The following is a 48,263-nucleotide window of genomic DNA, read 5'->3' as shown; positions in this document are numbered from 1 at the left end:
TTCGTCTTCGTCTCCGACACCGACACCGAGGTCCTGGCGCACCTGATCGCCCGCTCCGAGGCCGGCACGCTGGAGGAGAAGGTCCGCGAGGCCGTCAAGCACATCGAGGGCACGTACGGCATCGCCGTCCTGCACGCCGACTTCCCGGACCGCATCGTCGTCGCCCGCAACGGCTCCCCCGTCGTGCTGGGCATAGGCGAGAAGGAGATGTTCGTCTCCTCCGACGTCGCCGCCCTGGTCTCCCACACCCGCCAGGTCGTCACCCTCGACGACGGCGAGATGGCCACCCTGCGCGCCGACGACTACCGCACGTACACCACCGAGGGCTCCTCCACCTCGGCCCAGCCGACCACCGTCGAGTGGGAGGCCGAGTCGTACGACATGGGCGGCCACGACACGTACATGCACAAGGAGATCCACGAGCAGGCCGAGGCCGTGGACCGCGCCCTGCGCGGCCGCATCGACGACCGCTTCTCCACCGTGCACCTGGGCGGCCTGAACCTGGACGCCCGCGACGCCCGCGCCGTGCGCCGCGTCAAGATCCTCGGCTGCGGCACCTCGTACCACGCCGGTCAGATCGGCGCCCAGATGATCGAGGAGCTCGCCCGCATCCCCGCGGACGCCGAGCCGGCCTCCGAGTTCCGCTACCGCAACCCGGTCGTGGACCCCGACACCCTCTACATCGCCGTCTCCCAGTCCGGTGAGACCTACGACGTGCTCGCCGCCGTCCAGGAGCTCAAGCGCAAGGGCGCCCGCGTCCTCGGCCTGGTCAACGTGGTCGGCTCCGCGATCGCCCGCGAGACCGACGGCGGCATCTACGTGCACGCCGGCCCCGAGGTCTGCGTGGTCTCCACCAAGTGCTTCACCAACATGGTGGTCTCCTTCGGCCTGCTCGCCCTGCACCTCGGCCGCACCCGCGACCTGTCGGTCGCCGACGGCAAGCGGATCATCGAGGGCCTGCGCAAGCTGCCCGGCCAGATCGAGGAGATCCTGGCGAACGAGGAGCAGATCGAGAAGCTGGCCGGCGAGTACGCCGACGCCAAGTCGATGATGTTCATCGGCCGCGTCCGGGGCTACCCGGTGGCCCGCGAGGCCTCGCTGAAGCTCAAGGAGGTCTCGTACATCCACGCCGAGGCCTACCCCGCCTCCGAGCTCAAGCACGGCCCGCTGGCCCTGATCGAGCCCGCCATGCCGACGGTCGCGATCGTCCCGGACGACGAGCTGCTGGAGAAGAACCGCGCCGCCCTGGAGGAGATCAAGGCCCGCAGCGGCCGCATCCTCGCCGTCGCGCACCAGGAGCAGGAGAAGGCCGACCACACGATCGTCGTGCCGAAGAACGAGGACGAGCTGGACGCCATCCTCATGGGCATCCCGCTGCAGCTCTTCGCCTACTACACGGCCAAGGCCATGGGCCGCGACATCGACAAGCCGCGCAACCTGGCGAAGTCCGTCACCGTCGAGTAGCAGCCCCGCGCCCGGGCCGCGGCCCGGGCCCCGCGCTCTCGTACCTGTCCGCACCTGTCCGCGACAGGTCCGAGAGGAACGGCCTTCCCGCACGTGCCACCACGCGCGCGGGAAGGCCGCTTTCCCATGCGCCGGCGTTCGCCCTCGCGCCGGCGGGGATGCCGCCGCTTCCGGGAACCGTCACCTCCCGTACGGCAGCACGCCATCGGGCGGTTCCTACCCCTCCACGCGGCGCGATCCACCCCCTACGCGCGGGTAGATTCACGGGCCGTCAAGTCCGGGGCAGGAGTCATCACCCCTGCAGGGTGAGGAAAGCGGCTACGGAATAACGACGACGGGACGCTGGGCCCGCCGGGCCAGCCGGCCCGCCACCGAGCCGAAGATCCGCCCGACCAGGCCGTGCGTCGAACCGACGACGATCGCGTCGGCCGCGTACTCCCGGCCGACCTCCTCCAGTTCGTGGCAGATGTCGCCGCCGCGCTCGACGAGGATCCACGGGACCTCCGACAGATAGTCCGCACAGGCCAGTTCCAGGCCCAGGACCTCGGTGCGGTGGTCGGGGACGTCCACGAAGACGGGCGGCTCGCAGCCCGCCCAGACGGTGGTCGGCAGCCGGTTGGCCACGTGCACGATGATCAGCCCGGAGCCGGAGCGCCGGGCCATCCCGATTGCATACGCAAGCGCTCGCTCGCTGGACGTGGAGCCGTCGAAGCCCACCACGACGCCGTGCTGGAACGCCGGATCGCAGGAATGGCGTGTTTCTTCCGCCGCTTCGGGGTGCGCCGCGTGATCGGCGACCCGCTTGCGGTCCGCAGGTTCGGAGAATTCGTGACCGGCCATCGGTATCTCGGCGAAGGGTGTCCTCGGGCGGAGGGAGATCGGCGGTTGCTCCCCCGGGGTCGGATCTTGGAGGCAAAATCCGTCCGGGATTCATCTTTTCAATCACTTACCCACCAGGGTACGGCGACACTCGCCGCCTGCCCAGGGGCCGACCGGCGGCTCGAAGCCAGGGGTCGCACGGGCGTGGCACGCGGTGCCCGCCCGGACCGCCGGTGGGTCGTAAGGCGGGCGGGCGTTCCCCGGAGCATGCACGAGGGCGGCGCGTAGCGCAATGCCCCGGCCGCGCTCCGGGCGTACTCCCGATGCGCTCGGCGCAGTGACCGAGGGCCCCGGCCGGGCGTTGTACCACCGCCAGCCCGCCGCCCCCAGGGAGCGCTCCGTGCCCGGAACCCGTGACCACGCCCGCGCCGACGCCCCGCCGCACGACTCCCCCGATCCGGTGAGCGACGTGGTCCGCTGGGCCGCCTTCAGCTGCGTGCTCGTCCCCGTGACCCTGCTGATCTGCGGCCAGTCCTTCGGCGGCGCGGCGGGCACGGCGGCCGGGCTCGTCGCCGTCACCTGTGCCTGCCGCGCCCTGCTGCGGCAGGCGGAACGCAATGCGGCGAGGACGCTGGCGGAACAGACGGTCCCGCACCGCGGGCGGCACGGCCGGACGGGTGCGGGGGCACACCGCGGAGGGCGTCACCCGGGCGGCGCGGGGCCGGTCGACTGACCGCTGCGGAGGCCGTGAGCCGGCGGCTCAGCGAGGGACAGCCGAGGGCTGTTTGACACTTTCGCACACCTGGACCCACCACTTTTCAGCCAACTTCAGTCCGAACCCCATACCTTGGCTTGAGAGGCCCCTAACAGCCGGTCGACCAGCAAGGAAAGGACCGCGGAGGGCGGTTGCACCCTACGGGGATTGGGCATGGGCGAGAGGCGTACTTTTCACCGAGGCCTGCAAGTGCAACGCTTCGTGATCGAACGCTTCGCGCCAAGTTGCCATGTCGACTTAGAGCCGAGTGGTGAACTGGTCACTGCGTCTGCATTCGACGCAGTAGATTCGATCTTGGCCATGACCGGCGGGGGAACCGTTCAGGACCGAGGGGAAACGTGCAGGACCGAGAGGACTCGACCGCCGAGGGGGGCTTAGCGCCATGAGCCAGGACTCCACGACCGTACCGGAGACCACGCGCAAGCTCTCCGGACGCCGCCGCCGGGAGATCGTCGCAGTGCTGCTATTCAGCGGCGGCCCCATCTTCGAAAGCTCCATTCCGCTCTCCGTGTTCGGCATCGACCGACAGGACGCCGGAGTCCCCCGCTACCGCTTGCTGGTGTGCGCGGGCGAAGATGTGCCATTGCGAACAACCGGCGGCCTGGAATTGACCGCACCGTACGGCCTGGAGGCGCTCTCCCGGGCCGGCACCGTCGTCGTACCGGCCTGGCGGTCGATCACCCAGCCGCCGCCCACCGCCGCACTCGACGCGCTGCGCCGCGCCCACGAGGAGGGCGCCCGCATCGTCGGGCTGTGCACCGGGGCCTTCGTACTGGCCGCGGCGGGACTGCTCGACGGCAGGCCCGCCACCACCCACTGGATGTACGCGCCCACGCTCGCCAAGCGCTATCCGTCGGTCCACGTGGACCCGCGGGAGCTCTTCGTCGACGACGGCGACGTACTGACCTCCGCGGGCACCGCGGCGGGCATCGACCTGTGCCTGCACATCGTCCGCACCGACCACGGAGCCGACGCGGCCGGGGCGCTGGCCCGCCGGCTCGTCGTCCCGCCGCGCCGCAGCGGCGGGCAGGAGCGCTACCTCGACAGGTCTTTACCGGAGGAGATCGGCGCCGACCCGCTCGCCGAGGTCGTCGCCTGGGCGCTGGAGCACCTCCACGAGCAGTTCGACGTGGAGACGCTCGCCGCCCGTGCGTACATGTCCCGCCGGACCTTCGACCGGCGGTTCCGCTCGCTCACCGGGAGCGCGCCCCTGCAGTGGCTGATCACCCAGCGGGTGCTCCAGGCACAGCGGCTGCTGGAGACCTCCGACTATTCGGTGGACGAGGTCGCCGGCCGCTGCGGGTTCCGCTCCCCGGTGGCGCTGCGCGGGCACTTCCGCCGGCAGCTGGGGTCCTCCCCCGCCGCCTACCGGGCCGCGTACCGCGCGCGCAGGCCCCAGAGCGGCTCGGCCGACCGCCCCGAGCGGGCCGAGCGCGAGGGGCGTACGGAGCGGGAGCGTACGGACCGGTTCGACCGGCCGGAGCTGGGCGAGCAGCGGACCGGGGAGCCGTCGGTGATGGCGCTCCGGCGGGCGGCCATGGCTCCGGCCCACGCCGCCTCCGGCGCGGGCGGGGTGCTCGGCGGGCCGCCGTCCGCGCACGGCGGGCACCCGGGCCACGGTCCGCACGGCGCCCATCCGGGCGTTCCGGGCGTACCGGGCGGGCATAGCGGTGGATATGGGGTGAATGCCACGGAGCCGGGCAAGCCGGAGTCGGACCTCTACACCCCACGCCTGCCCGGCCAGCGGGAACGCCCCGTAGGGTGAGGAGCATGAACGATCGCATGGTGTGGATCGACTGCGAGATGACCGGGCTCTCGCTGTCGGACGACGCGCTCATCGAGGTGGCCGCCCTGGTGACCGACTCGGAGCTGAACATCCTCGGCGACGGCGTGGACATCGTCGTCCGCCCGCCCGCCGAGGCCCTCGTCACCATGCCCGAGGTGGTGCGCCAGATGCACACGGCTTCCGGGCTGCTCGCGGAGCTGGACAAGGGCACCACCCTGGAGGACGCCGAGCAGCAGGTCCTCGCCTACGTCCGCGAGCACGTCCCGGAGCCGGGCAAGGCCCCGCTGTGCGGGAACTCGGTCGGCACCGACCGCGGTTTCCTCGCCCGGGACATGCCCGCCCTGGAGTCCCACCTGCACTACCGGATCGTCGACGTGTCGTCGGTGAAGGAGCTGGCCCGCCGCTGGTATCCGCGGGCCTACTTCTCCAGCCCCAAGAAAAACGGCAACCACCGGGCCCTCGCCGACATCCGGGAATCGATCGCCGAGCTCCGCTACTACCGCGAGGCGATCTTCGTGCCGCAGCCCGGTCCGGACTCGGACACGGCCAAGGCCATCGCGGCCAAGCACGTCCTGCCTGCTCAGGGATAGTGACGTAGCTCGCTCCCGGCTCGGCGAAAGCTGGGAGCGAGCACCCCCGAAGACCGTGTAAGCTTTTTCTCGGCCGGTGGGAAACACACCACAAGTCACCGGTCATGGTGGGTATAGCTCAGCTGGTAGAGCACCTGGTTGTGGTCCAGGATGTCGCGGGTTCGAGTCCCGTTACTCACCCTCAGGGACAAGGCCCCTGACCTGCAGAGACAGGTCAGGGGCCTTGTCATTCCCGATGCTTGGGAACCCGATGGGTACCCGGAAGCTGATCGACAGTCCTATCGTCGCTCCATGGCAAGCATCGTGGAACGCCCGAAGGCGGACGGAACGATCACCTATCAGGTTCGCTGGCGCGACGGCGGGGGTCGCACCGGCAAGGTCGAGACCGAGAACTTCGACACGCACGAGGCCGCAGATCATTTCAAAGATCTGGTAAACGCACACAAGCAGCAGTGGCCTCATGGCTGGGTCCGCGGTCAGGGCTTCGTCGAGGAGAAGGCCATCCCCGGAGACCTGCCCCTGACTGCCTGGGCCTACCGCTACGTGAAGCGGCTCACAGGGGTCGAGAAGCGGACGAAGGAGGACTACGAACGGGACGTCAGGCTTCATGTCTCCCGCTTGGTGCACACGACGGCATCCGGCCTCGTCGTGCCGGCCACTGTGTGCAATGTGACGGCGGATGACGTCCAGGACTGGGTAGCCCTCCAGGCCGACGGCGTACGGGATGCCGAGGATCCGGAGACGTGGATCACGCCCGAGGCGGATCCCAAGTCCATCAGGAACCGGCACGGCTTGCTCTTCTGCATCTTCCAGGCCGCCGTCGATGCCACTCCCCCGCTTCGCGCGAAGAACCCGTGCAGCAAGACGTCACTCCCCCGGGTGGATGACGAAGTCGAGGAGGAGATGTGCTTTCTGGAGCAGGACGAGTTCGCCCGGATCCGCGCCGAGATCAAGGACCCCGACGCTGTCGATCTCGTGGACTGGTTGGTGTCCACGGGCATGCGCTGGGGGGAGGCTACCGCGCTCCAGCGACGCGACCTACGGCTCGGAAGCGAGAAGCCGACCGTCACGGTCTCCCGGGCCTGGAAGAAGGCTCCTAAGGGCAGCGAGAGCACTCACTACCTCGGGCCGCCGAAGACCAAGAAGGCCCGTCGGACGCTGCGTCTGGCGCCGACCCAGGTCGAGCTGGTGCGGAAACGCATCGCGGGCCTGAGGGAGCAGGATTTTGTCTTCCAGACGGTCCTAGGGAATCACTGGCGGCATGCGAACTTCTACAACCGGAAGTGGCAGCCGGCGGTGCGGGCTGCGATGGACAAGGGCCTTCCAAAGCGTCCGCGGATTCATGACCTTCGTCACACGCATGTTGCTTGGTTGATCGCCAAGAAGGTCCCGTTGGCGAAGATCCAGTCCCGGCTAGGTCACGAGTCGATCTCGACGACGGTGGACCGGTACGGGCATCTACTGGAGGGCCTCGACGACGAGATCAGTGAAGTCGTCGAGGCCATGCTGGTGGTCCCGGAGCAGCCGGGGTTGCGGGTGGTGCGTGAGGCCTAGACGGAGGGAGACTGCTTGCGCTTGTCCGCTCGGGCCTTCTGGCCGCCCAAGCGGAATGCGTGGATGTTGGTGTCGGCGAGCGTTCGGGCGGCTCGGGCGGCTCGGGTGGGTGGCCGCCGAACGAGGGGCTTCGATCACTCCTGCACGGCCCCATGTCGCTGCCGCGACCTCGGCGCCGCGTGTGACGACTTCGACGCCGAGGTCGGTGGCAGCTCGACCGGAGGGATTACAAGGGGCAGGTGCCGCCTAGGTGTCCTTGCCGGGGTGAGGCGCGCAGGGGCCGTCCCACCTTTGTTCCCACAGCCCGTTGCCCACAATGTGTTCCAGTCGCTTGTTGATCTCGGAGATGGCCTCGGGGGTCATGTGGCCGCGACGCACGAGCATCACGAACTCCCCGTCCCGCTCTAGAGGCATGATCACCTCGCCGTCGGGCAGGAGATCGCTCAGCTCGAACCGTGCGCTTGCTCTCTTCCTGTCCGCTGCCTCGTCTGCCATATGTCCCCCGTAGGCATGGGCGCACCCAGACTGATCGCAGGCTGGACCAGCCCGGATGCGGGGTTCTCATCAACACGCCCCCCAGGCGGACCCTCATCGTGCCAGGTCGGACAGGATTGAACTACTGGTTCTGCGCATAAAGATCGCAGGTAAGGGCGGACTTACTCGCTCCGCGGCGAGGATTCGAAGGCGTCGAGCAGGCGAGCCAGCTGCTCGCGCTGCTTGGGGGTGTACCGCGCCACCTGTTCGACCAGTGCACGGGCCTCTCCCGAGGCGCTCCATGTGGTGTCGATGCCGAGGAACTGTGCGCCGGCGGCGTCCTGTAGGCGGCCGAACGGGAGCTCAAGTGCTTGGGCGAGCGCCTTCAGTTCAGGTACTCGGAAGGGGATGGTCGGCTGACGGTTCTCCAGGCGGTGGAGAACACCGAGCTTGATAGCTGGGATGCCGGCCGTGTCGGCGGTGCGAGCTTCGAGGGCTTTGAGGCTGAGACGGAGCTCAGCGCGCCGGTCCTTGACGAGGTCAGACAGGTCCCAGCGCTCTTCGTGCTTCGTCTCGCCCTGTTCGACCATGGTGGTCATCCTGCCATCCCGGTTCCGTTTGCATGTCAATGGTGTCCATGGTGCCTGAGTGACAGCGTTGTCGTCACTGCTGCTCAGAGCACCAAGCCATCTCGCTTGCTGAACGGATTGTCCATCCTGTGCGACACGGGGCAACAGGGCGTCCGGCTGATTTGACGCGAATACAACACGCCGTTCATTTCGATGGACAGGTCGTTCATCTCATGCCATGCTGAAGATGTTCAAGCAGATGAACGCTCCGTTTGAGGAGGTGAACATGCCTGCCCGTGACGATCTGTACCTGCTGGACGATCGCGACCTGCTCATACGCCTCATGCGGCGCACAGGATCGGGACAGCGGGTCACCGTGCGGGACCTCGCCGAACGCGCGTCCGTAGCTGTCGGCACCGTGGGAAACCTGACCAGCGGCGCACAGCAGTGGGTGACTTACCCCACCGCGCGTGCGATCAGCAACGCAATCGGCGTAGACCTGCCGATCCTGTTCGTCCGTTCTGGGCGAGCCGTGCCGGCCTCGGAGGCCGAAGCCACGCCACTTTTGAGACGGACCGCCGTATGAGCCGCCGGTACACGTACCCGGAGGCTGCGGTCGAACTCCGTGTCGAGGAGAGCTGGCTCCGCCGCCACATCCAGAAGCTGCCGCACACGAAGAAGGGGCGCGTCGTCACCTTCTCCGAGGCAGACCTCGACGCGATCGACTCGATCTTCCATCACACCCCGACGACGGGCCCCTTGGCCCCTCCGTCGCGTGCTTCAGCGGGGGCTCACCCCCTGGCTCATCTGAAGCCGCTGCCAGGCCGCCGCTCGCTGCGCTCGGCGTAAGGAAGGGGCCGCTCTTGCTTGCCGGCCGAGCGGCCCCCGCACGGATCACCTCACACCACCAGGAAGAGAGGCTCACCGTGAGCTCACAGAGTATCGAACGCCAGCCCTTGCCCTCATGGGTGCAGGGCCGGGACAACGCGAATGCCGTGCAGGTGATGCTCGACTACCTGGCGCTGCCCGCTCCGACGCTGATCGGGCGGGAGGACGCGGTCTACGTGACGGTTGCCGACATCGACGACCTCGGCCTGTGGCTGGCCAAGCGGGGCGGCGAGATCCACATCAGCCCTGCATTCGAGGGCATCGAGATGTGGACGCTCCACACGTACACCCCCGTTCGCGGGGACGGCTCGCGGGTGGCGATCCGGGTCTCCGTGCCTCTACCGACGGGTGAGCTGGTCATGGATGACATCCGTGCGGCGGTGTCCCGGTGAGCGGAGAGGCGCGCGTCCGGAAGGCGCGGGACGTGATCGTCGCGGCCTGGGAGGTCTCGCGGGATCCGCTCGCCGATGCGGCGTCGGAGGCGGCGCAGGCACTCGACGACGCCGGGCTGCTGCAGTCGCCGGAGACGGCCGCTGAGCTGGAGCGGCTGCGGCAGATGGAGCTCGGGGTCTACGTCGTGATCAGTCGGCTGGCGACCATCGTCTCAGCGCCGGCGCCCGAGGGCCTGGAGGTCTACGAGGCGCGGTACGACGGCACAGCGCTGGGGGCCCCGTACTCGAAGCTCGGGGCGGCGCAGGAGCACTGCGAGACGCATGCTCGGCGGATGCATTCCCGGTCCCGTGTCGTCTGGGCGGGGGGCGAGCTGTTGATGCGCGATGACGACGGTGCCCTCGTCTCCACGGGGCACACCGTCGAGACCGTGAAGGTCGCGTCCCACTACGACGAGCGGGGGCCGCGATGAGCCTCAACGACCGGCAGCCCGTGACGGGGCCGTTCAGGGTCTACGTCGACCAGACCGGTACGGGTGTCGAGCTGGACGTGTCGCACATGATCGGCACGCTGCTGGTGCAGCTCGCGGCGGACTTCGAGGAGGACCCCGAGGGGGTCGGCGAGATTCTCGTGGACATCGCGGCCGCGGACCGGGCGGCCAGTGGTCCGGATTCCCACGCCACGCACGAGCGGGACGCGCTGGTCGAAGGCCTGCTGGAGTCGATCGGCGGCGGCACGCTGCCGGTGTACGGACGGCAGGTGCTGCGGTTGGCGGAGCGGCTGCGGGTGCTGGGAATGCCGAAGGCCGTGCCGCATCAGCGGGACGGGGGTGCGGCCGCATGAGCGCCCGACGAGCCATTTACGAGGCACTCGTCGAAGGCCGCCGGCTGTCCGAGTTGGACGCGGTCGAGCTCGTCGACCAGCACCACGACGAGGTACTGCGCGAGGCCAGGGCGGCGACGAAGAAGCCCACCCTGGCCGATCACGCCGCGGCTGCGGACAAGCTCCGGAAGTCGCCCGGCAGGTGGCGCCTGGTGACGACGTACAAGAGCACAGCGTCGGCGCGGAACGTGTGCCGTCAGGTGCGTACCGGTGAGCTGGCGAGCTACTCGCCGGCCGGGACTTTCGAGGCCAAGTTCTCGCCGACAGGCAGCGGCGCACGCATGTATGTGCGCTTCGTTGGAGGTGCCGCGTGAGTGAGGCCGCCTTCTGTCCGCGGGTCTCGGATCTGCTGGCGTCGATCCAGAAGCAGGGCGGGGCGTGGACCACGCGCCGGGTCCTGCGCACGCACAGCGTGAACGGGCACGCCGCCCCGAACCGGGGTACGGCCCGCCGGGACCTGGACCTTCTGGTCCGTGCCGGTCACCTGGTCCGGCACTACGAGACCCCGGACCGGATCTTCTTCACCCTCAACGAGTCGAAGGACGGACGCCCGTGAGCGAGATTGTCAAGGCTGGCGGCGCGCTCGCCGTACGCCCCGACCAGACTGAATGGACCCCCGAACAAGGTGCCGTCCTCCGCCAGTCCGGCATTGACAACCAGGTCACTGCCGAGGAACTGTCCGCCTTCCTACACCTGTGCCAGCGCACCCGCCTGGACCCGTTCTCCCGGCAGATCTATCTGATCGGCCGCTACGACAAGCGTCAGCAGCGGAAGGTGTACACGCCGCAGACCAGCATCGACGGGTACCGCGTCATCGCGCACCGGGCCGCCGCCGAGGCCGGGCACGCGCTCGGCTACGAGGACACCCTGTGGTGCGCCAAGGACGGGCGATGGCGGGACGTGTGGCTGTCGGACGAGCCGCCGGCCGCTGCCAAGGTCACGGTGATCCGTAACGGCATGCGGTTCTCTGCCGTGGCCCGCTACGCCGAGTACGTGCAGACGAACCGCGACGGCAGTCCGTCGGGGTTGTGGGGCAAGATGCGGGCAACCATGACCGCGAAGTGCGCCGAGGCGCTGGCGTTGCGGATGGCGTTCCCGCACGACTTGGCTGGGGTGTACACCGCCGAGGAGATGGCGCAGGCCGACAATCCTGCCGCCGAGCGGCACTTGCGGAAGGTGCAGCCGGGCGGGGGTGACCCTTGGGCCACGCCCGGTCCGGACGCTGAGCAATCGGGAACTGCGGCAGTCAAGGGCCGCTCGCAGCCCGCGCAGGGCATTGCCGATGTCGCGGGCACGACCACTGATCAGTCGGTGGTCAAGAACCTGTACCGGCAGGCCCACAGTGAAGGGCTCCTCGCCGAGACGGTGAAGACCGCCGACCGTGAGTTGCTTGAGCTGGGCGCGTACCTGATCGCTAGGGGGCAGCAGCTCGCCGCGCCCGCGCCGTCCGGTGGCGAGACGGACATCACCGGGAACGACGACGGGGTGGTGGACGCGGAGACCGTCGGGGAGCAGCCCGCCGAGGACAAGGCCGCCGCGCAGGCGGAGGCCGAGCTGCGCACGTTCGCTGCTGAGAACGGGATCGACGACATCAACCGCGATGCCGAGGCCGCGCTCGGCATGCCGCTGGACCTCGCGCCCGCCGAGGCGATCCGCGGCCTCCTCAGCCAACTGCGCGGCGACGCCGCCTGATTCACGCGGGGCCGCCCCCGTCCGAATCGGGGGCGGCCCCGCTCAAGGAGACCACATGGACATGCGGCAACTCGCCCTGGAAGAGGCCGCGCTCAAGGCTCTTGCCGACGCGGTCGGTGACCGGCTCAAGGAGGTGAAGGCCCAGATGCAGAAGCAGCTGGAGACCAGCGGCGTATCACGTGTCGAGGCTGCGCTCCCTGACGGTACGAAGGTTGCCACCATCAGCCGCACCACCCCGAAGCCCGAGGCCATGGTCACCGACCAGGCGCTGTTTCTGCAGTGGGTGCGCAAGCACTCCCCTGCCAACGTCACCAGTCGGCTGGTCACCGAAGTCCGCCCCGCATACCAGGCCGCCCTGCTCGCTGAGATGACGGCGGCTGGCGTTGCCCAGTGGGCCGATAAGGAGACGGGCGAAGTCCACGACGTGCCGGGCGTGGAGATCCGGGCGACACGTGGCCGAACGCACAGCGTGCGGCCGACGGACGGCGGCCGTGAGGCCCTGGCGGCGGCCTGGCGGGACGGCCGGCTCGCGCACCTCGGCCTGCCGCAGATCACTGCCGGCGGCGCGTCATGACGTGGCACGCAGGCCGCCTGTGCGGTGTGGACCTGGAAACCACTGGTCGTGATCCGGAAACCGCGCGGATCGTCACGGCGTGCGTGGTCCAATGCGGCGCTGGTCGGCCGACGCAGTCCGTGACGTGGCTGTCGGACGTCGACGGCGAGGAGATCCCCACTGAGGCTGCCGAGATTCACGGGGTGACGACGGAGAGGGCCCGCGCCGAGGGCGTCGACCTGCGGCAGGTCGTTGAGGCGGTACTCGCCGCGCTCTCCCAGGTCGTGCTGTCCGGCATCCCGGTCGTGGCCATGAACGCCCGCTATGACCTGACAGTCCTGGACCGTGAGGCGCGCCGGTACGGCATGACGCCGCTCACCGATCACGTCGGCAAAGACCTGCGGGTGATCGACCCCCTCGTCCTGGACAAGCGGGCCGACCAGTACCGCAAGGGCCCGCGCAAGCTCACGGCCCTGTGCGAGCAATACAAGGTGCCACTGGACCGGGCGCACTCGGCGGATGCGGACGCGATCGCTGCGTGCCGGGTCGCGTGGCGTCAGGGCTGCTGGTACGCGCCGCTCGCCGCGATGTCGCTCGATGAGCTGCACGCGGCCCAGGTCGGGTGGGCGGCAGAGCAGGCCGCCTCCCTTCAGGAGTACTTCCGCCGTAAGGACCCGTGCGCGGTCGTCGAGGGTGCGTGGCCGCTGATCCCCTTCGAGGAGGCGTGATGATCATCAGTCGTCGTACGTACAACCGCTGGCGGGGGATGTATCGCCAGGTCCTGACCGAGCGTCTGCGGCTGCGGCGGAAGGCCAGCCGTCTGGAGAAGGAACTGGCCGATCTGCGGCGCGTCCTCGGTGAGGCCGACGCGGAGGTTAAGGGACTGGACGGTCGGCTCAAGCAGAGCCATGAGCTGCTGAAAAAGGCCCGCCAGGACCAGGGCGCGGAAGTCGCGCAGCTCCGTTCCCGTCTGGAGCGAGCGGTCGGGGCGTGTGCCCGGTACCGGGCGGAGGTGGCGGACGCCCGCCGGCCGAGGCCCGCGGCGCCGGGCGGCAGCACGCTGATGCTGTCCGAGCGGGCCCGCCGGTCCCTGGCCGAGCAGCTCGCTTCGGTGCAGGCCGCGAACGACTCCATGTGCAGGGAGCTCGCCGACCGTTCGGGAACTCTGACGGTCGAGCGTCCGGCCGGTCGTGAGCCGGGGGTGGCCTCGTGATCGCTTCCGTCATGGCGGCCGGGGTCGGACTGGGCGGGCTGACCGTCGCGGCGTGGTCGATCAACGGCCGCCTCATCACCACCACCGCGCACCTGCGCCGGAGCCGTCTCGCCCCGCAGCCGCCGTACGTGGGCTTCAGCCTGGCCGAGGTCTACGCCGTCCGGTACCTGCCGTGCCTTCCCTGCGAGCGGCCGCACATGCCGCACGAGGTCGACGTCCAGGCGCGCACCGCCCGCTGTGTGGAGTGCCGGGCCACCGGGCCGCTCGCTGCCGAGGAGGGCTCATGCTGAATGCCCTTGACTGGTGGGTGATCTTCTGGACGTGCATCGGCGTCACGTCGCTCATCGCGGCCGCGGTCATCGCCCTCGTGCTCCTGGTGTGGGGTGTCCGGGCGGTGCTCCGCCGAGTGCTGGGGTCTCGTGGCGAGCCGCGAGGGCGGCACCGTGCACCCCGCACCAGCCCGGCCGACGACGCCGAGCCTCACCCACTCGCCGGCCTCAACATGCCGGGGCCGTGTCCTGAACACGGTCAGGACATGCACCTCATCCACGCCGACGGCAGCCGTACCTGCTGGGCCTGCGATGTGTCGCCGAGGGGGCGTCAGTGACCTCCTCTGAATCTCTCGCGGTTCCCGCTCCGGCTTCGGCCGGGGCGGGCCCCCGCCCTCTCGTCATCGGCCTCGACCCGTCCCTGACGTCCTGCGGCATCGCCGGGGCCGACTGGGCCGAAGCCCTCCGCCCGAAGAATCTCACCGGCCACGCCCGCCTCGCCTGGCTGCTCGGCGAGGTGACCGACCGGGCCAAGCTCGCCGACCTGGTCGTCATCGAGGGTCCTGCGTACGGTCAGCAGCTCCAGGCTGGCCACCACGAACGCGCCGGCCTCTGGTGGATGCTTGCCCACGCCCTGTGGCGTCGGGACATCCCGTACGCCGTGGCCAACCCCCACAACAGGACCATCTTCGCTACCGGCGTCGCCAATCCCGCCCAGGACCACCCCAAGGAGAAGCGGGCCCGCATCGCCAAGGGCATGGTGCACACCTTCGTTGTCGAGCAGCTCGGCATCTGGTGCGAAGGCGTCGGCCGGTACGACGCCGCGGACGCGGCCGTCTTCGCGGCCATGGGCCTGGACTGGCTCGGGTACCCGCTGCTCGATCTTCCCCAGCAGCAGCGCCGGGCCCTCGACACCGTGCACTGGCCCGCCACTGTTCCGGTGGTGGCCTCATGAGCGACCGCCCGCACGGCTACCCCCGGTACAAGCTCGACGGCTGCCGCTGCTACACCTGCGGCTGGGCTGTTGCCCAATACAACGACGCCCGCGAGCACGCCATCCGACGCGGGCAGTGGCAGCCCTACGTAGACGCCGAGCCCGTACGGCAGCACATCCGCAACCTGCAGGAGTGCGGGCTCGGACTCCGCAACATCGCTGCGGCTGCAGGCGTCGACCGCAAGCGCCTCCAAGCAGTGCTCAACGGCCGTCCCGACCGCGGGACCCCGCCGCAGGTGCAGGTCCGCCCGGCCTTGGCGGCTGCTGTGCTCGCCGTCGAGCCGACCCTGGACAACTTCGGAGCCGCGACGCTCATCAATGCCGTCGGTACTACTCGTCGGCTTCAGGCCCTCGTGGCTGCGGGCTGGCCGCAGCACCGTCTCGCGGTTCGGCTCCGCATGACGGACACCAGCTTCGGGGCCACCATTCACCGCGACCGCGTGATCGCCCGGACCGCCCGGGCGGTGCTCTGCCTGTACGGCGAGCTCTGGCGCACGGACCCGCGCCAACTCGGCGTCGACAACCAGGCATACAGCCGGGCCCGCAACCACGCTGCCGCCCGCCGGTGGGCCCCGGTCAGCGCCTGGGACGACGACACCATCGACGACCCCGCTGCCTTCCCCGAGTGGACCGGCATGTGCGGCAAGCCCGAAGGCGCGCACATCCACCAGCGCATCGGAGTTCCTGTCTGCCAGCCCTGCCTGGAGGCCCGCCGGGGCCATTACCGGCAGCGCTACGCCGAGAAGAAGGCCCTCGCCACTGTGGAGGTACAGGGATGACCGCCTCCCTCTACGCCCCCGACACCCTTCCTCGGCCGCCCGAGTGGCAGGACCGAGCAGCCTGCCGGGGAGTGGACCCGCGCGTCTTCTACCCGGACACCGAGACCCCCGAGGCCATCCAGGATGGCCGGCGATTCTGCGTCTTCTCCCAGTGCCCGGTCATCACGGAGTGCCTGTTCGCCGCGCTCGACGCGGAAGGAAGCGCGCCCCCGAAGTACCGGCACGGAGTGTGGGGTGGCACCGGCCCTCGGGACCGCTACCGGCTGCACCTGCAAGAACGCAGGGACCGGAAGGACGCCGAGAAGGACGCGGCGTGAGCGGCATATGGCCGCCGGCCACGCTCCCGGGGCTCCACATCGACATGGGCGACTACACCCGCCCGTGGAACCCAGGACGCGGCTCCTGGCTCCGCCTCCCCACCGCCGACTATCTGTGCGGCGGCTGCGGATGGACCACCCATGCGAGCGCGGCCGGCGTGCTGACCATCACCGACACGATCCTCTCCCACCAGTGCCCCACCGATTCGAAGGGCTCGACCTCATGAAGCGCACGACCGCACCCGCGGCCGTCCTGCTCCTCCTCACGGCCACGCTCACCGCGTGCGGCAACGCCCCCGACGACTGCGACGCCGCAGCGCCCATGGCCTACGTGGCCGCTCCCGAGCGTCCCTCCGGCCACGGGTCGAAGGGCGGCAGCAGTCACAGCTCCTCGAAGTCCAAGCCGGCCAAGACGAAGGCCAAGTCCAGCAAGCCGAAGAAGCCCAAGCACCACAGCCACCACGACAGCGACATCTGCGAGGACGACGACTGATGACCGACAACACCACCTACCGCATGAACCGGGGCGCCCTCGTGGACGCCGTCGCCGCCAGGACGGGCTTCAGCCGCGCACAGGTTGACGCCGTCATCAGCGAGACCTTCGACACCATCGCCCGCACGGTAACCGCGGGCAGCCCCGTGATGCTCAGCAACTTCGGCACCTGGACGCCGAAGAAGATGCCGCCGCGTTCGGCCCGCAACCTGCAGACCGGTGGCAGCGTGCCGGTCCCCGCCCGTCAGGTAGTGCGCTTCAAGGCCTCTCCGCGTCTTCGAGCCACCGTTCGGGCCGCCGACCCGGCCGCGGCTACGGCCCGGAAGCGGCCGAAGTCCCGTTGATCGGCCCCCGGGGCGGGGCGACCACGTACCCCCGCCTCGGGAGCACCAGCCCGGGTCGCGCAATTGGCAGACGCAACCGGCTTAAAACCGGTCAAGTGCGAGTTCGAGTCTCGCTCCGGGCGCCCCCATCCACCAGAAGCACCACGGCAGATCAGGAGCACCACATGACCGAGATCAGCCTCCCCGAATTCCTTCAGGCCACGCCGGAGGGCGATGACAGGGCCGATGCCGGCGCGGCCGCGGAGAATCCGCTGCTGATGACGGCGCTGGCCGCGGCTGTGCCTCTTCACATGATGAAACTGAGACGGCTTAGCTCTCCGCAGCTCGCCGCCATCGGACGTCAGTGCGCGGAGATCATCACTTCTCAAGGCGATGTTCTCCAACACGGCGGCAAGGGGTGCGCTGCAGCGTTCAACGCGCTGGCCCGCGCGCTCGCCGCCCTGGCGCTCACAGCGGACGGCGGAGTGACGTTCGCCGGTGCCCACTGGTGCCGGTACGCCGGCTGCCGAGACCTGTATGGAGATCACCGCCCCCGCTACACCAACCTCGCTCTGCCGGACCTGCCTGAAGAGGACACCGCCCGGCAAGCGACGGCGTCCCGTCCGCGCAGCTCTCAGGCGGGAGCGGCGTGATGCAGCAGCCGAAGCCAATGACGGCCATCGAGGACCTCCGCGAGTTCCTGCGCTTCGCCGTGCCCCTGCGGGCAGCCGCGCTCCTCGCCGAGTACCCGCCGCACGAGCTGGAGAGTGTCCTGCCTGCCCTCGCCCAGCGGTGGTACGGCAATGCCGGGGACACGCTCCAGTACCGGTCCGACGTCCCTGAGGTCCGGCGCACGGCGATCCAGACCGCATCGGACCTTACGACCGGAGTAGCCGCTGCCGCGCTCCTGGCCGGCCCGGACGGGATCACCGTCTTCGGCGATCACTACGGCCCGTCCGGCTCCGGGAAGCCTCAACCATCCCCGAAGATGCCGCAGCAGAAGACCACTCTCGCCGACCTTTCGCGCTACGAGGAGGCGGCATGAGCGACGTCGTCCTCCATGGCTACACCCTCGCCGATCTCCACCGGCTCGCGGCATCTGCCGTACGCGCCGACCGGACCCTCGCCTCCAACGCCCACCTGCGCTACGACATCGCCTGGTCCGCCATCGCCGAGGCACTCGCCGCGGCCGACGAGCCGCCGTCCCCACAAGACCTGGTCCGTACCGGCTGGCAGGCGATCTACGCCGACGTCCGGCAGGGCTGGCAGCTTTACGGCGTGGCCCGCGACTCCGGCGGGCGCGCCGTCGGCAGCGCGCCGCGTTTCGTCACGTACTGGCGCCACATACACGAGTCGCCTGTGGAGGAGCGGCTGATCGAACGGATCGCGGTCCATCAGATCCTGGACACGCTGCCGGCTGTCTACCGGGATGCGGTCTTCGCCCTGGCCGCCCACGGCACCCTGCAGGAAGCCGCGCGGGCTCTCGGCATCAGCGACGTGGCAATGAAAGGCCGCATCGCGACCGCCAAACGACGGTTCGCCACTCGCTGGTACGCCCCGGAAGCGCCGCCCAGGCTTCGTATCGATCGCCGGGTCGGTTCGTACACCGCCGTGCTGGCCACGCACTGTGCCCACGGACACGAGCTCACGCTGGAGAACACCCGGTGGGACCGCGGTCGGCGCGGCAAGGTGCGCCGCTGCCGGGCTTGCGAACGCATCCGCTCTGCAGAGCGCCGCGCGCGTCAGCACCCCGACCTTCCAGCGGAAGCCGCCTAGCGGGATGCCCGCAGCCATCGTTCCTGCCCCACGGCCACGTTGAAAGGGGATACGAGTGAACATCGAACACTTCACCACCGCCGAATTCGACATCGAAGTGCTGCCCCGTAACGGATCCTTCGTAGTCCTCGCCCCCGGCCTCGCCCGGGGCCTGGCCTACAAGGACGCCCGAGACATGCTCCGCTCGATCCCCGACGACGAGAAAGGGTCCGCACTGGTGCGGACCCCCGGCGGCAACCAGCAGGTTTGGCATCTCACAGAGCCGGGCTTCTACCGCGTGATCGGCCAGCGCAAGACGGGCCGCATCAGGAACGACGCGATCCGCAAGCAGATCGAGCGCTTCCAGCGATGGGTCTTCCACGACGTCCTGCCGTCCTTGCGCAAACACGGCCACTACGCCCCGCCGGTCCCCGGCAACCTCGGCGAGCCGGTCGTCCTCACATGGGAGAAGGCCGCGGCTCACCTCCGGCAGCGCTACGGCCTACCGGTCGACGACGCCGTCGTCCTGCGCGAGCGGCTGACCGACGCCGGAGTCCTGAAGCTGACCGGGACGCCGCGCAAGGAGTTCCGAGACCTCTTCTGGCCGGTCGGCAGCCGCTTCGACATCCACGCCCACGCGCTGCCGATCCTGGCCGGCCGCCTCACGCAGGTGCTCTACGAACTGGCCGCGGCGCAGGCTGGTGTACAGACGGCGCTGGAGCTGGACGCGATCGGCCGGGCCGCGCTGGAAGGCGGTCAGCGATGACCAGGTCGTACCTGACCGGCGCCGCCCGAAGGGCTGAGGCTGAGCGTCTGGCGCCCCTGTACCGGGACGGGGCGAAGATCCGGGAGATCGCCGCGGCGACTGGTTGGTCTTACGGCGGGGCGCGGAAGCTTCTCCTGCTCGCCGGAGTGACGCTGCGGCAGCGTGGCGGCGAGCCCCGGCCGATGCCGGCTCCGGGCTCCTCGGGTGGCGCGCGGTGACCTCGCGCCCGGGCGGCGGCGGGGCGGTCCGTACGGACTGCCCTCGCTGCGGCCTGCCGGTGTGGCAGCAGTTGGTCGGCCGACGCGCTGGCCTGAACGTCACCGCGGACGCTGAGGCAATGCCCGCGGCGGAGGCGGAGCGGTTCCGTACGCCGAACCGGCTGCACTGGTGTCTGCGGCCGACGTCCAGCGGTCATGAGCTGCGGTGGCGGATCGACTGCAGCCTGCTCTGTACGCACGGGCACGTGGTGGACCACCAGTGTCCGCCGGGAACGCCGCCCGGGCGCCGGCCGGAGGGAACGCTGTGGTGATCCCGTCAGGCCTTCGATTCGTCGGCCGGGACGCGAGTCTCGCCCAGGGCCTCAAGAGCGCGCTCGTAGAACTCCATGGAGACCAGGGCCGCTACGCGCTTGCCGCGGCTGGTCAGCACGGTGACCTCGTCGCCATAGCGGGCGCGGCCGATCGCGTCGGCGAACGCGTTGCGTACGTCCGCGATGCGTGCCTCGTGTTCAACCTTCGTCGCGCTCATGGCGGGAGTGTACCTGAGCGCGCTCATGTACATCACGTACATAAGCGCTATGATGTACGTGGTTCGGGGCACCGGAAACGGCCGCCCGAAACGCGCGGTCTGCCCTGCCCTGCACCCCAGAACCACCACCGATAGGAGCACCACCCCCATGCCTTGGGTCCGCTTCGACGACCGGTTCCCCTCGAACCGAAAAGTCCGACTCCTGTCGGACAGCGCGTTCCGCCTCTACGTCTCCGCGATCTGCTGGTCGGCCGAAAACCTCACCGACGGCGTCGTCAAGACGAAGGAACTGCGACTCGTAGCCGACGTGAAGAACGCGTCTAAGCGCGCTCAAGAGCTCGTCGACAGTGGACTTTGGGTGCCCGTTTCCGGAACGGGTTGGCGCATCCACGACTACCACGAGTACCAGCCCACGGCCGAGCAGGTACGCGCCGACCGTGAAGCCAAAACCGCACGTCAAAAGCGGTGGCGGGACAAGAAGCGCAGCGACGACACCTCGCAGGACGAGGACCCCGAGGAGGGCGATGTAGACGCGTCTACACCACCGTCTCGCGACGCGTCGAAAGACGCTGCCCCGCGCACGCGCGTCCCCGGCCCGGCCCGGCCCGGCCCGACCCGTACCTCTAGGGGGGCTGATGTGTGTGCCCCCCGTACCGGTAGTACGAGCCACCGCGCCGACAAGGCGCACACACCCATCCCCGCCACCTTCGAGCCCAGCAGCGACTCCCTCGCCTGGGCCGAGCGCGAAGGCCACCTCGAACGCCTCGGCGGGCGAACCGCCCTCGCCGCCGTCACCGCCGCCTTCGTCGACTGGCACACCGCCAAGGCCACCCTCGCCGCCGACCCTGACGCCCTCTGGCGCAAGTGGGTCCGCGAACAGCGCACCACGCCCGCCGCCGCAGACACCACGGTCGTGCCCTTCCCCGGCAGCCCGGCCGCCAGCAGGACCACCCAGCAACGCGCCGCCCTCGCCGCCGCCCGCGAAATCCACCGCCAGAAGGGGATGATCCAGTGACCCTCGATGACGTCTACGACCTCTTCGACCGCATCGCCCTCGTCGACGACCGCATCGTCCGCCCCAACCCCGCCGACGCCGCCGGCCAAGCCGAAATGTGGGCCGTCATCCTCCACGACGTCCCCCTGCCCTTCGCCGCCCACGCAGTCGTGCACCACTACCAGCGCTCGCCCTACCCGCTGCGCCCCGCCGACATCGCCGAGCAGTGGCGTCAGCACATCCGCGACCGCCTGGAGCGGCACACCGAGTCCGAGCCGCCGATCGGCGACACCGGCGACGGCACCTACCGGGCCGCCCTCCTCGCCGAACGCCAAGCCGTCGCCCGCGGAGACCTCGAACCCCGCCCTGTGCCCCCACTGCGCGCTCTGGCTGCCGGCATGGACTCCGCGCCCGGGCGGGGCCGCGCCATCGTCGCCGCCATCGGCGGAGTCCCCGAGCCCCGCGACGGCAACGCCAACCCCCGCGCGATCCGCTGCCCCCGCTGCGGCGCCGACCCTGGCCGCAGCTGCACCACCGCCGGCCGACGCCGCGCCGACGTCCACCCCGCCCGCCGCGAAGCCGCCCACCGCGCCGCCTCCGGGCTCCCGCCCGTCAGCGACGAGGAGGTGCAGGCCGAGATCCAGCGGCGCCTCGACGCCTCCCGGGCTGCGCTCGCTGCCCTCCCGCCCGGCACCGTCACCAAGCCATCCGACACCTGAAAGGCCATCGATGTCCCTCGCCACTTACCGGCGCATCTGGTGCGACGGCCCTGGCTCCGGCGCCCTGTGCGGCGCGTCCTTCGGCCTCTCCCTGCCGGGCGAGACCGGCACTGAACTCCGCCGCCGGGCAACGGCCGAAGGCTGGCGTCAGGTGACCGGCAAGGACCTCTGCCCCGACTTCGGTCAGAGGTCCCCGAGGAGGTCCCCGTGACCGCCAGCCCCGCGCACCCCGAGCACGCCATCCCCTGCCCCTGGTGCGGAGCCTCACCCGGCAACCGCTGCACCGGCCAACGCGGCGGACGGATCAAACCCATCAGCCACGACGCCCGCATCAACGCCTGGAACAACCGACCGCCTACCCGGGAGCCACAACCGTGACCGAACACCTGCTCAACACCGAAGCCGCGCAACTCGTGCACTACACCGACCCCCGCGTCCGACAACTCGCCGAAGCGCGATGGCGCCTCCAGACCGGCGGCACCCGAAGCGACTGGCTGAGCCTCGGCAAAAACAACCCCGAAGCGCTCATTGAGGAAGCCCGCAACTGGCTGCGCGCCGCCGTGGCGCTCGGACTGCTGCCACCACCCGCCGCCCAGTAACCCGCCGCCCGAACAGGAACCCTCGCCATGGCCAAGACACCCCGCACCCCCGACGAAGTCACCCACTCCCGCCACGTCGGCCAGAACGTCCGCCGCCTACGCACCGAAAGCGGCTGGACCCAATCCGACCTCGCCGTACGCACCCTCACCGCCTCCCACCCCCTCGGCCTGAACCAGATCAGCGCCATCGAACGGGGATACTCCACCCACTCCACCGCCCTCCGCTCCGTCAGCGTCGACGAGCTCCTCACCCTCGCTACCGCCCTCCGAGTCACCCCCGCCACCCTCCTCGGAGAACCGGGCTGCCCCACCTGCGAGGACAGCCCGCCCCGTGGCTTCACCTGCAACACCTGCGGCAAGGACAGGCCGGTGCACTCATGACCGACCGCATCCACCTCGACGACCTCAACAGCCAGCAACTCGACGAGCTCTACGACCAGCTCGACACCCTCCGCGCCGACCACGCCGAGGACACCCGCACCCTCACCGAGATGCGCGCCTCCCTCCAGCGCACCCGCGCCCAGCTCTCCGCCGCCTGGGACATCGCCCACCGCCTCTACGGCGCCATCGACCACCCCGCCGTCATCGAGCTCGCCGAACTCCTCGGCCTCGACGGATGACCGCTGGCCGCCGGCCCGCTCTCATCACCACCCGGCCAACCGTTGGCCACACCAACTACTTCGCTCAGGAGCACGCCATGCGCCACCACCAGACCCAGACCCACGCCCTCGCCGGCATCGCCGCCACCATGGCCGGCTTCGCCGCCTACGCCCACGTCATCCGCCAGCCCGCCCTCACCGCCGCCTACGTGCTCGCCGCGCTGGCCCTGGCGCACGCCGCCCGCCGCGAGCACTGCCGCGGCATCGAAGCGAAGCAGGAGGCCCGGGCGGCGCGGCGTACGGACATCGAACGGCGGGCCTCGCGGCCGGAGGGGCCGACGTGGTGCTGCGTGACGGGGCACGTCACGGAGGACCGGGAGCACGCGGACGAGTGCGAGCGCGGGCGGACGCGGAGCAGGTGGTGACGGAGGCCGGGGGCTCAACGGGCCCGTGAAGGCATCTGCGTGGCCACGTGGCGCACGAACAGGCGTTGCGGGCACTCGGGGCCGACCAGCCCCCGCAGCGCCCCTCACGGGCGCTCGTGGGCCCCCGGCATGCCGCCCCACCTCGCGGGCCATATCCGCCTCGTCCATCCCCAGCCCGGTCAAAGCGCTCTGACCTCGCATCACCCGAACTCCAGGAGCCTGTAGTGCCCGAGATCCGCCTCACCTGCATCAGCCCCGAATCAGCCGCGGCCGTCGTCAAGGAGGTCACCCGCCCCACCCACCGCGGCAATGTCGCCCACACCGTCCGCCAGGACGGCACGCACGTGGTCATCGGCTACTACGACTGGCGCTGGCCCAGGGACGTCGCGAAGTGGGCGCACGAGAACGGCCACGCCCACGAGGTCGACGTTGCCCGCGTGATCGCGGGGGTGCAGTGATGCCGATCCGCCCCGAGAACCGCGGCCGGTACCCGGCTGACTGGGCGGAGATCAGCCGCCGCATCCGCTTCGAGCGCGCCGGCGGCCGGTGCGAGTGCTTCGGCGAGTGCGGCCGCGGCACCCACGACGGCCGGTGCCCGAACATCCACGGCAAGCTGGCGTACGGCACTGGCTCGGACGTGGTGCTCACGACGGCGCACTTGGACCACACGCCGGAGAACTGCGACCCGGCCAATCTCCGTGCCATGTGCAACGGCTGTCATCTGCACTACGACCGCGACCACCACCGTCAGACCGCCGCCTCCACCCGCCGAGCCGCCTTCGAAGCGGCCGGTCAACTCGCTCTCGCGGAGCCGGACTGATGCTCGCTCTGATCGGCTTCATAGCCCTCTTCTGCCTCTGGACCAGCGTCCTCGTCACCCCGCCCGACCGCCGGCGCCTGTCCGGCCGACCCAAGAAGGAAGCCCGCCGATGACCCGTAGCCCCCAGATCGTTACTGAAGAGCGCCGCATCAAGATCGCGGTCACCGACGTCCCCGACCTGCCCAACAAATTCGGACCGACCATGGCCCCTGCCACCGTCGAGATCACCTACTGGTGGCGGCACCCCGACCACCGAGACGACTGGCACGAGCCCGGAGCCTTCAAGGTGAGCGTGACGGGCCCGAGGCGGCTGAAGTCCGGAGGCGTTGGCAAGCAGGAGATCACCCGCGAACTGTGGAACGACCGCCGCCCGGAGTGGGTGAAGGAGCTCGCCGCTGCGTACCTGCCGGAGGGCTGGGACCGATGACCACCTCTCCGAATGCGTGCTGCTACTGCGGCATTGAGAAGCGCGAGCACCTCCAGCGGTGGAAGCCCCTGGTGGGCTGGCACCAGTGGACGCCGCCGACGCAGGAGCAGATCAAGGCCCGCATGATCACCCGCCGCGCCGAGAAGGACGCCTGATGGCCCGCTCCATCGGCATGGCCGCCGACGCCACCGTCTACCGCGCCGTGATCACCATCCAGCACCGCGACGGCAAGACGACCACCACCTACGAAGGCCCGTACGGATCCAGCGGCGCAGCCCGCGCCCGGGTGTCCTTCTGGAGGCGCTACCTCGCTGACTTCGACCCCGACACCTTGGAGCCGACCGGCAGCAGCCGCGCAAGCGGCTACGTCGAGCAGGGCACGGTCAACTGGCAGCGCGTAGAGGGGAGCTCCTGATGCCCGCCCGGATCCAGCGCCAACGCACGCCAGGATGGCGCGCCCCCGAGGAAGCCGTGTACGTCGGCCGCCCTGGTCGCTGGGCGAATCCGTGGATCACCACTCAGACGCCCCGGGGTACCGGATGGGTCGTGGCCTGGGCCGGAAGCCGTGGCCAGTCGCCTCACGTGCTTGTCACGGAGATCCCCGCCAGTAGCCAGAGGGACGCCCGCGCGCTGGCCGTCGAGCTGTACGAGACCTGGCTTCATCACCAGCCACGTCTCTTCGACCAGGTGACGGAAGTCCTGGCCGGCCGGGATCTCACGTGCTGGTGCCCGCTCCCGAAGCCCGGCGAGCCGGATTACTGCCACGGCACCGTACTCCTCCAGCTCGCCAACCGCTGAACGCTCCTCGCCCGGCCGCCGCGTGCGGCCGGGCCCTACTGAAGGACGCCGATGACCGACACCAGCCCGGCCTCCGACCTCAACAAAGTGCTGCGCATCGTCGCCACCTGGTACAGCGACGTGAACGACGGCTACGGCTTCGACGCTGGCGACCTCGTCTGGAACCTGGAGAAAGCCGGCTACCCGCTGCCGGACGTCCCGGAGGGCGAGGAGACCGACGATGCGTGACCTGCCCGAAGCCACCGTCCAGCCCACCCGCTATGTGGTCTCCTGCCTGCCCGAGGACCACGTCGACCGCCACCTCTTCGAGATCAAGGTCGAGTACCGCGCCGGCCGATGGGCCATCACGCGACACGGACGCTGCCTGGGATCAGACGGCGAATGGGACTACGACGTCAACGCCTACGACCAGACCGACGCCTGGATCGAGGCGCACCGCCACGACATCGACACCGCCCTCCGTCTGGCGAAGAGGGCCGCCGCCTGCATCACCGTCAACGGCGTCTCCGTGAAATCCGTACTGGCCCGAGAGACCCGCCGGTGACCACGCTGGAGACCGCGGCCGCGATAGCCGGCGGCCTCACCCAGCTCTCCACCCTGCTCCTGGCATCCCGCGTCGGCCGCGGCACCCGAGCAGCACCCCGCCGGAGACGACCGTGACCACGCCGACCCGCGAGCAGCTCCTCGCCGCACTCGACCAAGCCACCGTCCGCGGCCGGCTCACCCAGGCCGAGGCGGTGCTGCTCCGGGTCGGCATCGAGCACCTGACCGCCGACCTCACCGCCCTACGCCGACAGGTCGGCGGCCTCCAGACCGCACTCCACACAGCACGCCGCGAGCGAGACGCGGCACGTACCGAACTCCATCGACACCAGGCAATCGAAAGGAACGAGCCATGACTGACCAGCCCAACCTCGACGAACTCGCCCGCATGCGCGCCGACCTGAGCACGGCCCTCATGACCATGGCCGAGCAGCTCGCGCCGCTCTTCGACGCTGCCGACGGCATGCGCGCCGAACTCGCCACCCGTGGCTACTCGCCAGAGTCCGCCGAGCAGGTCGCCACCGTCTGGCTCTGCACCGCCATGACCACCATGGGAGGCACCCAGTGATCCCCCGGCTCTTCGTTCTCCAGCGCGACCACGACGTCACCGGTGTCTCCGGCACCGGCATCGTCGCCGACGGCGTCCAGTGGCCCGACGGCGCAGTCACCATCCGGTGGCGCGGCCTCCGGCCCTCCACGGTCCATTGGAACGGGATCTCCGACGCCGATGCGGTCCACGGACACGGGGGCGCCACCCGCATCATCTGGACGGACACCACCCGGACAACCCCGGACACCGGCTCACCCACCGGCGCCCTGACCAGCGCGGACACTGTCCGGACACCACTAGACCCCCTCGCGGACCAGTTCCTCGGCCTGATCCGGGAGTCCGTCGGCGACGCCTTCGAACACAGGGTCCTCGGCGAAGGATTCGATCCCGCCGGACCGAACCGCATGACCGGACTCGGCGGACTCCTGGAGAGCCAGGAAGGTGAGTAGGCCCGGCCGGCGGTGCCCGTCATGGCACTGGCGCCGCCTCCGTCCCGGTGGTTACCGCTACGGGCGCCATTCCTCGCGGTAGTCCGGATGATCGGCATACGGCAGGGCGAGCAGGCGCAGCGTCAAGCACGGCGTCGGCTCCGACCACCGGAACCACTCACGGTTGCCGTCAGCGTCCTCGGCGAAAAACTCCGGCTGCGCGCACACGGCGCATTCCGGGAACTCGCCTTCGCCCTGGTGCAGGTCGACGAGGCGTCTCTTGGCCTCGACCTCGGCCAGGACGCACGCGGGCTGGTGGCGAACGATGTGCTCGGCCACGGCGACCCTGCACTCGTACTCGGCTGGTATGCGGCGGCAGTCAGCGATCGGGACACCGTGCGGGTAGTCGTCGGTGGCGTCCGAGTGGACGCCGGCCACGCCCTCCCGATGAATCCACGGCGTACCGAGCGCAGCACGGGCGGCATGCTCGTCCTCGTCGAGGCGGGCGCGGACGAACGCCGCGAGATCCCTGGTCACGCTCGGCTCCGTGGTGGCCGGCCACCCTTCCGGGAGCGTCGCTCAGCCAACTCACGCTCGGCGGCCTCCAGGTCGGCGAGGTCTTGGTCGTTGCCATGTTCGCGGACGCGGCTGCGCATGTGGTCGAGGAGGTCGCCTGTGCGGTCGGTGTCGAGTCGTTCGCAGATGCGTCCGTAGGCGTTCCAGAGCGGGTCAGGGACACGGATCGGTCGGGGGGTGGTGTGCCGGGCGGGGGTGGTCTTAGGGGCCTCGCTCATCGTCCCTCCATCGCTGTTTCCGTGTAGTTACAGAGAATCTTCTCACGCCACTTGTGTATCTACATGGTTCCCCGATACTGTGTAGATACACGGTAAGTCGAAGCCCGAGGAGGCCCCGATGACGCACACCCAGCCCCTCCGCCTCACCCCTGACTCCGAGATCACCGAGATCGTCGCCTTCATCGCCGCGACCGTGTCCAAGTCCCTTGCGAGGAACGGCAAGCCCGGACACGACCTCGACACCGTCATGCACCGCATGACCACCGACGCGGTCCTCTCCCGGATCCGCCTCGCCTACCTCGCCCGCATCAACGACGGCCAGGACCCCAGGACCGCGGTCACCAAGACCGGCCAGGACCTGATCCGCGAGTACGTCCGCCACTTCAACTTCTGACTCCTCCCAGCCCCGCCCGCACCGGGCGGGGCCTCACAACCGCACAGTGCAACCAGGGGGAACCGATGAACCGCACCGCCATCCGCCGCACCATCACCGCCGCCCGCACCACCACCCAGCACCTCGCCTACCGCACCCTCTCCGGCCGCATCGCTCACCTCGTCGACACCGGCCACCTCGTCCGCACCGGCGACATCCTCGACCGCCTCGGCGCCGACAACCTCCTCGACGGACAGCGCTCCTGGTACGGACGCCACGTCGCCAAGGCCTACCGCACCACCCACCTCGGCGCCGATGCCATCCGCGTCTGGACCCAGCACCGCACCACCGGCCACTGGATCCACGTCCACGTCTACGCACCCACCGACCCCGCCCTGTACACCGCCCTCGGTACGTACAAAGCCACCCGCCACCTCGCCACCACCGACTTCGCGGAGTGCGCATAGACCAACTACACGGCGCAGCACACGGCCCAGACCAGCAACGCGAGCAGCAAGGAGAAGCCGATGACCAGCCAGCAGCGCACCGCCGCAGACCTCCCCGCGGGTACCCGCGTCATGTCCTCCGAGGGGCGACTGGGGACCGTCAACGGGTACGACATCGGACGCGTCACCGACACCGATCACCCGAATTGCGGCCGCGAGTACGTCGGCGTGACTTGGGACGCGGTCGAGGGCGACAAGGGCTGCAACCGGCGCGGCCGCCCCTTCGTCGACGAGCTGACGATCAACGCCCCGCCGGAGAGCCCTCGCGTCGGTGAGCGAGTCACGTACAAGGTCGGACGCCGCACGGTGAACGCCACGGTCGTCTGGCCCATGAACGAGGCTGGGCAGGGACAGGTGGGCGTCGTGGCCGATGGAGATCCGACCGGAAGCGTCCGCCCCATTGCACCCGTCCTGCTTACCGTGCAGGCGCCGGACGTTGACAGCCTGCACGCCGCTGCCCTCTACGAAAACCAGCTGCGCGTCGAGTACGACGAGCAGGGTCCTGCTGATGCGGGCTGCCCGCAGTGCGCCGCTCCAGCGAAGGGGTGCCGGATCCCCGAGCACCGGCAGGGTTGCCCCTGGAACGACCCGCACTACCGGGCCATCTGAGTATCCCCGCCCGGCGGCTCACCGGCCGCCGGGCCCCTCACCCCTCTGGAGGATCGATGCGACTGTCCTGGCCCCACCTGACCTGGCGGAAGGCCACCTGGCCGGACCGCACCTTCTACGCGCAAACCAACACCTGCAAGTACCAGATCACACATGACGGCCGCTCGTGGCGCCTCCGAGCCTGGAGCAACAACGACTTCACCCCCATCGACAGCCCGGACGGTCGATCGCTCGCGCAGCTCCAGCAGATCGCCGACGACCACGCCGCCGCGCACACCAGCCCTGACCGACACCCGACCCGACCACCCGCCAGGGAGACGCGATGACGACCACCACCGACGGCCTGACCGTGAGCGAGGACGACGCCTGCCAGTCCGGCCTCTGTGCCGAGTCCGAGGACTGCACCGCCTGCGACGGCAGCGGAGAAGACCCCGACGGGTACGGCAAGTGCTGGACCTGCGACGGCGAAGGCATGATCACGCCCGAGCACTGCTGCGCCTGCGGCGGCTCCCCCTACTGCAACTGCTGCCGGGCCTGCGGCGCCGAGTGCATCGGCTCGTGCACCTGCCCCGTCACCGTCACCCTCGCCGACGGCACGACCAAGACCCTGCCGCCCGCGGACGAGGAGGACCACGAGGAGCCCGACTTCCGCGACGACGAGCCCGACCCCGAGCCCCCGGACGGCTACTACGACAGGGCCCCCGAGCCCGTCAGCGGCTACTCCACCGAACCGCCTTTCTGAGATGCCCGCCGGCCCGCCCACACCAGGCGGGCCGGCCTTCCCCGAGGAGCCTCACGTGACCGAGATCCCCCTCACCGACGAGCAACTCGCCGCCGCGCGCCGCATCATCGCCGACGAACTCCGCCGCGCCCCGCTGCCAGCCTTCCCCGAGCGAGAGTGCGCCTCGCTCGTCACCGCGACCGTGCAGTCCATCCTCGTCCGACTGGCGCGCGTCGGCCCGCAGTCGGACTTCTGGCGGCCTGCCTAACGGGCTCTAAAGGGCCCTTGGGGTCGACCGGGGCCACAACCGCCTCTCGAACCGGGTGGAGGGATCCAGTTCCCTGGTTCCGACCTGATCCGGCACCCCAAGGGCCACGTGAGAACGGTAGCGGCCCGGCAGCCTGGACGCTGCGGATCAGCCTTCAGCCGGAAGACGGCGGCCGAAGCGGGCCGCCAACTCGGCCGCCACGCCCGCCTCGGCCTCACCACTGGCACCCCACGCCTGGAACAGCTCAACGACGGCCCGCAACTCGCCCAGCGTCGTCAGCGGCTGCCGCTCGCACTCGTCCTCGATCAGCGCCCACAGACGCTCGTCCCCACCCACGACGCGACAACGGCCGCGCAGCCCAGCAGGTAACGGCGAGGAGCGCCGCCCTTGCCGATCTCGACAGCAGCAAGCCCCCGCCTCGGTGAAGCGGGGGCTGCTCAAGTTCTACTGCGCGGGCTGGCCGCTTCCCGGACAGGTTTCCCGGCTGTCCTGCGGCTGATGCTGCGCCACTGGCTCACCAGGCTCCGCTCCCACGATCTGATAGCACACGGGGCACGTTCCTGCACACTGCCCCGGGTCGAACCGCTGGCCTCGCATACGACTCCCATCGGACGCCCATTGGAGGACACCGATGATGAGGCCGCGGAAGATCGACCGCTAGACCGCCTCAGGCAGGTCGAACTTTGTGCCGGGACGCTCCCCGGAGCGGAGAGCGAATTCGTACACACAGAAGATCTTGGAACCGTTATGGAATCGCACGCCGAATCCCGGGTGTAGGGCGGGCGTCTCAGAGGTTGAGTACCCCGACGCCTCCGCGACCTCAGCGTTGCCGGCGTTGAGGATCGCAGCCACCAGGTACTGCTCCGACGCCCGGACATTGATCTTCCCGCCCTGGACCAGCTCGGGCCACGGCACTTCGGCCGGCACCTCACCCTCGACAGGGGGGGCCTCCGGCTCACTCATCTTCTCCCCGGGCGCCATGGTGTAGGTGATCGCGTGCCAGATCTGCGCACCGGTCGTGAACTCGATCTTGACGCCGAAGGGGCGTCTCGCGCCCTCATTCCACGGCTCCACCGTCCGGACGTCCGGGGCCTGGGCGAGCGCCTTCACGGCGAACTGCTGGAAGCGTTCGGGTCGCATTTGTGATCATTTCCTTCCGTCGCAGCCGCCCAGTCTAGGGACGATCGCGCTCCGATTCGTGGCGCTGGCGCAATATCCCTCGCGAGGCGGGATTGCCCGGGTTCAGTCAGCCGAAGGCCGCGCCCGAGGCTTGCGCGGTTGCCGGTCCGGCCCGCGGCCCTTCACCTGGCGGGCCTGGAAGAAGTCCAGGAACGGGCCCGTCGCCATGGCCTGGGCATTGGCGATCTTTTGATAGTCGTGCGGGCGCCCCGGCCCGAAGGGCCATTCGGGATCCGTATTGGCGATCTTGCGAACCCCCTCCCGGGTCATGCTCTCGACAATCCCCAGCTGTACCAGCAGTTCAGCGCCAGTCCTGAAAGTCACCATCGGGGGGAGCTCCCTCCTGTCGTCCTGACTTTCGGGCATGGCAATCATCCTCCACTAGTTGGCAGTCTGCAAACAAGTCGCTATGGTGGAGACCACAGCACAAAGCCCCGGTCCGTGGTCGCACACGAAACCGGGGCTGCTGAAACGGCGGCGCCCAGTGGTCGCACACCAGGCACCGCCTCAACCCCGGCTCCGCGGTCGCACGCGGGGCCGGGCCAGTCACCCCACCTGCGTAACCAGGAGGAACGACCATGCCGAATGCTATCGGCGATACGCCAACAAGCGGCACCCCCGACACCTCGCCCAGCAGCAAGCAGATCATCGACGAGCCCGCCACGGTCGATCGCTGCCACGAGGACTACGGGCGCGGCGCGGCGGCTCGCACCAACCCCGGCCAGCACGGACTCGTCCGGTGATCCACGCCGTCTTCACCGCCGACCGCCGGGTCCTCGCCCGCTTCGACGACCGCGATCACCCCCACGGCAGCCTCTTCCTCGCCCAGCGCGCACTCCAGACGATCTACCGCGACCACCTCGGCGCCTTCGTCGACGGTCTGTGCACCCAGCACGGCGAACCCAAGACCGACTGCCGTCGCTGCGACGAGCACCTGTCCGTGGTCTGCCTGGAATGCAGCCCCACCCGGGCCTGCCGGCGCCACCACTGACCCACCCCTGACCGGCCGGGCCCGCGCCCACCCTCCCGCGGGCCCGGCCTCTCCTCCGCCCAGGAGCAGCACGTGATGAACGTGATGAACATGGACTTCGAAAAGATCAAGAGGCGTTTGGTCTGGTGGGTCTGCCTCGCCCTCATCGGCGGTGCGGCGGCCAGCATCACCGCGTGGTCTCTCTACGTCGTAGCCCATGACCGCTACGGCGTGCCCAAGCCCCTCGCCATCGGTACAGCAGCCGTATTCGACGGCGCAGCCATGGCCTGCCTGCATCTGGCCGGCCAAGCCGTCCGCGAGCGCCGGTCCGCCCTCGGCCCGCACCTCGCCACCCTGGGCATGGCCGCCGCCTCCGTCTACCTCAACCGCCTCCACGCCGAACTCATCCACGGCGGACGTGGCGCCTTCCTCCTCTTCGCCATGCCCACCGTGGCCCTGCTCCTCCTCGCTGGCCTCTCCTGGTCCGCCCATCGCGCCCGGATGCGGGCCCAGGACGGCGACCGGCCAGCGACCCTGCCCAAGCTCGGGTTCTGGGGCTGGCTCCTCGCCACCGAGGAATCATGGGAGCGCACCAAGACAGAGGTCCGCACCCACGTGACCAGCCCGGACACGGCCCGGACATCCGCCACGCAACCCGCCGCCAAGCCCCGCAAGGCGACTGAGGCCCTGCGCGCTCACTTCGCCGGCATGGACCCGGCCGACGCGATCCGCTTCGCGCACAGTGCCTGCCCCACCGCCACCCTCCAGGAGCTCACCGACGAACTCGCCCTCTACGGCGTCAACGTCACCCCGGTGGGCGTCGGTCTGGTGCTCGGCTACCAGCCCCCGGCGACCACGATCGAACGTCCGGACACGTCCCGGACAACGCCGGACACGCTCCCCCCGCTGCCGCCTGCCAAGCCGCTGACCGGCGCGGACATCCTGTCCGGGCCGCCGGACACTGCCATCGGCGCGATCCGGCAGCTCCTTGACCTCGGCGTCACGGACAAGGACAAGGGTGTCCCGCTGGTCCTGGATGCTCTCGGCCTCGATGACAACCGGCGTGACAGCGTCCGTCGCGCCTTCGAGCGTGAGCTCTCTGAACGGCTAGCGAAGCAGCGGCCCGCCGAACAGCCGCAACTGCCCCTCGGCGACGCGGCTACCGATGGCAAGGGGTTCTACCCGTGACCGCCCTCGACTGCCTCTGGCCTCTTGAACTGGCCCTCGGCCTCATCGCGGTCGTCGCGCTGCGCCGCCACTTGGCGAGCCTCCTCGGCCTCTCCGCACTCCTCCTCATGGCGGCCGCCGCCCTCGCCGCCCTCATCACCCAGTGAGGCCCCCATGCTCGTCCTGATCGCCTGCGGCATCCTTTGCCCACTGATCGCCCGCCGCCTCGCCCCGAAGGCCCGCCTCCTCCACGACATCGCGGACGGCTTCTGTGCGGCCGCTCTCATCCTCGCCGCCCTCGACTGGAACGAGTGGTGACCATGAGCGAGCTGGTCCCGCCTCCACCCGACTACCCGCCCGCCATCGGGCCCCCGCGCCCTCCCGCGGCGGCCCCCCGCCTGACGCCCTGGTGGCAGCAGCAGAGGCCCGAGACGCTCCCGTTCGTCGACGAGCCACTTATGGAAACCCCGCAGCCTGTCCCGTGCTCCGGCGACTGCGCCGACGACAGCGGCTACGAGGAAGAGGAAGAACGCCCGGTGTGGTTCATCCCGGCACCCGGCTACTACCCGGCCGTGCCTACCCCCGCCCCGCCAGCGGCTCTCAGCCCCCGCGCCCGCGCCGCCCTGTACAACCTCACCGCCGCCGGCGCCGGATACGGCCTCGGCCTCACCCCCCTCATCAGCGACGCCATCACCGCCGTCGGCCACACCAGCATCAGCGGCGCCCTCGTCCTCGGTGGCGGCACCTGCCTGGCCACCGCCCACTTCTGGGACCGCCGCACCCGCCACTGGTGGTGCGGCCTCGCCTGGGCTGCCCGCATCCCCCTCGCCTCCGCCGTCCTGGCCCTGGCCCTCTACGCACCCGCCGCCACGACCTGACCCAAGAAGGGGACACCGAGCATGCTTCACCACCTCGTGATCGCAGCAGCCACGCCGGACTTCACCGTCGACAGCGGGCACGTCCTGGGCAGCGTCGGATCCGGCGGGATCGCCCTCGCCCTCACCGGCGTCCTCATCGCCGGCATCCGCCAGCCCAAGAACGGCGGCGGCCCCGAAGGGATCAGCGGAGGAAAGAAGAGCAAAATCCGCAAGCGCCTCACCTCCGACCAGGCCCAGCTGACCGGCATCGCCGCCGGCACCTTCTACATCACCGCCGGCTCGATCTGGACCGCCAGCGGCAACATCTCCGACGCCTTCGCCTCTATCTTCACCAGCGGAGGGTTCGGCAACGTCGGCCTCGGCGCCGTCTCCGCCCTGCTGGCCGCGATCATGTACTACCGGGAACTCCCACCCGCCCGCGCCGCCTTCACCGGCATCCTCTCGGCGGGGATCTGGGCACAGGCCGGCGGCATCTGGGGCCTGCCCGAGGCCCTCGTCCTCACCGGCGCCCACGCCGCAGGCGCCCTCTGATGAACGACACCGAGCAGCCCGGCCGATGGCGGGACGAGCTGCGCCCCTACCTGCCTTCCCGGGGGGCGGCCGAAGCCCTGTGCACGGGCTCGGCCGCGCTCGTCGGCCGAGGTTGGGCATGGATCACCGCCGAGGACTGGCGCACCGCCCTCACCCGCCTCGGCTATGTCGGGGCCGGCGGCTACGTGACGGTGTACATGCTGGCGCACACGGCCGTCCCGCCGTACGTGCTGCCGATCGGGACGGTGGCATGGTGCGCAGCCGCATGGATGCACGCCACTCCCAACGAGCCCGACGAGGACGAGGCGGAGCCTGAGGCGCCCGGACAAGACGAGGACGAGGAGCCGGTGGTGCAGGCCCGCGCGGTCTCGTTGGAAGAACTGTGCGCCCTCGTCCGCACGATCGCCCAGGGAGGCGCCGGCGCCCACCTCTCCGCCCTCGCCGAGCACCTACCCGACGGCCCCCACGACGCCTCCGCCGTACGGGCGCTGTGCGCCGCCCACGGCGTGCCCGTGTCCAAATCCGTACGGCAGCCCGGTCGGTCCGTGTCGACAGGGGTGCGGGTGGCTGACCTCCCGCCCGCTCCCCGAGCCTCGCCCGCGGCCCCTGCTGTAGGTGTAGTTGCCTCAGGTCAGGACGCAGCTACGGGATCGACTACAACTACAGCTACAGCTCGCGAGGAGGGGGCGGCCTGAGGGCCCACCACCGCGTGGAAGCGGTGTTGTTGGTGGACTGCGTGTCTGAATCTCTTCGAAAACATGACGCACACCCGCTGACATCACGCCGCCTGAGCCCTACGGTGATCCCACCCGGAGATGAGAAGGACCATCACCGCTACCCCAAGGGCGGTGCCTGCCCTGTGAGTGGGTGCTCGCCGCAGGCCGCTCGTCTCCCGAAGCGCCTCCGGCAGCCCCCTGGCCGGGGGCGCTTCCTCGTTCATGCCCTTGCCTGCGCGGCGCCGTTACGATGTTGACAACGTTGTCAGACGCCGGGGAGGTGCCGATCGTGAGTGAAGCCGGGACCCCGCGCGACCCGACAGGCAAATGGCTCTACACCCCCGAAGCCGCCCGGCGCGACGCCGAGGCTGCCGAACTCCGCGCCAAGGGCTACTCCTACCGCCGCATCGCTGCCGAGCTCGGCATTGACGTTCACACCGCTCATGACGCTGTCGACCGCGCCCTCAAGGCCATCGTTCAGGAGCCCGCGGAGCAGGTGCGCGCCCTGGAACTGGAGCGGCTGGACCACCTGTACCAGCGGGCCGTTCAGGTGCTGGAGCGCCGGCACGTCACCGTCTCGCAGGGGCGGATCGTCTACGAGGGCGACGAGGCCCTGCAAGACGACGGGCCGGTCCTGCAGGCCATCGACCGGCTTCTGAAGATTCAGGAGCGCCGCGCCCGTCTCCTCGGTCTGGACGCTGCGACCAAGGCCAGCGTCAGCAGCTCCGTCCGCTACGAAATCGTTGGCATCAACGCCGAGGATCTCCAGTGATGACCGCGGCCGACGCCGTCGTCCGGTACGAGCCCCGGGGCGCCGCGCGCGAGCTGTTCAAGACCCGGGACTCCGAAGTCGCCATGGCCGGCCCGGCCGGCACCGGCAAGTCCCTCGCGTGCCTCTATCGCGTCCACTTCGCCGCCTTGAACAACCCCGGGATCCGCTGCCTCGTCGTCCGCAAGACCGCTGTCTCCCTCGGGTCGACCACGCTGGTCACCTTCGAGAAGAAGGTGGCCGCCCACGCTCTGGCTGCGGGCATCGTGCGCTGGTACGGCGGCAGTCCGCGCGAGGCCGCGTGTTACCGCTACGACAACGGGTCCGTGATCGTGGTCGGTGGCATGGACAAGCCCGAGAAGGTGCTGTCCGCGGAGTACGACCTGGTCTTCGTCGACGAGGCCACCGAGCTGACCGAGACCGACTGGGAGACCATCGGGACCCGTCTGCGCAACGGTCGGCTGGGCTGGCAGCAGCAGATCGCCGCCTGCAACCCCGCGCAGCCCACGCATTGGATCAAGCAGCGGTCCGACCGCGGCGGCATGCGCATGCTCCACTCCCGGCACCATGACAACCCCGCCTACGTCAATGCCGACGGCACTCTGACCGAGCAGGGCCGGGACTACATGGGCAAGCTCGACGCCCTCACCGGGGTGCGCCGGCTGCGCTACCGGGACGGCATCTGGGCCGCTGCCGAAGGGGTCATCTACGAGGGCTGGGATGAGGCCCTTCACGTCGTCGAGCCCTTCAAGATCCCGCCGGGCTGGACGCGCTGGCTCGTGGTCGACTTCGGCTTCACCAACCCGTTCTGTGCCCAGTGGTGGGCGGAGGACCGCGACGGCCGGCTGTACATGTACCGGGAGATCTACCGCACGCGCCGCCTGGTCGAGGACCACGCCAAGGACATCCTCAAGCTGGTCACCGACGAGGACGGCGAGTGGACCGAGCCTCGCCCGCGCGCGGTGATCTGCGACCACGACGCCGAAGACCGGGCCACGCTGGAAAAGCACCTGGGCATGTCGACCGTGTCAGCCAAGAAGAGCGTGTCGGACGGGATCCAGGCCGTGCAGTCCCGGCTGAAGGTCCAAGAGGACGGCCGCGCGCGGCTGGTACTGCTTCGCGGCGCGCTGGTGGAGCGGGACCCCGAGCTCGACGCCGCGAAGAAGCCCGCCTGCACGGAGGAAGAGATCACCGGCTATGTGTGGGCGATCAAGCCGGGCGGCGCGCTGAAGGAGGAGCCGGTGAAGGAGAACGATCACGGGATGGACGCCATGCGCTACATGATTGCTGAGCGGGATCTCGGCGCTCGGCCGCGGATGAGGTGGCTGTGATGCACCGCTGGAGGGCTGTCCGCACGTCCGTCCTGACCGTGGCGGGGTTCACCAGTCTCACGGCCTCCGCGTGGGTAGCCTTCGGGCTCGCTGCCGGCCTGGCCGTTCTTGGCGTGTGCCTCCTCGTCATCGAGTTCCTCACCGCTGGGGAGGGCCAGTGAAGTCGCCGCTTCGCACCCTGTTCAACCGGACGCCCGTCCCGTACGTGGGCACCCGGAATCTGTCGCTGCCGTGGCGGCAGCCCACCGGCGCCGAGGCGCAGATGCGCGCCATGGGCAGTGTCGGGACCCTGTTCGCCATCGTCAATCGCACCTCGACCGCGACATCCCAGGTGGAATGGAAGCTGTGGCGGAAGGCGGTCAGCGGCCTGGATGAAGACCGCGTTGAGGTCACCAGCCATGCCGCTCTCGACCTGTGGAACAAGCCCAACCGGTTCTACACGCGGCAGGAGAACGTCGAGACCGTCCAGCAGCACATCGACCTGACCGGCGAGGGCTGGTGGGTCATCTCGCGCAATCCTCGCTCGCCGCTGCCGCTGGAGCTGTGGCCGGTCCGGCCGGACCGCATGCAGCCCATCCCGCACCCGACGGAGTTCCTGACCGGCTACATGTACACCGGTCCGGCGGGTGAGCAGATCCCTCTGAGGGCGGACGAGGTCATCCAGCTGCGCATGCCCAACCCCCTTGACCCGTACCGCGGCATGGGCCCCGTGCAGGCGATCCTGACCGACCTCGACAGCGCCCGGTACTCCGCCGAGTGGAACAAGAACTTCTTCCTCAACGGGGCGGAGCCCGGAGGTGTCATCCAGGTCGACAAGCGCCTGTCGGACGACGAGTTCGACGAGCTCACCGCCCGGTGGAACGAGCAGCACAAGGGCGTAGCGAATGCTCACCGGGTCGCCCTCATCGAGCAAGGTCAATGGGTGGACCGGAAGCTGTCGCAGCGGGACATGCAGTTCGCCGAGCTGCGCTCCGTCTCCAGGGACGTGATCCGCGAAGCGTTCGGGATCCCGAAGTTCGCCCTTGGCGACGTCGACGACGTCAACCGGGCCACCGCCGAGGCATCGAAGGCCTGGTTCGCCGAGTACCTCACCGTGCCTCGCCTGGAGCGCATCAAGGCCGCCCTCAACAACGACCTGCTGCCGCTGTACGGCCCCGAGGCGGTCCGTACGCTGGAGTTCGACTACTGCAGCCCCGTGCCGGCCGACTCCGAAGCCGAGAACGCCGCCTTGACGGCGAAGAGCGCCGCGGTACAGGCACTGGTCAGTGCCGGGGCGTACGGGCCGGAAGTGCTCGCCGCGGTGGGCCTGCCTGAGATCCCCTTCGGACAACCGGGCGCAGACCCCAACCGTGAGCTGCTGATCAAACTCGTCACGACTGCACCGGCGTTGGCGCCGCTGATCCTGCCGATGCTGGGCTTCGAGCTACCCGAACCGCCCACTCCACCGGAGCCGGGCCCGGCTCCGGTGCAGCAACTACCGCCCGAGCCAGGGGCCCGGCAGCCGGCCGCGACCCTCTCGGTTTTCGACCTTGCCCGGGCGCAGCGCGCGCCCCGCTGAATCCGCGCACCGCTGCCGCCCGGCGCGATGGTGCACAATGATGAGCATTGACAACGTTGTCATAGCCCCGGCCAGCACAGACGGGAGGGCGGCGAATGCCCGAACGCGCACACTGCAAGACGGCAAGGCCCCGCGCATCGCTGCGCCAGGGACGCACCGACTGGTACCGGATCACCAACCTCGCCGACGGCGCCGCCGAAGTCTCCATCTACGACGAGATCGGCTACTGGGGCGTCACCGCCTCGGACTTCATAGCCGAGCTGAAGGCGATCGACAGCTCCGAGATCACGCTGCGCCTGAACTCCCCGGGCGGCGAGGTCTTTGACGGCATCGCCATCATGAACGCCTTACGCGCCCACCCGGCCCGCGTGACCACGCACGTCGACGGCATCGCCGCCTCCATCGCGTCCGTCATCGCGATGGCCGGTGACCGCATCGTCATGCAGCCCCACAGCCAGATGATGATCCACGACGGATCGGGGCTGTGCATCGGCAACGCGGCTGACATGCGCGAGATGGCTGATCTGCTGGACAAGCAGTCGGACAACATCGCAGCGATCTATGCCGAGCGGGCCGGCGGCACCGTCAAGCAGTGGCGCACTCGGATGCTCGCCGAGACCTGGTACTCCGCTGACGAGGCCGTCGAGGCGGGACTGGCCGATGAGGTCGCCAAGCCCGCCCGCCGGCCCGAGCCGGGCGAGGCCGGCGAAGAGCAGGTGTCGAACTCCTGGGACCTGTCGGTCTTCCGGTACGCGGGCCGCACCGAGGCGCCAGCCCCGTCGGCCCCGGCGGTCACCAACAGCGCCAGCTCCGATCACGATCACGCGGACGACGGCGGGGAAGAGCCCCCCGAGGCAGGGCACCCCCAGGAGGCCGAGACCGAGCCCGTCTTCGCCTTCGACCCGGCCGCCTTCCGGGCCGCCCTGGACGCCGCCGCCGACCCGATGCCGGACTACGACCCCGGGCACCTGCGCTCGCTCATGGCCGGTCTGGCCAACGACGCCCCGACCGCGCCCGAGCCTCCTCGCCCGGTGGTCGTGCACACCGCGGAGCCGGCCCTGGTAGCGGCGGCCGAGCCGGCTGCTGCCCCAGGTGAAGTGGCCGTCGAGTACTTCCGGACCCTCATGGCCAACGTCGCCACCACCGCGCCGGCCCCACCAGAGCCCGCCGCCCCCGAACCGGCACCCGCCGAGCCGATATCCAGCATCGACCGAACCCTCTTCGAGCGCGCCCTATGGGAGGCACGACTGTGAACACCACCACCGGGGCGGACCCGGAGCGCATCACCATCCCCACCACGGCCGCCGAACTGGAAGCGATGCTCGGCGACAGCAAGCAGATGCAGAAGGTCTTCGCCGACCAGAACGGCGCGTTCGGGGAGTTCATCACCAACTACGCCCGCTCCGTGCACAACCGGGACCTCTCCGTTGCGACCCAGGTCAAGGAGGAGACCCAGCGGGTCCTGGCCGAGTGGCTCCGGGATGAGCAGCCGGAGAGCGTCGGCCGGATCAACCTGACCCCCGAGCACGTGATCGCGCACGGCAGCGCACGCAACAACCTGCACAACCCGCGGGCGATGGGCGCAGCCCTCGACAAGGAGTTCGCCAACTCGGCGGAGTACTTCCGCACGATCTGGCACAACGCCAACCGCACCGCGGACATGCAGGCCAAGCTCACCCGAGTCCGCAACGCCTTCAGCAGCACCGTTCCCTCCGAGGGCGGATTCCTCATCCCCGAGACCCTCCGCTCGGAAATGCTGCGCGTCTCGCTGGAGACCTCCATCGTCCGGCCGCGCGCCCGCGTCATCCCGATGGAGACGCTGCGGGTGCCGTTCCCGGCGATCGACTCCACCAGCAACGTGAGCTCCGTGTACGGCGGTGTGGTCGGCTACTGGACCGAGGAAGGCGCCGCGCTCACCGCGTCGCAGGCCGCGTTCTCCCGGATCGTGCTGGACGCCAAGAAGCTCACCGCGTACAGCGAGGTCCCCAACGAGCTCATCTCCGACAGCGCCATCTCGTTCCAGGCGTTCCTGGACGAGATCTTCCCCGAGGCCCTCGGCTTCTACGAGGACATCGCCTTCATCAAGGGCTCCGGCGTCGGCGAGCCCCTCGGCGTCCTCGACGGCAACAACAGCGCGATCATCGCGGTGGCCAAGGAGACCGGGCAGACGGCCGACACGATCGTGTGGGAGAACATCGTCAAGATGTACTCCCGGATGCTCCCGTCGTCCCTGAACCGGGCGGTGTGGATCGCCTCCAACGACACCTTCCCCGAGCTGGCCACGATGGCGCTCAGCGTCGGCACGGGCGGCTCCGCGGTGTGGCTGAACAACGGGGTCGAAGGCCCGCCCATGACGATCCTGGGCCGGCCGGTCATCTTCACGGAGAAGGCCCCGGGGCTGCTCGGCGACCAGGGCGACATCAGCTTCGTCGACTTCGGCTTCTACCTGATCGGCGACCGGCAGGTCATGTCCGCGATGTCGTCGCCGCACTTCAAGTTCCAGAACGATCAGACGGCGTACCGGATCATCCAGCGCGTCGACGGCCGGCCGTGGCTGCAGTCCGCGATCACCCCGCAGAACAACGGCCCCACCCTGTCGCCCTTCGTCCAGCTCGCTGCCCGCTGACCAGCACAAGGAGATCTGACCATGGAAGCCCTCGGGCGTCTCTTCGATGTGGTCGTGGGATCGGCGCCCGCCGACTCCGTGGCCGGAGCGATCACCGGCAACCGCGTGCATCTCAAGAACGCGGGCGGCTGCACCATCCTCGTCCTCACCGACGGCGGGTCGACCGACATCCTCGACGTCGACCTCCAGCAGGCCACCGCCGCCAGCGGCGGCACGATCGGTGACCTCGACATCATCACGCACTACTACCTGAAGGAAGCGACGACCTTCGCCGGGTCGGAGACCTGGTCGAAGGTCACGCAGTCCGCGGCCTCCGAGATCACCAACGCCGGATCCGCGTCCAAGCAGACGCTCCTCGTCATCGAGGTCGAGGCGACGCAGCTGTCCGACGGCTACGAGTGGATCTCCCTGAACGTCCCGGACCAGGGCACCAACGGCACCAAGTACACCGCCGTGCTCTACCTGCTCCGCGACCTCGACGTCCAGCGTGCCCCCACCAGCCTCGTCAACCCCAACGCCTGAGAGGAGCGGTAGACCATGAGCACGATCATCCAGGGCAACCAGGTCCGCTCCATTCTCTTCGGCGTCCGTGTCTCCAAGTCCTACGCCGCCTTCGCCGCCGAGACCGCCACGCTGTTCACGGTGACCGGCGGGAAGGTGCTGGTGACCAGCCTCGTCGGCGAGGTCACCACCGCCATCACCGTCGCCAACACGGTGAAGCTGCAGGCCAACCCCACCACGGGCACGACCAAGGACCTGTGCGCGGCCACCGACATCGGCACCACGGACACCCCCGTCGGTGACCTGCTGTCCTTCCAGGGCCTGACCGGCGACTCGATCCTGCACGGGCCGGGCGCGGTGCCGACGCTGAAGCAGCCCCTCGTGATCAACACCGGCACCATCGAGCAGGTCACCACCGGCACGGGCCCGGACGGCGCCGTGACGTGGGTGCTGACCTACGTGCCCCTCGATGACGGCGCGGCCGTGGTGGCGGCGTAGCCATGCCGAAGACGTCACGCCACCGCGGCGGCACCATCAGCGGCCTTGCGCAGACCCAGGAGCAGGAACCCCTGCTCCTGGGCAAGCGCATCGTCGTCCGGGACGGCCGGATCGAGTTCATGGACGGCACCGGCACCCTGCCGGACACCGTTCTCGATCGCGACTCGGCCGGCCTGCTGCGTCTGACGGGCGGGTGGCGGCTGGAGGGCGCGGCGTCGACCACGGACACGGTGACAGTCCGGGTGGCGGGTGACGCCGTGGCCCGGCTCGTGGTCAACGCCGACGGCAAGATCGAGTGGGGCTCGGGCGCGGCAGCGGCCGACACCAACCTCTACCGCAGCGGCGCGGACACGCTGGCCACCGATGACGCCCTGACCGTGGGCGGGTACACGACGCTCCAGGGCGCCCAGACCAACGGCGACTTCGCCAGCCTCGGCGACGTCACGATCGGCACGGTCGGCAAGGGCCTGAAGGTCAAGGAAGGCGCCAACGCCTGCATGGGCACGGCCACCCTCGTGGCCGGCGCGGCCACCGTGGCCACGACCAAAGTCACGGCGAATTCGCGGGTCTTCCTGACCAGCCAGGTCGACGGCGGAACCCCCGGGTGGCTGCGGGTCTCGGCGCGCTCGGCCGGCACGAGCTTCACCGTGACCTCCAGCTCGAACACCGACACGAGCACCGTCGCTTGGATCATCGTGGAGCCGGCCTCATGACGCTCTGGACCTGTGACGAATGCACGACGAAGTACGCCGTGGGTCTCTTCCGCTGCCCGCGCTGCCACTCCACGGCCTTCCACGAGGAGGGGTCCATGCCGAAGATCGCCCGCCACGTCGGCGCCACGAACGCCGGTGCTGCCTCCGCTCCCGAGCCCCCGGAGGCGGCACCGGCCACCGAACCCGCGGTCACCGCGCCCGATCCGGACGCCGCCCCGCTACCGGAGGAGGACACCGCATGTCCTGGTACCAGCTCCTCGACATCTACGCCGACGCCGCTGATGACCAGCGAGCCGAGCGCATCCGGGCGCGGCAAGCGTGCCCGCAAGACGGCGAGCCGCTCCGCGAAGGACCCGATGGAGAGCTCTTCTGTCCCTTCGACGGATGGCGACCCGACGGGTCCTACGTCGGAGCCTGACGAGACCAGCGACGACGACACGAACTGACCCCGGGCCCCGGCGACACGGTGAGAGGAGGTGACCGGCGATGGGCGTGTGGTACGCCACCCGCGAGGACGTGAAGGACGCGCTCGATGTGAAGGAGACCGCGCGCGCCAACAGCAGGATCGACCGCGCCATCGAGGCGGCCTCCAGGAGCGTGGAAGGGCTGCTGCACCGCCGGTTCTACCCCCTGACCGCGACGCGGTACTGGGACTGGCCCAATGAGCAGACCGCGAGGCCGTGGCGGCTGTGGCTGGACGACAGCGAGCTGATCTCTGTCGCCTCTCTCTCGTCGGGCGGGGTGACGATCGGGTCGAGCGCGTACAACCTGGAGCCGAACCGGACGGGTCCGCCGTACAGCCGCATCGAACTCAAGCTCTCCACCAGCGCCTCATTCGGTGGCGGCAGCACCCACCAGCGGGACATCACCGTCACCGGCCTGTGGGGCTACAGCAACGACGAGACCTACGTGGCCGACGTGGACGAGTCGATGACCCTCACCGAGACCGACCTGGACGTCACCACCTCGGCCGGCATCGGCGTCGGGGCCGTCCTGCGGGTCGGCGCCGAACGGCTCCTCGTCATGGAGAAGTCGATGAAGGACACGCTCGTCGACCTCCCCGCCCCTATGACCGCGTCTGCCGCCGACGTCACTGTGCAGGGCGTGAGCGCCGGCTTCTCCGTCGGGGAGGTCATCCTGCTGGACTCCGAGCGCATGCTTATCGTGGACAAGACTGCCACCAGCCTGACCGTAAAGCGGGCCTGGGACGGCTCGACCCTGGCAGCGCACACCGGATCCGACATCTACGCACTCCGCACGCTGACCGTGACCCGCGGGGCGCTCGGCACGACCGCGGCGACGATGAGCGCGGGTGACGACATCTACCGGTGGAACCCCCCGGGCCCGGTGCAGACCCTGACCATCGCCGAGGCCAGCAACACCCTCCTCCAGGAGCCGGCCGGGTACGCGCGCACGGTGCGGGCGCAGACCGGCACCGGCACGCGCAGCATCGCCGCGGTGACCGCGAGCCTCGAAGAGCTGCGCGCCCAGGTGTACGGCAGTCACGGCCGCAAGGCCCGGACAAGGGCGGTGTAGGCGATGCCTGGAATTGATTTCGACGCCCGCATGATCCGCCGGGGCCCCATGTTCGACGGGCGCACGGCCGCAGCCCTGCACACCTACGGCGACCAGGTGGGGTACAAGGTCGCCACCTACGCCGAGGACCAGATCCAAGCCCGCCTGCGGGAGGTGCTGCAGCACCCCACGGGCTACTACCAGTCGCGGATCACCGTGGACCGGGCCGGCAGCGGCTACCGGGTCTCGGACGGCGGCGTGATCTACGGGCCGTGGCTGGAGGGCACCGGCTCCCGCAACAGCCCCGTGACCCGCTTCCCCGGGTACGCCACCTTCCGCCGCACCAAGGCCCTCGTGGACCGCAAGGCCCCGCAGATCGCCTATGAGCTGCTGGCCCGGTACAAGGCGATGGGGATGCTCTGATGACCTTGAACGTGAGCGGCATCCTCGACTCGGTGGTTTCCCACGCCATGAGCCTGGGCTACTTCGAGGCCGTCAACGGCCACGAACCCCAGTCCCCGCCGACCACGGGGCTGACGGCCGCGGTGTGGGTGGAGCAGATCGGCCCGGCCGTCGGCGCCTCCGGCCTGGCCGCGACATCGACACGGCTTGCGTTCTGCGTGCGTCTGTACACGTCGCTGCTGCAGCAGCCGGCCGACGCGATCGACCCGCAGTTGATGGCCGCCCTGGACGCTCTCATGGCCGCCTACAGCGGGGACTTCACGCTCGGCGGCGCGGTGCGGCAGGTCGACCTGCTCGGGGCTTTCGGTGACCCGCTCTCAGCACGGGCTGGCTACCTCATCGAGTCCGGGGCGGAGTACCGGGTGATGACGGTGACCCTGCCCGTGATCGTCAACGACCTTTGGGACGAGGTGCCGTAATGGCCAAGCAATCAGGCCTCGGGGACAATTTCTACATCGCCGGATACGACCTCAGCGGTGACATCGGCAGCCTCAGCAACGTCGGCGGGGGCATCACCCCGATCGAGGTCACGGGCATCGACAAGTCTGCGCAGGAGCGCATCGGCGGCCGGCGCGACGGCCGGATGCAGTTCTCGACCTTCTTCAATCCGGCGACTGACCGCGCCCACCTGCGGCTGTCGGCGCTGCCGACTACGGATGTGATCGCGTCGTACTTCCGCGGCACCACGCTGGGGGGCGCGTCCGCGAACATTGTCGCCAAGCAGATCAACTACGACGGCAACCGCGACAACGCCGGCGCCTTCACCTTCACCGTCGAGGCCCAGGCAAACGGCTACGGCGTCGAGTGGGGCAGGAGCCTGACCGCAGGAAAGCGGACGGACGGCTCCGCGACGAACGGCTCGTCGGTGGACTTCGGGACCGGCTCCACCGCATTCGGCCTGCAGGCCTATCTGCACGTCTTCGCGTTCACCGGCACGTCCGTCACGGTCAAGATCCAGGAGAGCAGCGACGACGGCGCGGGCGACGCCTGGGCCGACGTGACCGGCGGCGCCTTCACCGCCGCGACCGGCATCACCTCGGAGCGCATCGCCACAGCCTCCGGGCAGACCGTTGAACGGTATCTCCGTGTGGTGACCACGGGCACCTTCAGCAATGCAGTCTTCGCCGTGTCGGTCGTCCGCAATGCCACGGCGGTGAGCTTCTGATGGACCGTCCCATGATCCGCGCGGACCGGGAGCTGCTGGCCCCCGGCGCCTACCAGACGTACAGCATCACCTCGCCGCGCGACACCACTCTCCGGGCGGCCTGCGAGCAGGTCGACTGCGTGGCCTGGCGGCACGGCTGGCAGTCGGCCATCGACGAGGCCACCGAGCTCGGCCGCACGCAGGCCGCCTACATCCGGACCCAGTCGCGGCGCACCTTCCGCGAGCAGCGCACCAGCGAGGGCCTGACGGTCTTCGTGTTCGAGCCGGGGCAGCGGTGTTTCGCCGATCACCGGACACGGCCGGAGATCTACCTGGTGCGTGACGGTGACTGGCGCGAGAACCCCACCGGCCGTTCCCGGCAGCATCAGCGGGCCGCGGATTGGGTCGAGGACTTCGGCGAGCACCAGCTTCGCCTCGTCGAGCAGCAGAAGAAGGGATGACCAGCCATGGCAAAGGAATCGGGTCTCGGGTGGACGACCTGCTCGGTCGACGACAGCAGCGGCACCGCGCGGGCCATCAAGAATGATGTGACCCACCTGCAGTTCGCTACGCCGCGGGCGGTGCAGGACATCACCGGTATCGACAAGTCCGCGATGGAGCGGCTGCTGCTGCTCGCGGATTTCTCGGTGACGCTCAACGGCGTGTTCAACGATGCCGCGAACCAGTCGCATGACGTGTTCAAGACGGTGCCGTCGACGTCGGTGACGCGGACCATCACGCTGGCGGTGTCGGGTCAGACGCTCGCCAACGAGGTCCTGTTCACGGACTACCCGCTGACCCGCTCGAACTCCGGCGAACTCACCTGGGCCGTGCCGGGCGTGCTGGCTGACGGCACTGTGCCGACCTGGACGTAAGACAGCGAACAAGGGGCCTGAGATGGGTTACAAGCGCAATCCCAAGGTGTACCGGCTGAAATTCAAGGACGGCGACATGGCCGGCCTGGAAGTGACGCTGCGGTCGGTGTCGGTGGGGCAGTCCATCGCCCTCGGCGCCCTGGGTTCCGATACCTCCAACGGCGACACGATGGAGCGGATGGTCGAGCTCCTCGCCGAGCGGATCGTGGAGTGGAACCTGGAGGACGAGAACGGGGTCCCGGTGCCGCCAACGCTGGAGGCACTCAAGAACGAGGACCTGGACTTCATCCTCGCGATCATCAACGAGTGGACGAGCGCGGCTGCGGGTGTCCCGGCCCCTTTGGGGAGTCCCTCGCCCTCTGGCGAAACTTCCCCGGAGGCGTCACTTCCGATGGAACCGTTGTCCGCGAGCCTGGCGAGCTGAGGCACGCCAAATTCATCCTCGGCCTGTGCGACCGCTGGCACAAGCTGCCGAGCGAAGTACTGGCGGAACCGGCGGAATTGCTGAGGCTGATCACGATCGAAAGTCTGGGGGTGAACACGGATGAACGTGGTGGAGATCCTG

Annotated in this window: 89 protein-coding genes and 2 tRNA genes (2 of these 91 cut by a window edge); 82 read left to right on the top strand and 9 right to left on the bottom strand. The window is 69.7% G+C overall.

Annotated features, from left to right (window positions below; genetic code table 11):
* Positions 1-1,464, top strand: partial view of a glutamine--fructose-6-phosphate transaminase (isomerizing) gene (gene glmS / locus ACOTKD_RS28630; RefSeq protein ID WP_424891870.1) — the 3' portion only. The gene continues 357 nt to the left of window position 1, outside the view; only the last 1,464 of its 1,821 coding nucleotides appear in the window; its start codon lies off the left edge, out of view; it ends in the stop codon at positions 1,462-1,464.
* A 318-nt stretch (positions 1,465-1,782) separates the two neighbouring features.
* On the opposite strand, the gene ACOTKD_RS28625 is transcribed toward glmS, so the two are convergent.
* Positions 1,783-2,304, bottom strand: coding sequence for a universal stress protein (locus tag ACOTKD_RS28625; RefSeq protein WP_030369762.1), 522 nt, complete (start codon positions 2,302-2,304; stop codon positions 1,783-1,785).
* 379 nt (positions 2,305-2,683) lie between these two features.
* Between ACOTKD_RS28625 and ACOTKD_RS28620 the strand changes: the two genes are divergently transcribed.
* The 5 genes from ACOTKD_RS28620 (at position 2,684) to ACOTKD_RS28600 (ending at position 6,988) form a co-directional block, all read left to right on the top strand.
* Positions 2,684-3,016: a hypothetical protein gene (locus tag ACOTKD_RS28620; RefSeq protein WP_424891869.1), complete on the top strand. Its 333-nt coding sequence runs from the start codon at positions 2,684-2,686 to the stop codon at positions 3,014-3,016.
* A 424-nt stretch (positions 3,017-3,440) separates the two neighbouring features.
* Positions 3,441-4,823: a helix-turn-helix domain-containing protein gene (locus tag ACOTKD_RS28615; protein ID WP_424891868.1), complete on the top strand. Its 1,383-nt coding sequence runs from the start codon at positions 3,441-3,443 to the stop codon at positions 4,821-4,823.
* Between the two features lie 5 nt (positions 4,824-4,828).
* Positions 4,829-5,434: an oligoribonuclease gene (gene orn / locus ACOTKD_RS28610; protein WP_424891867.1), complete on the top strand. Its 606-nt coding sequence runs from the start codon at positions 4,829-4,831 to the stop codon at positions 5,432-5,434.
* 107 nt (positions 5,435-5,541) lie between these two features.
* Positions 5,542-5,614: transfer RNA gene (locus ACOTKD_RS28605), tRNA-His, on the top strand.
* A 111-nt stretch (positions 5,615-5,725) separates the two neighbouring features.
* Positions 5,726-6,988, top strand: coding sequence for a tyrosine-type recombinase/integrase (locus tag ACOTKD_RS28600; protein ID WP_424891866.1), 1,263 nt, complete (start codon positions 5,726-5,728; stop codon positions 6,986-6,988).
* 246 nt (positions 6,989-7,234) lie between these two features.
* Here the strand turns inward: ACOTKD_RS28600 and ACOTKD_RS28595 are convergent, their stop codons facing one another.
* Together ACOTKD_RS28595 and ACOTKD_RS28590 are read right to left on the bottom strand one after the other, a co-directional pair.
* A complete protein-coding gene (locus ACOTKD_RS28595; protein WP_424891865.1) occupies positions 7,235-7,483 on the bottom strand; it encodes a hypothetical protein in 249 nt (82 codons plus the stop codon).
* A 161-nt stretch (positions 7,484-7,644) separates the two neighbouring features.
* A complete protein-coding gene (locus tag ACOTKD_RS28590; RefSeq protein WP_424891864.1) occupies positions 7,645-8,061 on the bottom strand; it encodes an XRE family transcriptional regulator in 417 nt (138 codons plus the stop codon).
* Positions 8,062-8,269: 208 nt separating this feature from the next.
* On the opposite strand from ACOTKD_RS28590, the gene ACOTKD_RS28585 reads away from it, so the two are divergent.
* The 25 genes from ACOTKD_RS28585 to ACOTKD_RS28465 all read left to right on the top strand — a co-directional run bounded on the left by ACOTKD_RS28585 (position 8,270) and on the right by ACOTKD_RS28465 (position 19,563).
* Positions 8,270-8,617 (top strand): hypothetical protein, encoded by a 348-nt coding sequence (locus ACOTKD_RS28585; protein ID WP_424891863.1) that lies wholly within the window; start codon positions 8,270-8,272, stop codon positions 8,615-8,617.
* On the top strand, positions 8,614-8,880 hold the full coding sequence (locus tag ACOTKD_RS28580) for a helix-turn-helix domain-containing protein (protein ID WP_424891862.1): 267 nt from the start codon (positions 8,614-8,616) through the stop codon (positions 8,878-8,880). The genes ACOTKD_RS28585 and ACOTKD_RS28580 overlap by 4 nt, the downstream gene beginning before the upstream one ends.
* Before the next feature lie 77 nt (positions 8,881-8,957).
* A complete protein-coding gene (locus ACOTKD_RS28575) occupies positions 8,958-9,311 on the top strand; it encodes a hypothetical protein (protein WP_424891861.1) in 354 nt (117 codons plus the stop codon).
* Positions 9,308-9,781 carry a hypothetical protein gene (locus ACOTKD_RS28570; RefSeq protein ID WP_424891860.1) on the top strand — a complete coding sequence of 158 codons (474 nt, stop codon included), beginning with the start codon at positions 9,308-9,310 and terminating at the stop codon, positions 9,779-9,781. Before ACOTKD_RS28575 ends, ACOTKD_RS28570 begins: the two co-directional genes overlap by 4 nt.
* Positions 9,778-10,152, top strand: a complete 375-nt coding sequence (locus tag ACOTKD_RS28565; protein WP_424891859.1) for a hypothetical protein — start codon at positions 9,778-9,780, stop codon at positions 10,150-10,152. The genes ACOTKD_RS28570 and ACOTKD_RS28565 overlap by 4 nt, the downstream gene beginning before the upstream one ends.
* Entirely contained in the window at positions 10,149-10,505 is a 357-nt protein-coding gene (locus ACOTKD_RS28560; protein ID WP_424891858.1) for a hypothetical protein, read from the top strand. The genes ACOTKD_RS28565 and ACOTKD_RS28560 overlap by 4 nt, the downstream gene beginning before the upstream one ends.
* A complete protein-coding gene (locus ACOTKD_RS28555; RefSeq protein WP_424891857.1) occupies positions 10,502-10,747 on the top strand; it encodes a hypothetical protein in 246 nt (81 codons plus the stop codon). The genes ACOTKD_RS28560 and ACOTKD_RS28555 overlap by 4 nt, the downstream gene beginning before the upstream one ends.
* On the top strand, positions 10,744-11,883 hold the full coding sequence (bet, locus tag ACOTKD_RS28550; protein WP_424891856.1) for a phage recombination protein Bet: 1,140 nt from the start codon (positions 10,744-10,746) through the stop codon (positions 11,881-11,883). Before ACOTKD_RS28555 ends, bet begins: the two co-directional genes overlap by 4 nt.
* Before the next feature lie 55 nt (positions 11,884-11,938).
* Positions 11,939-12,457, top strand: coding sequence for a hypothetical protein (locus tag ACOTKD_RS28545; protein WP_424891855.1), 519 nt, complete (start codon positions 11,939-11,941; stop codon positions 12,455-12,457).
* Positions 12,454-13,164 (top strand): 3'-5' exonuclease, encoded by a 711-nt coding sequence (locus ACOTKD_RS28540; RefSeq protein ID WP_424891854.1) that lies wholly within the window; start codon positions 12,454-12,456, stop codon positions 13,162-13,164. Before ACOTKD_RS28545 ends, ACOTKD_RS28540 begins: the two co-directional genes overlap by 4 nt.
* Positions 13,164-13,649, top strand: a complete 486-nt coding sequence (locus ACOTKD_RS28535; RefSeq protein WP_424891853.1) for a hypothetical protein — start codon at positions 13,164-13,166, stop codon at positions 13,647-13,649. The genes ACOTKD_RS28540 and ACOTKD_RS28535 overlap by 1 nt, the downstream gene beginning before the upstream one ends.
* A complete protein-coding gene (locus ACOTKD_RS28530) occupies positions 13,646-13,939 on the top strand; it encodes a hypothetical protein (RefSeq protein ID WP_424891852.1) in 294 nt (97 codons plus the stop codon). Before ACOTKD_RS28535 ends, ACOTKD_RS28530 begins: the two co-directional genes overlap by 4 nt.
* Positions 13,933-14,256 (top strand): hypothetical protein, encoded by a 324-nt coding sequence (locus ACOTKD_RS28525; protein ID WP_424891851.1) that lies wholly within the window; start codon positions 13,933-13,935, stop codon positions 14,254-14,256. Before ACOTKD_RS28530 ends, ACOTKD_RS28525 begins: the two co-directional genes overlap by 7 nt.
* Entirely contained in the window at positions 14,253-14,873 is a 621-nt protein-coding gene (locus ACOTKD_RS28520) for a hypothetical protein (RefSeq protein ID WP_424891850.1), read from the top strand. The genes ACOTKD_RS28525 and ACOTKD_RS28520 overlap by 4 nt, the downstream gene beginning before the upstream one ends.
* Positions 14,870-15,691: a hypothetical protein gene (locus tag ACOTKD_RS28515; protein ID WP_424891849.1), complete on the top strand. Its 822-nt coding sequence runs from the start codon at positions 14,870-14,872 to the stop codon at positions 15,689-15,691. Before ACOTKD_RS28520 ends, ACOTKD_RS28515 begins: the two co-directional genes overlap by 4 nt.
* The gene (locus ACOTKD_RS28510) at positions 15,688-16,008 is read left to right on the top strand and encodes a WhiB family transcriptional regulator (protein WP_424891848.1); all 321 of its coding nucleotides are present in this window, start codon (positions 15,688-15,690) and stop codon (positions 16,006-16,008) included. The genes ACOTKD_RS28515 and ACOTKD_RS28510 overlap by 4 nt, the downstream gene beginning before the upstream one ends.
* Entirely contained in the window at positions 16,005-16,235 is a 231-nt protein-coding gene (locus ACOTKD_RS28505) for a hypothetical protein (protein ID WP_424891847.1), read from the top strand. Before ACOTKD_RS28510 ends, ACOTKD_RS28505 begins: the two co-directional genes overlap by 4 nt.
* Positions 16,232-16,501, top strand: a complete 270-nt coding sequence (locus ACOTKD_RS28500) for a hypothetical protein (protein WP_424891846.1) — start codon at positions 16,232-16,234, stop codon at positions 16,499-16,501. The genes ACOTKD_RS28505 and ACOTKD_RS28500 overlap by 4 nt, the downstream gene beginning before the upstream one ends.
* On the top strand, positions 16,501-16,845 hold the full coding sequence (locus ACOTKD_RS28495; RefSeq protein WP_424891845.1) for an HU family DNA-binding protein: 345 nt from the start codon (positions 16,501-16,503) through the stop codon (positions 16,843-16,845). The genes ACOTKD_RS28500 and ACOTKD_RS28495 overlap by 1 nt, the downstream gene beginning before the upstream one ends.
* 48 nt (positions 16,846-16,893) lie before the next feature.
* Positions 16,894-16,967, top strand: a tRNA-Leu gene (locus ACOTKD_RS28490).
* Between the two features lie 42 nt (positions 16,968-17,009).
* Complete coding sequence (locus ACOTKD_RS28485; RefSeq protein WP_424891844.1) at positions 17,010-17,477, top strand: hypothetical protein; 468 nt, start codon at positions 17,010-17,012, stop codon at positions 17,475-17,477.
* Positions 17,477-17,869 carry a hypothetical protein gene (locus ACOTKD_RS28480; protein WP_424891843.1) on the top strand — a complete coding sequence of 131 codons (393 nt, stop codon included), beginning with the start codon at positions 17,477-17,479 and terminating at the stop codon, positions 17,867-17,869. Before ACOTKD_RS28485 ends, ACOTKD_RS28480 begins: the two co-directional genes overlap by 1 nt.
* Positions 17,866-18,600, top strand: a complete 735-nt coding sequence (locus ACOTKD_RS28475) for a hypothetical protein (RefSeq protein ID WP_424891842.1) — start codon at positions 17,866-17,868, stop codon at positions 18,598-18,600. The genes ACOTKD_RS28480 and ACOTKD_RS28475 overlap by 4 nt, the downstream gene beginning before the upstream one ends.
* 55 nt (positions 18,601-18,655) lie before the next feature.
* Positions 18,656-19,345 (top strand): BRO-N domain-containing protein, encoded by a 690-nt coding sequence (locus ACOTKD_RS28470; protein ID WP_424891841.1) that lies wholly within the window; start codon positions 18,656-18,658, stop codon positions 19,343-19,345.
* Positions 19,342-19,563 (top strand): helix-turn-helix domain-containing protein, encoded by a 222-nt coding sequence (locus ACOTKD_RS28465; protein WP_424891840.1) that lies wholly within the window; start codon positions 19,342-19,344, stop codon positions 19,561-19,563. The genes ACOTKD_RS28470 and ACOTKD_RS28465 overlap by 4 nt, the downstream gene beginning before the upstream one ends.
* 316 nt (positions 19,564-19,879) lie before the next feature.
* Here ACOTKD_RS28465 and ACOTKD_RS28460 read toward each other — a convergent pair whose 3' ends face one another.
* Complete coding sequence (locus tag ACOTKD_RS28460; protein ID WP_424891839.1) at positions 19,880-20,092, bottom strand: type II toxin-antitoxin system prevent-host-death family antitoxin; 213 nt, start codon at positions 20,090-20,092, stop codon at positions 19,880-19,882.
* A gap of 148 nt (positions 20,093-20,240) precedes the next feature.
* Between ACOTKD_RS28460 and ACOTKD_RS28455 the strand changes: the two genes are divergently transcribed.
* From ACOTKD_RS28455 to ACOTKD_RS28365, 19 genes are all read left to right on the top strand, one after another.
* Positions 20,241-21,107 carry a hypothetical protein gene (locus ACOTKD_RS28455; RefSeq protein WP_424891838.1) on the top strand — a complete coding sequence of 289 codons (867 nt, stop codon included), beginning with the start codon at positions 20,241-20,243 and terminating at the stop codon, positions 21,105-21,107.
* Entirely contained in the window at positions 21,104-21,805 is a 702-nt protein-coding gene (locus ACOTKD_RS28450) for a zinc finger domain-containing protein (RefSeq protein ID WP_424891837.1), read from the top strand. Before ACOTKD_RS28455 ends, ACOTKD_RS28450 begins: the two co-directional genes overlap by 4 nt.
* Before the next feature lie 10 nt (positions 21,806-21,815).
* Positions 21,816-22,016 carry a hypothetical protein gene (locus ACOTKD_RS28445; RefSeq protein ID WP_424891922.1) on the top strand — a complete coding sequence of 67 codons (201 nt, stop codon included), beginning with the start codon at positions 21,816-21,818 and terminating at the stop codon, positions 22,014-22,016.
* A complete protein-coding gene (locus ACOTKD_RS28440; protein ID WP_424891836.1) occupies positions 22,013-22,183 on the top strand; it encodes a zinc finger domain-containing protein in 171 nt (56 codons plus the stop codon). The genes ACOTKD_RS28445 and ACOTKD_RS28440 overlap by 4 nt, the downstream gene beginning before the upstream one ends.
* Positions 22,180-22,404 carry a hypothetical protein gene (locus ACOTKD_RS28435; RefSeq protein ID WP_424891835.1) on the top strand — a complete coding sequence of 75 codons (225 nt, stop codon included), beginning with the start codon at positions 22,180-22,182 and terminating at the stop codon, positions 22,402-22,404. The genes ACOTKD_RS28440 and ACOTKD_RS28435 overlap by 4 nt, the downstream gene beginning before the upstream one ends.
* 27 nt (positions 22,405-22,431) lie before the next feature.
* Positions 22,432-22,785 (top strand): helix-turn-helix domain-containing protein, encoded by a 354-nt coding sequence (locus tag ACOTKD_RS28430; protein WP_424891834.1) that lies wholly within the window; start codon positions 22,432-22,434, stop codon positions 22,783-22,785.
* The gene (locus ACOTKD_RS28425; RefSeq protein ID WP_424891833.1) at positions 22,782-23,024 is read left to right on the top strand and encodes a hypothetical protein; all 243 of its coding nucleotides are present in this window, start codon (positions 22,782-22,784) and stop codon (positions 23,022-23,024) included. The genes ACOTKD_RS28430 and ACOTKD_RS28425 overlap by 4 nt, the downstream gene beginning before the upstream one ends.
* A 77-nt stretch (positions 23,025-23,101) precedes the next feature.
* The gene (locus ACOTKD_RS28420; RefSeq protein WP_424891832.1) at positions 23,102-23,428 is read left to right on the top strand and encodes a hypothetical protein; all 327 of its coding nucleotides are present in this window, start codon (positions 23,102-23,104) and stop codon (positions 23,426-23,428) included.
* 224 nt (positions 23,429-23,652) lie between these two features.
* Positions 23,653-23,886, top strand: coding sequence for a hypothetical protein (locus tag ACOTKD_RS28415; protein ID WP_424891831.1), 234 nt, complete (start codon positions 23,653-23,655; stop codon positions 23,884-23,886).
* Positions 23,886-24,248 carry a hypothetical protein gene (locus ACOTKD_RS28410; RefSeq protein ID WP_424891830.1) on the top strand — a complete coding sequence of 121 codons (363 nt, stop codon included), beginning with the start codon at positions 23,886-23,888 and terminating at the stop codon, positions 24,246-24,248. Before ACOTKD_RS28415 ends, ACOTKD_RS28410 begins: the two co-directional genes overlap by 1 nt.
* A 109-nt stretch (positions 24,249-24,357) precedes the next feature.
* The gene (locus tag ACOTKD_RS28405; RefSeq protein ID WP_424891829.1) at positions 24,358-24,675 is read left to right on the top strand and encodes a hypothetical protein; all 318 of its coding nucleotides are present in this window, start codon (positions 24,358-24,360) and stop codon (positions 24,673-24,675) included.
* On the top strand, positions 24,672-24,830 hold the full coding sequence (locus tag ACOTKD_RS28400; protein ID WP_424891828.1) for a hypothetical protein: 159 nt from the start codon (positions 24,672-24,674) through the stop codon (positions 24,828-24,830). The genes ACOTKD_RS28405 and ACOTKD_RS28400 overlap by 4 nt, the downstream gene beginning before the upstream one ends.
* The gene (locus tag ACOTKD_RS28395; protein WP_424891827.1) at positions 24,830-25,090 is read left to right on the top strand and encodes a hypothetical protein; all 261 of its coding nucleotides are present in this window, start codon (positions 24,830-24,832) and stop codon (positions 25,088-25,090) included. Before ACOTKD_RS28400 ends, ACOTKD_RS28395 begins: the two co-directional genes overlap by 1 nt.
* The gene (locus tag ACOTKD_RS28390; RefSeq protein WP_424891826.1) at positions 25,090-25,473 is read left to right on the top strand and encodes a DUF4326 domain-containing protein; all 384 of its coding nucleotides are present in this window, start codon (positions 25,090-25,092) and stop codon (positions 25,471-25,473) included. The genes ACOTKD_RS28395 and ACOTKD_RS28390 overlap by 1 nt, the downstream gene beginning before the upstream one ends.
* Before the next feature lie 51 nt (positions 25,474-25,524).
* On the top strand, positions 25,525-25,701 hold the full coding sequence (locus ACOTKD_RS28385; RefSeq protein WP_424891825.1) for a hypothetical protein: 177 nt from the start codon (positions 25,525-25,527) through the stop codon (positions 25,699-25,701).
* Positions 25,694-26,017, top strand: a complete 324-nt coding sequence (locus ACOTKD_RS28380; protein WP_424891824.1) for a hypothetical protein — start codon at positions 25,694-25,696, stop codon at positions 26,015-26,017. Before ACOTKD_RS28385 ends, ACOTKD_RS28380 begins: the two co-directional genes overlap by 8 nt.
* Positions 26,018-26,129: 112 nt before the next feature.
* On the top strand, positions 26,130-26,372 hold the full coding sequence (locus ACOTKD_RS28375; RefSeq protein WP_424891823.1) for a hypothetical protein: 243 nt from the start codon (positions 26,130-26,132) through the stop codon (positions 26,370-26,372).
* Entirely contained in the window at positions 26,369-26,584 is a 216-nt protein-coding gene (locus tag ACOTKD_RS28370; RefSeq protein WP_424891822.1) for a hypothetical protein, read from the top strand. Before ACOTKD_RS28375 ends, ACOTKD_RS28370 begins: the two co-directional genes overlap by 4 nt.
* Positions 26,581-27,015, top strand: coding sequence for a hypothetical protein (locus tag ACOTKD_RS28365; RefSeq protein ID WP_424891821.1), 435 nt, complete (start codon positions 26,581-26,583; stop codon positions 27,013-27,015). Before ACOTKD_RS28370 ends, ACOTKD_RS28365 begins: the two co-directional genes overlap by 4 nt.
* A gap of 57 nt (positions 27,016-27,072) precedes the next feature.
* On the opposite strand, the gene ACOTKD_RS28360 is transcribed toward ACOTKD_RS28365, so the two are convergent.
* Positions 27,073-27,531 carry a DUF6221 family protein gene (locus tag ACOTKD_RS28360; RefSeq protein ID WP_424891820.1) on the bottom strand — a complete coding sequence of 153 codons (459 nt, stop codon included), beginning with the start codon at positions 27,529-27,531 and terminating at the stop codon, positions 27,073-27,075.
* On the bottom strand, positions 27,528-27,788 hold the full coding sequence (locus ACOTKD_RS28355; protein ID WP_424891819.1) for a hypothetical protein: 261 nt from the start codon (positions 27,786-27,788) through the stop codon (positions 27,528-27,530). Before ACOTKD_RS28355 ends, ACOTKD_RS28360 begins: the two co-directional genes overlap by 4 nt.
* A 118-nt stretch (positions 27,789-27,906) precedes the next feature.
* Here ACOTKD_RS28355 and ACOTKD_RS28350 point away from each other — a divergent pair, with 118 nt between their 5' ends.
* From ACOTKD_RS28350 to ACOTKD_RS28325, 6 genes are all read left to right on the top strand, one after another.
* Positions 27,907-28,182: a hypothetical protein gene (locus ACOTKD_RS28350; RefSeq protein ID WP_424891818.1), complete on the top strand. Its 276-nt coding sequence runs from the start codon at positions 27,907-27,909 to the stop codon at positions 28,180-28,182.
* Between the two features lie 65 nt (positions 28,183-28,247).
* Positions 28,248-28,628, top strand: a complete 381-nt coding sequence (locus ACOTKD_RS28345) for a hypothetical protein (RefSeq protein ID WP_424891817.1) — start codon at positions 28,248-28,250, stop codon at positions 28,626-28,628.
* A gap of 60 nt (positions 28,629-28,688) precedes the next feature.
* Complete coding sequence (locus ACOTKD_RS28340; RefSeq protein ID WP_424891816.1) at positions 28,689-29,276, top strand: hypothetical protein; 588 nt, start codon at positions 28,689-28,691, stop codon at positions 29,274-29,276.
* A 56-nt stretch (positions 29,277-29,332) separates the two neighbouring features.
* Positions 29,333-29,602 carry a hypothetical protein gene (locus ACOTKD_RS28335; protein WP_424891815.1) on the top strand — a complete coding sequence of 90 codons (270 nt, stop codon included), beginning with the start codon at positions 29,333-29,335 and terminating at the stop codon, positions 29,600-29,602.
* Positions 29,599-30,018 carry a hypothetical protein gene (locus tag ACOTKD_RS28330; RefSeq protein WP_424891814.1) on the top strand — a complete coding sequence of 140 codons (420 nt, stop codon included), beginning with the start codon at positions 29,599-29,601 and terminating at the stop codon, positions 30,016-30,018. Before ACOTKD_RS28335 ends, ACOTKD_RS28330 begins: the two co-directional genes overlap by 4 nt.
* Positions 30,019-30,073: 55 nt before the next feature.
* Positions 30,074-30,265 (top strand): hypothetical protein, encoded by a 192-nt coding sequence (locus ACOTKD_RS28325; RefSeq protein ID WP_424891813.1) that lies wholly within the window; start codon positions 30,074-30,076, stop codon positions 30,263-30,265.
* Between the two features lie 147 nt (positions 30,266-30,412).
* Here ACOTKD_RS28325 and ACOTKD_RS28320 read toward each other — a convergent pair whose 3' ends face one another.
* From ACOTKD_RS28320 to ACOTKD_RS28310, 3 genes are all read right to left on the bottom strand, one after another.
* Positions 30,413-30,601, bottom strand: coding sequence for a hypothetical protein (locus tag ACOTKD_RS28320; RefSeq protein ID WP_424891812.1), 189 nt, complete (start codon positions 30,599-30,601; stop codon positions 30,413-30,415).
* 321 nt (positions 30,602-30,922) lie between these two features.
* Positions 30,923-31,405, bottom strand: a complete 483-nt coding sequence (locus ACOTKD_RS28315) for a hypothetical protein (RefSeq protein WP_424891811.1) — start codon at positions 31,403-31,405, stop codon at positions 30,923-30,925.
* Between the two features lie 102 nt (positions 31,406-31,507).
* Positions 31,508-31,771, bottom strand: a complete 264-nt coding sequence (locus tag ACOTKD_RS28310) for a hypothetical protein (protein ID WP_424891810.1) — start codon at positions 31,769-31,771, stop codon at positions 31,508-31,510.
* A gap of 251 nt (positions 31,772-32,022) precedes the next feature.
* On the opposite strand from ACOTKD_RS28310, the gene ACOTKD_RS28305 reads away from it, so the two are divergent.
* The 26 genes from ACOTKD_RS28305 to ACOTKD_RS28180 all read left to right on the top strand — a co-directional run.
* Positions 32,023-32,187: a hypothetical protein gene (locus ACOTKD_RS28305; protein WP_424891809.1), complete on the top strand. Its 165-nt coding sequence runs from the start codon at positions 32,023-32,025 to the stop codon at positions 32,185-32,187.
* Positions 32,184-32,435: a hypothetical protein gene (locus tag ACOTKD_RS28300; protein WP_424891808.1), complete on the top strand. Its 252-nt coding sequence runs from the start codon at positions 32,184-32,186 to the stop codon at positions 32,433-32,435. Before ACOTKD_RS28305 ends, ACOTKD_RS28300 begins: the two co-directional genes overlap by 4 nt.
* Before the next feature lie 75 nt (positions 32,436-32,510).
* The gene (locus tag ACOTKD_RS28295) at positions 32,511-33,602 is read left to right on the top strand and encodes a hypothetical protein (RefSeq protein WP_424891807.1); all 1,092 of its coding nucleotides are present in this window, start codon (positions 32,511-32,513) and stop codon (positions 33,600-33,602) included.
* A complete protein-coding gene (locus ACOTKD_RS28290; protein ID WP_424891806.1) occupies positions 33,599-33,748 on the top strand; it encodes a hypothetical protein in 150 nt (49 codons plus the stop codon). Before ACOTKD_RS28295 ends, ACOTKD_RS28290 begins: the two co-directional genes overlap by 4 nt.
* 7 nt (positions 33,749-33,755) lie before the next feature.
* Complete coding sequence (locus tag ACOTKD_RS28285; protein ID WP_424891805.1) at positions 33,756-33,899, top strand: hypothetical protein; 144 nt, start codon at positions 33,756-33,758, stop codon at positions 33,897-33,899.
* A gap of 2 nt (positions 33,900-33,901) precedes the next feature.
* On the top strand, positions 33,902-34,459 hold the full coding sequence (locus ACOTKD_RS28280) for a hypothetical protein (RefSeq protein ID WP_424891804.1): 558 nt from the start codon (positions 33,902-33,904) through the stop codon (positions 34,457-34,459).
* Positions 34,460-34,480: 21 nt separating this feature from the next.
* The gene (locus ACOTKD_RS28275) at positions 34,481-34,990 is read left to right on the top strand and encodes a hypothetical protein (RefSeq protein WP_424891803.1); all 510 of its coding nucleotides are present in this window, start codon (positions 34,481-34,483) and stop codon (positions 34,988-34,990) included.
* Complete coding sequence (locus tag ACOTKD_RS28270; protein ID WP_424891802.1) at positions 34,990-35,685, top strand: hypothetical protein; 696 nt, start codon at positions 34,990-34,992, stop codon at positions 35,683-35,685. The genes ACOTKD_RS28275 and ACOTKD_RS28270 overlap by 1 nt, the downstream gene beginning before the upstream one ends.
* A gap of 310 nt (positions 35,686-35,995) precedes the next feature.
* Positions 35,996-36,478, top strand: coding sequence for a hypothetical protein (locus tag ACOTKD_RS28265; protein ID WP_424891801.1), 483 nt, complete (start codon positions 35,996-35,998; stop codon positions 36,476-36,478).
* Positions 36,478-37,806 (top strand): phage terminase large subunit, encoded by a 1,329-nt coding sequence (locus tag ACOTKD_RS28260; protein WP_424891800.1) that lies wholly within the window; start codon positions 36,478-36,480, stop codon positions 37,804-37,806. The genes ACOTKD_RS28265 and ACOTKD_RS28260 overlap by 1 nt, the downstream gene beginning before the upstream one ends.
* Positions 37,806-37,967: a hypothetical protein gene (locus ACOTKD_RS28255; protein WP_424891799.1), complete on the top strand. Its 162-nt coding sequence runs from the start codon at positions 37,806-37,808 to the stop codon at positions 37,965-37,967. The genes ACOTKD_RS28260 and ACOTKD_RS28255 overlap by 1 nt, the downstream gene beginning before the upstream one ends.
* Positions 37,964-39,364: a phage portal protein gene (locus tag ACOTKD_RS28250; protein ID WP_424891798.1), complete on the top strand. Its 1,401-nt coding sequence runs from the start codon at positions 37,964-37,966 to the stop codon at positions 39,362-39,364. The genes ACOTKD_RS28255 and ACOTKD_RS28250 overlap by 4 nt, the downstream gene beginning before the upstream one ends.
* Before the next feature lie 95 nt (positions 39,365-39,459).
* Complete coding sequence (locus tag ACOTKD_RS28245; RefSeq protein WP_424891797.1) at positions 39,460-40,617, top strand: head maturation protease, ClpP-related; 1,158 nt, start codon at positions 39,460-39,462, stop codon at positions 40,615-40,617.
* Entirely contained in the window at positions 40,614-41,990 is a 1,377-nt protein-coding gene (locus ACOTKD_RS28240) for a phage major capsid protein (RefSeq protein WP_424891796.1), read from the top strand. The genes ACOTKD_RS28245 and ACOTKD_RS28240 overlap by 4 nt, the downstream gene beginning before the upstream one ends.
* A 21-nt stretch (positions 41,991-42,011) precedes the next feature.
* The gene (locus tag ACOTKD_RS28235) at positions 42,012-42,512 is read left to right on the top strand and encodes a hypothetical protein (RefSeq protein ID WP_424891795.1); all 501 of its coding nucleotides are present in this window, start codon (positions 42,012-42,014) and stop codon (positions 42,510-42,512) included.
* A 15-nt stretch (positions 42,513-42,527) separates the two neighbouring features.
* A complete protein-coding gene (locus ACOTKD_RS28230; protein ID WP_424891794.1) occupies positions 42,528-42,989 on the top strand; it encodes a hypothetical protein in 462 nt (153 codons plus the stop codon).
* Between the two features lie 2 nt (positions 42,990-42,991).
* On the top strand, positions 42,992-43,702 hold the full coding sequence (locus tag ACOTKD_RS28225) for a hypothetical protein (protein ID WP_424891793.1): 711 nt from the start codon (positions 42,992-42,994) through the stop codon (positions 43,700-43,702).
* On the top strand, positions 43,699-44,148 hold the full coding sequence (locus ACOTKD_RS28220; RefSeq protein WP_424891792.1) for a hypothetical protein: 450 nt from the start codon (positions 43,699-43,701) through the stop codon (positions 44,146-44,148). The genes ACOTKD_RS28225 and ACOTKD_RS28220 overlap by 4 nt, the downstream gene beginning before the upstream one ends.
* A gap of 40 nt (positions 44,149-44,188) precedes the next feature.
* On the top strand, positions 44,189-45,238 hold the full coding sequence (locus tag ACOTKD_RS28215) for a hypothetical protein (RefSeq protein ID WP_424891791.1): 1,050 nt from the start codon (positions 44,189-44,191) through the stop codon (positions 45,236-45,238).
* A gap of 3 nt (positions 45,239-45,241) precedes the next feature.
* Positions 45,242-45,640, top strand: coding sequence for a hypothetical protein (locus ACOTKD_RS28210; RefSeq protein WP_424891790.1), 399 nt, complete (start codon positions 45,242-45,244; stop codon positions 45,638-45,640).
* Positions 45,640-46,098 carry a hypothetical protein gene (locus tag ACOTKD_RS28205; protein WP_424891789.1) on the top strand — a complete coding sequence of 153 codons (459 nt, stop codon included), beginning with the start codon at positions 45,640-45,642 and terminating at the stop codon, positions 46,096-46,098. The genes ACOTKD_RS28210 and ACOTKD_RS28205 overlap by 1 nt, the downstream gene beginning before the upstream one ends.
* Positions 46,098-46,844, top strand: a complete 747-nt coding sequence (locus tag ACOTKD_RS28200; RefSeq protein ID WP_424891788.1) for a hypothetical protein — start codon at positions 46,098-46,100, stop codon at positions 46,842-46,844. Before ACOTKD_RS28205 ends, ACOTKD_RS28200 begins: the two co-directional genes overlap by 1 nt.
* Before the next feature lie 11 nt (positions 46,845-46,855).
* Positions 46,856-47,284: a hypothetical protein gene (locus ACOTKD_RS28195; protein ID WP_424891787.1), complete on the top strand. Its 429-nt coding sequence runs from the start codon at positions 46,856-46,858 to the stop codon at positions 47,282-47,284.
* Between the two features lie 6 nt (positions 47,285-47,290).
* Positions 47,291-47,698 (top strand): hypothetical protein, encoded by a 408-nt coding sequence (locus ACOTKD_RS28190; RefSeq protein WP_424891786.1) that lies wholly within the window; start codon positions 47,291-47,293, stop codon positions 47,696-47,698.
* A gap of 22 nt (positions 47,699-47,720) precedes the next feature.
* The gene (locus ACOTKD_RS28185) at positions 47,721-48,122 is read left to right on the top strand and encodes a hypothetical protein (RefSeq protein WP_424891785.1); all 402 of its coding nucleotides are present in this window, start codon (positions 47,721-47,723) and stop codon (positions 48,120-48,122) included.
* 120 nt (positions 48,123-48,242) lie between these two features.
* Positions 48,243-48,263, top strand: the start of a protein-coding gene (locus ACOTKD_RS28180) for a phage tail tape measure protein (protein ID WP_424891784.1). Its footprint extends 4,020 nt past the window's final position; 21 of the gene's 4,041 nt are visible here — the first part of the coding sequence; the start codon lies at positions 48,243-48,245; its stop codon lies beyond the right edge, outside the window.

It is taken from the genome of Streptomyces sp. XH2 (assembly GCF_049725035.1).
GTDB classification, from domain to species: domain Bacteria; phylum Actinomycetota; class Actinomycetes; order Streptomycetales; family Streptomycetaceae; genus Streptomyces; species Streptomyces roseoverticillatus.
The sequence above is the reverse complement of the archived record's forward strand: the minus strand, read 5'-3'. Positions and strand labels throughout refer to the sequence as shown.

What these genes read in the sequence shown, in the direction of transcription:
- ACOTKD_RS28625 (WP_030369762.1), bottom strand. Translation starts at nt 2,304, where the DNA reads ATGGCCGGTCACGAATTCTCCGAACCTGCGGACCGCAAGCGGGTCGCC.
- ACOTKD_RS28615 (WP_424891868.1), top strand. Translation starts at nt 3,441, where the DNA reads ATGAGCCAGGACTCCACGACCGTACCGGAGACCACGCGCAAGCTCTCC.
- orn (WP_424891867.1), top strand. Translation starts at nt 4,829, where the DNA reads ATGAACGATCGCATGGTGTGGATCGACTGCGAGATGACCGGGCTCTCG.
- ACOTKD_RS28600 (WP_424891866.1), top strand. Translation starts at nt 5,726, where the DNA reads ATGGCAAGCATCGTGGAACGCCCGAAGGCGGACGGAACGATCACCTAT.
- ACOTKD_RS28595 (WP_424891865.1), bottom strand. Translation starts at nt 7,483, where the DNA reads ATGGCAGACGAGGCAGCGGACAGGAAGAGAGCAAGCGCACGGTTCGAG.
- ACOTKD_RS28590 (WP_424891864.1), bottom strand. Translation starts at nt 8,061, where the DNA reads ATGACCACCATGGTCGAACAGGGCGAGACGAAGCACGAAGAGCGCTGG.
- ACOTKD_RS28585 (WP_424891863.1), top strand. Translation starts at nt 8,270, where the DNA reads ATGCTGAAGATGTTCAAGCAGATGAACGCTCCGTTTGAGGAGGTGAAC.
- ACOTKD_RS28580 (WP_424891862.1), top strand. Translation starts at nt 8,614, where the DNA reads ATGAGCCGCCGGTACACGTACCCGGAGGCTGCGGTCGAACTCCGTGTC.
- ACOTKD_RS28565 (WP_424891859.1), top strand. Translation starts at nt 9,778, where the DNA reads ATGAGCCTCAACGACCGGCAGCCCGTGACGGGGCCGTTCAGGGTCTAC.
- ACOTKD_RS28560 (WP_424891858.1), top strand. Translation starts at nt 10,149, where the DNA reads ATGAGCGCCCGACGAGCCATTTACGAGGCACTCGTCGAAGGCCGCCGG.
- ACOTKD_RS28545 (WP_424891855.1), top strand. Translation starts at nt 11,939, where the DNA reads ATGGACATGCGGCAACTCGCCCTGGAAGAGGCCGCGCTCAAGGCTCTT.
- ACOTKD_RS28540 (WP_424891854.1), top strand. Translation starts at nt 12,454, where the DNA reads ATGACGTGGCACGCAGGCCGCCTGTGCGGTGTGGACCTGGAAACCACT.
- ACOTKD_RS28535 (WP_424891853.1), top strand. Translation starts at nt 13,164, where the DNA reads ATGATCATCAGTCGTCGTACGTACAACCGCTGGCGGGGGATGTATCGC.
- ACOTKD_RS28525 (WP_424891851.1), top strand. Translation starts at nt 13,933, where the DNA reads ATGCTGAATGCCCTTGACTGGTGGGTGATCTTCTGGACGTGCATCGGC.
- ACOTKD_RS28515 (WP_424891849.1), top strand. Translation starts at nt 14,870, where the DNA reads ATGAGCGACCGCCCGCACGGCTACCCCCGGTACAAGCTCGACGGCTGC.
- ACOTKD_RS28510 (WP_424891848.1), top strand. Translation starts at nt 15,688, where the DNA reads ATGACCGCCTCCCTCTACGCCCCCGACACCCTTCCTCGGCCGCCCGAG.
- ACOTKD_RS28500 (WP_424891846.1), top strand. Translation starts at nt 16,232, where the DNA reads ATGAAGCGCACGACCGCACCCGCGGCCGTCCTGCTCCTCCTCACGGCC.
- ACOTKD_RS28495 (WP_424891845.1), top strand. Translation starts at nt 16,501, where the DNA reads ATGACCGACAACACCACCTACCGCATGAACCGGGGCGCCCTCGTGGAC.
- ACOTKD_RS28485 (WP_424891844.1), top strand. Translation starts at nt 17,010, where the DNA reads ATGACCGAGATCAGCCTCCCCGAATTCCTTCAGGCCACGCCGGAGGGC.
- ACOTKD_RS28480 (WP_424891843.1), top strand. Translation starts at nt 17,477, where the DNA reads ATGCAGCAGCCGAAGCCAATGACGGCCATCGAGGACCTCCGCGAGTTC.
- ACOTKD_RS28475 (WP_424891842.1), top strand. Translation starts at nt 17,866, where the DNA reads ATGAGCGACGTCGTCCTCCATGGCTACACCCTCGCCGATCTCCACCGG.
- ACOTKD_RS28465 (WP_424891840.1), top strand. Translation starts at nt 19,342, where the DNA reads ATGACCAGGTCGTACCTGACCGGCGCCGCCCGAAGGGCTGAGGCTGAG.
- ACOTKD_RS28460 (WP_424891839.1), bottom strand. Translation starts at nt 20,092, where the DNA reads ATGAGCGCGACGAAGGTTGAACACGAGGCACGCATCGCGGACGTACGC.
- ACOTKD_RS28455 (WP_424891838.1), top strand. Translation starts at nt 20,241, where the DNA reads ATGCCTTGGGTCCGCTTCGACGACCGGTTCCCCTCGAACCGAAAAGTC.
- ACOTKD_RS28445 (WP_424891922.1), top strand. Translation starts at nt 21,816, where the DNA reads ATGTCCCTCGCCACTTACCGGCGCATCTGGTGCGACGGCCCTGGCTCC.
- ACOTKD_RS28430 (WP_424891834.1), top strand. Translation starts at nt 22,432, where the DNA reads ATGGCCAAGACACCCCGCACCCCCGACGAAGTCACCCACTCCCGCCAC.
- ACOTKD_RS28425 (WP_424891833.1), top strand. Translation starts at nt 22,782, where the DNA reads ATGACCGACCGCATCCACCTCGACGACCTCAACAGCCAGCAACTCGAC.
- ACOTKD_RS28420 (WP_424891832.1), top strand. Translation starts at nt 23,102, where the DNA reads ATGCGCCACCACCAGACCCAGACCCACGCCCTCGCCGGCATCGCCGCC.
- ACOTKD_RS28410 (WP_424891830.1), top strand. Translation starts at nt 23,886, where the DNA reads ATGCCGATCCGCCCCGAGAACCGCGGCCGGTACCCGGCTGACTGGGCG.
- ACOTKD_RS28405 (WP_424891829.1), top strand. Translation starts at nt 24,358, where the DNA reads ATGACCCGTAGCCCCCAGATCGTTACTGAAGAGCGCCGCATCAAGATC.
- ACOTKD_RS28400 (WP_424891828.1), top strand. Translation starts at nt 24,672, where the DNA reads ATGACCACCTCTCCGAATGCGTGCTGCTACTGCGGCATTGAGAAGCGC.
- ACOTKD_RS28395 (WP_424891827.1), top strand. Translation starts at nt 24,830, where the DNA reads ATGGCCCGCTCCATCGGCATGGCCGCCGACGCCACCGTCTACCGCGCC.
- ACOTKD_RS28390 (WP_424891826.1), top strand. Translation starts at nt 25,090, where the DNA reads ATGCCCGCCCGGATCCAGCGCCAACGCACGCCAGGATGGCGCGCCCCC.
- ACOTKD_RS28385 (WP_424891825.1), top strand. Translation starts at nt 25,525, where the DNA reads ATGACCGACACCAGCCCGGCCTCCGACCTCAACAAAGTGCTGCGCATC.
- ACOTKD_RS28380 (WP_424891824.1), top strand. Translation starts at nt 25,694, where the DNA reads ATGCGTGACCTGCCCGAAGCCACCGTCCAGCCCACCCGCTATGTGGTC.
- ACOTKD_RS28370 (WP_424891822.1), top strand. Translation starts at nt 26,369, where the DNA reads ATGACTGACCAGCCCAACCTCGACGAACTCGCCCGCATGCGCGCCGAC.
- ACOTKD_RS28355 (WP_424891819.1), bottom strand. Translation starts at nt 27,788, where the DNA reads ATGAGCGAGGCCCCTAAGACCACCCCCGCCCGGCACACCACCCCCCGA.
- ACOTKD_RS28350 (WP_424891818.1), top strand. Translation starts at nt 27,907, where the DNA reads ATGACGCACACCCAGCCCCTCCGCCTCACCCCTGACTCCGAGATCACC.
- ACOTKD_RS28345 (WP_424891817.1), top strand. Translation starts at nt 28,248, where the DNA reads ATGAACCGCACCGCCATCCGCCGCACCATCACCGCCGCCCGCACCACC.
- ACOTKD_RS28340 (WP_424891816.1), top strand. Translation starts at nt 28,689, where the DNA reads ATGACCAGCCAGCAGCGCACCGCCGCAGACCTCCCCGCGGGTACCCGC.
- ACOTKD_RS28335 (WP_424891815.1), top strand. Translation starts at nt 29,333, where the DNA reads ATGCGACTGTCCTGGCCCCACCTGACCTGGCGGAAGGCCACCTGGCCG.
- ACOTKD_RS28330 (WP_424891814.1), top strand. Translation starts at nt 29,599, where the DNA reads ATGACGACCACCACCGACGGCCTGACCGTGAGCGAGGACGACGCCTGC.
- ACOTKD_RS28315 (WP_424891811.1), bottom strand. Translation starts at nt 31,405, where the DNA reads ATGCGACCCGAACGCTTCCAGCAGTTCGCCGTGAAGGCGCTCGCCCAG.
- ACOTKD_RS28310 (WP_424891810.1), bottom strand. Translation starts at nt 31,771, where the DNA reads ATGGTGACTTTCAGGACTGGCGCTGAACTGCTGGTACAGCTGGGGATT.
- ACOTKD_RS28305 (WP_424891809.1), top strand. Translation starts at nt 32,023, where the DNA reads ATGCCGAATGCTATCGGCGATACGCCAACAAGCGGCACCCCCGACACC.
- ACOTKD_RS28295 (WP_424891807.1), top strand. Translation starts at nt 32,511, where the DNA reads ATGAACGTGATGAACATGGACTTCGAAAAGATCAAGAGGCGTTTGGTC.
- ACOTKD_RS28285 (WP_424891805.1), top strand. Translation starts at nt 33,756, where the DNA reads ATGCTCGTCCTGATCGCCTGCGGCATCCTTTGCCCACTGATCGCCCGC.
- ACOTKD_RS28280 (WP_424891804.1), top strand. Translation starts at nt 33,902, where the DNA reads ATGAGCGAGCTGGTCCCGCCTCCACCCGACTACCCGCCCGCCATCGGG.
- ACOTKD_RS28275 (WP_424891803.1), top strand. Translation starts at nt 34,481, where the DNA reads ATGCTTCACCACCTCGTGATCGCAGCAGCCACGCCGGACTTCACCGTC.
- ACOTKD_RS28270 (WP_424891802.1), top strand. Translation starts at nt 34,990, where the DNA reads ATGAACGACACCGAGCAGCCCGGCCGATGGCGGGACGAGCTGCGCCCC.
- ACOTKD_RS28260 (WP_424891800.1), top strand. Translation starts at nt 36,478, where the DNA reads ATGACCGCGGCCGACGCCGTCGTCCGGTACGAGCCCCGGGGCGCCGCG.
- ACOTKD_RS28255 (WP_424891799.1), top strand. Translation starts at nt 37,806, where the DNA reads ATGCACCGCTGGAGGGCTGTCCGCACGTCCGTCCTGACCGTGGCGGGG.
- ACOTKD_RS28245 (WP_424891797.1), top strand. Translation starts at nt 39,460, where the DNA reads ATGCCCGAACGCGCACACTGCAAGACGGCAAGGCCCCGCGCATCGCTG.
- ACOTKD_RS28235 (WP_424891795.1), top strand. Translation starts at nt 42,012, where the DNA reads ATGGAAGCCCTCGGGCGTCTCTTCGATGTGGTCGTGGGATCGGCGCCC.
- ACOTKD_RS28230 (WP_424891794.1), top strand. Translation starts at nt 42,528, where the DNA reads ATGAGCACGATCATCCAGGGCAACCAGGTCCGCTCCATTCTCTTCGGC.
- ACOTKD_RS28225 (WP_424891793.1), top strand. Translation starts at nt 42,992, where the DNA reads ATGCCGAAGACGTCACGCCACCGCGGCGGCACCATCAGCGGCCTTGCG.
- ACOTKD_RS28220 (WP_424891792.1), top strand. Translation starts at nt 43,699, where the DNA reads ATGACGCTCTGGACCTGTGACGAATGCACGACGAAGTACGCCGTGGGT.
- ACOTKD_RS28215 (WP_424891791.1), top strand. Translation starts at nt 44,189, where the DNA reads ATGGGCGTGTGGTACGCCACCCGCGAGGACGTGAAGGACGCGCTCGAT.
- ACOTKD_RS28210 (WP_424891790.1), top strand. Translation starts at nt 45,242, where the DNA reads ATGCCTGGAATTGATTTCGACGCCCGCATGATCCGCCGGGGCCCCATG.
- ACOTKD_RS28205 (WP_424891789.1), top strand. Translation starts at nt 45,640, where the DNA reads ATGACCTTGAACGTGAGCGGCATCCTCGACTCGGTGGTTTCCCACGCC.
- ACOTKD_RS28200 (WP_424891788.1), top strand. Translation starts at nt 46,098, where the DNA reads ATGGCCAAGCAATCAGGCCTCGGGGACAATTTCTACATCGCCGGATAC.
- ACOTKD_RS28195 (WP_424891787.1), top strand. Translation starts at nt 46,856, where the DNA reads ATGATCCGCGCGGACCGGGAGCTGCTGGCCCCCGGCGCCTACCAGACG.
- ACOTKD_RS28190 (WP_424891786.1), top strand. Translation starts at nt 47,291, where the DNA reads ATGGCAAAGGAATCGGGTCTCGGGTGGACGACCTGCTCGGTCGACGAC.
- ACOTKD_RS28185 (WP_424891785.1), top strand. Translation starts at nt 47,721, where the DNA reads ATGGGTTACAAGCGCAATCCCAAGGTGTACCGGCTGAAATTCAAGGAC.